Source organism: Streptomyces sp. AC550_RSS872, from assembly GCF_019049285.1.
In the GTDB taxonomy this organism is placed as follows: Bacteria; Actinomycetota; Actinomycetes; order Streptomycetales; family Streptomycetaceae; genus Streptomyces.
Window position 1 is genome coordinate 57,672 of the sequence record NZ_JAGMUL010000011.1, and the last position, 49,973, is coordinate 107,644.

The 49,973-nt window shown below is 70.2% G+C and carries 35 protein-coding genes and 2 tRNA genes (1 of these 37 only partly in view); 32 read left to right on the top strand and 5 right to left on the bottom strand.

Annotated features, from left to right (window positions below):
• The 11 genes from KUM44_RS04265 to KUM44_RS04315 all read left to right on the top strand — a co-directional run.
• Positions 1 to 2,568: the 3' portion of a LamG domain-containing protein gene (locus tag KUM44_RS04265; protein WP_217206345.1), read on the top strand. 1,143 nt of this gene lie to the left of the window's left edge; 2,568 of the gene's 3,711 nt are visible here — the last part of the coding sequence; its start codon lies beyond the left edge, outside the window; the stop codon is at positions 2,566 to 2,568.
• A gap of 155 nt (positions 2,569 to 2,723) precedes the next feature.
• Positions 2,724 to 9,581 carry a polymorphic toxin-type HINT domain-containing protein gene (locus KUM44_RS04270; RefSeq protein ID WP_254389021.1) on the top strand — a complete coding sequence of 2,286 codons (6,858 nt, stop codon included), beginning with the start codon at positions 2,724 to 2,726 and terminating at the stop codon, positions 9,579 to 9,581.
• Positions 9,574 to 9,978: a hypothetical protein gene (locus tag KUM44_RS04275; protein WP_217206347.1), complete on the top strand. Its 405-nt coding sequence runs from the start codon at positions 9,574 to 9,576 to the stop codon at positions 9,976 to 9,978. Before KUM44_RS04270 ends, KUM44_RS04275 begins: the two co-directional genes overlap by 8 nt.
• A 203-nt stretch (positions 9,979 to 10,181) precedes the next feature.
• Complete coding sequence (gene rplU, locus KUM44_RS04280) at positions 10,182 to 10,502, top strand: 50S ribosomal protein L21 (RefSeq protein WP_004931419.1); 321 nt, start codon at positions 10,182 to 10,184, stop codon at positions 10,500 to 10,502.
• Positions 10,503 to 10,516: 14 nt separating this feature from the next.
• The gene (gene rpmA / locus KUM44_RS04285; RefSeq protein WP_030961848.1) at positions 10,517 to 10,771 is read left to right on the top strand and encodes a 50S ribosomal protein L27; all 255 of its coding nucleotides are present in this window, start codon (positions 10,517 to 10,519) and stop codon (positions 10,769 to 10,771) included.
• 141 nt (positions 10,772 to 10,912) lie between these two features.
• A complete protein-coding gene (gene obgE / locus KUM44_RS04290; RefSeq protein ID WP_217206349.1) occupies positions 10,913 to 12,358 on the top strand; it encodes a GTPase ObgE in 1,446 nt (481 codons plus the stop codon).
• A 319-nt stretch (positions 12,359 to 12,677) separates the two neighbouring features.
• Positions 12,678 to 12,926, top strand: coding sequence for a hypothetical protein (locus KUM44_RS04295; RefSeq protein WP_217206351.1), 249 nt, complete (start codon positions 12,678 to 12,680; stop codon positions 12,924 to 12,926).
• 281 nt (positions 12,927 to 13,207) lie between these two features.
• On the top strand, positions 13,208 to 14,767 hold the full coding sequence (locus KUM44_RS04300) for an alkaline phosphatase (protein ID WP_217206352.1): 1,560 nt from the start codon (positions 13,208 to 13,210) through the stop codon (positions 14,765 to 14,767).
• 647 nt (positions 14,768 to 15,414) lie between these two features.
• A complete protein-coding gene (locus KUM44_RS04305; RefSeq protein ID WP_217206353.1) occupies positions 15,415 to 16,914 on the top strand; it encodes a bifunctional cytidylyltransferase/SDR family oxidoreductase in 1,500 nt (499 codons plus the stop codon).
• A gap of 147 nt (positions 16,915 to 17,061) precedes the next feature.
• Positions 17,062 to 19,155 (top strand): hypothetical protein, encoded by a 2,094-nt coding sequence (locus KUM44_RS04310; RefSeq protein ID WP_217206393.1) that lies wholly within the window; start codon positions 17,062 to 17,064, stop codon positions 19,153 to 19,155.
• A 228-nt stretch (positions 19,156 to 19,383) separates the two neighbouring features.
• On the top strand, positions 19,384 to 20,610 hold the full coding sequence (locus KUM44_RS04315) for a glycosyltransferase family 2 protein (protein ID WP_217206354.1): 1,227 nt from the start codon (positions 19,384 to 19,386) through the stop codon (positions 20,608 to 20,610).
• On the opposite strand, the gene KUM44_RS04320 is transcribed toward KUM44_RS04315, so the two are convergent.
• Positions 20,579 to 22,624, bottom strand: a complete 2,046-nt coding sequence (locus KUM44_RS04320; protein ID WP_217206355.1) for a hypothetical protein — start codon at positions 22,622 to 22,624, stop codon at positions 20,579 to 20,581. The genes KUM44_RS04315 and KUM44_RS04320 overlap by 32 nt on opposite strands.
• 212 nt (positions 22,625 to 22,836) lie before the next feature.
• Here KUM44_RS04320 and proB point away from each other — a divergent pair, with 212 nt between their 5' ends.
• From proB to KUM44_RS04345, 5 genes are all read left to right on the top strand, one after another.
• Positions 22,837 to 23,964: a glutamate 5-kinase gene (gene proB, locus KUM44_RS04325; RefSeq protein ID WP_217206356.1), complete on the top strand. Its 1,128-nt coding sequence runs from the start codon at positions 22,837 to 22,839 to the stop codon at positions 23,962 to 23,964.
• Between the two features lie 459 nt (positions 23,965 to 24,423).
• On the top strand, positions 24,424 to 24,888 hold the full coding sequence (locus KUM44_RS04330; RefSeq protein ID WP_217206357.1) for a hypothetical protein: 465 nt from the start codon (positions 24,424 to 24,426) through the stop codon (positions 24,886 to 24,888).
• A gap of 130 nt (positions 24,889 to 25,018) precedes the next feature.
• Positions 25,019 to 26,305: a glutamate-5-semialdehyde dehydrogenase gene (locus KUM44_RS04335; protein WP_217206358.1), complete on the top strand. Its 1,287-nt coding sequence runs from the start codon at positions 25,019 to 25,021 to the stop codon at positions 26,303 to 26,305.
• Between the two features lie 122 nt (positions 26,306 to 26,427).
• Complete coding sequence (locus tag KUM44_RS04340) at positions 26,428 to 27,030, top strand: hypothetical protein (RefSeq protein WP_217206361.1); 603 nt, start codon at positions 26,428 to 26,430, stop codon at positions 27,028 to 27,030.
• A 121-nt stretch (positions 27,031 to 27,151) separates the two neighbouring features.
• Positions 27,152 to 28,240: a hypothetical protein gene (locus KUM44_RS04345; RefSeq protein WP_217206362.1), complete on the top strand. Its 1,089-nt coding sequence runs from the start codon at positions 27,152 to 27,154 to the stop codon at positions 28,238 to 28,240.
• A 138-nt stretch (positions 28,241 to 28,378) separates the two neighbouring features.
• On the opposite strand, the gene KUM44_RS04350 is transcribed toward KUM44_RS04345, so the two are convergent.
• A complete protein-coding gene (locus KUM44_RS04350) occupies positions 28,379 to 29,494 on the bottom strand; it encodes a M48 family metallopeptidase (protein WP_217206363.1) in 1,116 nt (371 codons plus the stop codon).
• Positions 29,495 to 29,628: 134 nt separating this feature from the next.
• On the opposite strand from KUM44_RS04350, the gene KUM44_RS04355 reads away from it, so the two are divergent.
• From KUM44_RS04355 to KUM44_RS04390, 8 genes are all read left to right on the top strand, one after another.
• Complete coding sequence (locus KUM44_RS04355; RefSeq protein WP_217206364.1) at positions 29,629 to 29,790, top strand: hypothetical protein; 162 nt, start codon at positions 29,629 to 29,631, stop codon at positions 29,788 to 29,790.
• A 130-nt stretch (positions 29,791 to 29,920) separates the two neighbouring features.
• Positions 29,921 to 30,085, top strand: a complete 165-nt coding sequence (locus KUM44_RS04360; RefSeq protein ID WP_217206365.1) for a hypothetical protein — start codon at positions 29,921 to 29,923, stop codon at positions 30,083 to 30,085.
• A 50-nt stretch (positions 30,086 to 30,135) separates the two neighbouring features.
• Positions 30,136 to 30,774 (top strand): nicotinate-nucleotide adenylyltransferase, encoded by a 639-nt coding sequence (gene nadD / locus KUM44_RS04365; RefSeq protein ID WP_217206366.1) that lies wholly within the window; start codon positions 30,136 to 30,138, stop codon positions 30,772 to 30,774.
• Positions 30,775 to 30,800: 26 nt separating this feature from the next.
• Positions 30,801 to 32,510 (top strand): LCP family protein, encoded by a 1,710-nt coding sequence (locus KUM44_RS04370; protein ID WP_217206367.1) that lies wholly within the window; start codon positions 30,801 to 30,803, stop codon positions 32,508 to 32,510.
• A gap of 125 nt (positions 32,511 to 32,635) precedes the next feature.
• On the top strand, positions 32,636 to 33,082 hold the full coding sequence (gene rsfS, locus KUM44_RS04375; RefSeq protein WP_217206369.1) for a ribosome silencing factor: 447 nt from the start codon (positions 32,636 to 32,638) through the stop codon (positions 33,080 to 33,082).
• Entirely contained in the window at positions 33,079 to 33,744 is a 666-nt protein-coding gene (locus KUM44_RS04380; protein ID WP_374202011.1) for a histidine phosphatase family protein, read from the top strand. The genes rsfS and KUM44_RS04380 overlap by 4 nt, the downstream gene beginning before the upstream one ends.
• A gap of 103 nt (positions 33,745 to 33,847) precedes the next feature.
• Positions 33,848 to 33,920: transfer RNA gene (locus KUM44_RS04385), tRNA-Ala, on the top strand.
• A 506-nt stretch (positions 33,921 to 34,426) separates the two neighbouring features.
• A complete protein-coding gene (locus tag KUM44_RS04390) occupies positions 34,427 to 34,660 on the top strand; it encodes a hypothetical protein (RefSeq protein WP_003976229.1) in 234 nt (77 codons plus the stop codon).
• Here KUM44_RS04390 and KUM44_RS04395 read toward each other — a convergent pair.
• Complete coding sequence (locus tag KUM44_RS04395; RefSeq protein ID WP_308402486.1) at positions 34,639 to 35,856, bottom strand: glycosyltransferase 87 family protein; 1,218 nt, start codon at positions 35,854 to 35,856, stop codon at positions 34,639 to 34,641. The two genes, KUM44_RS04390 and KUM44_RS04395, sit on opposite strands and share 22 nt — an antisense overlap.
• 123 nt (positions 35,857 to 35,979) lie before the next feature.
• Here KUM44_RS04395 and KUM44_RS04400 point away from each other — a divergent pair.
• A tRNA-Ala gene (locus KUM44_RS04400) sits at positions 35,980 to 36,052 on the top strand.
• Between the two features lie 136 nt (positions 36,053 to 36,188).
• Here the strand turns inward: KUM44_RS04400 and KUM44_RS04405 are convergent.
• Positions 36,189 to 37,802, bottom strand: a complete 1,614-nt coding sequence (locus tag KUM44_RS04405; protein WP_217206375.1) for an NADH-quinone oxidoreductase subunit NuoF family protein — start codon at positions 37,800 to 37,802, stop codon at positions 36,189 to 36,191.
• A complete protein-coding gene (locus KUM44_RS04410) occupies positions 37,799 to 39,157 on the bottom strand; it encodes a ferric reductase-like transmembrane domain-containing protein (RefSeq protein WP_217206377.1) in 1,359 nt (452 codons plus the stop codon). Before KUM44_RS04410 ends, KUM44_RS04405 begins: the two co-directional genes overlap by 4 nt.
• 470 nt (positions 39,158 to 39,627) lie before the next feature.
• Between KUM44_RS04410 and leuS the strand changes: the two genes are divergently transcribed.
• The 7 genes from leuS to KUM44_RS04445 all read left to right on the top strand — a co-directional run bounded on the left by leuS (position 39,628) and on the right by KUM44_RS04445 (position 49,654).
• A complete protein-coding gene (gene leuS / locus KUM44_RS04415) occupies positions 39,628 to 42,501 on the top strand; it encodes a leucine--tRNA ligase (RefSeq protein ID WP_217206378.1) in 2,874 nt (957 codons plus the stop codon).
• 196 nt (positions 42,502 to 42,697) lie between these two features.
• On the top strand, positions 42,698 to 43,471 hold the full coding sequence (locus KUM44_RS04420; RefSeq protein ID WP_217206379.1) for a hypothetical protein: 774 nt from the start codon (positions 42,698 to 42,700) through the stop codon (positions 43,469 to 43,471).
• Positions 43,472 to 43,563: 92 nt separating this feature from the next.
• Positions 43,564 to 44,409 carry a DegV family protein gene (locus KUM44_RS04425; RefSeq protein WP_217206380.1) on the top strand — a complete coding sequence of 282 codons (846 nt, stop codon included), beginning with the start codon at positions 43,564 to 43,566 and terminating at the stop codon, positions 44,407 to 44,409.
• Between the two features lie 656 nt (positions 44,410 to 45,065).
• Complete coding sequence (locus KUM44_RS47490; RefSeq protein ID WP_374202012.1) at positions 45,066 to 45,728, top strand: helix-hairpin-helix domain-containing protein; 663 nt, start codon at positions 45,066 to 45,068, stop codon at positions 45,726 to 45,728.
• 32 nt (positions 45,729 to 45,760) lie between these two features.
• Complete coding sequence (locus tag KUM44_RS04435; RefSeq protein WP_217206382.1) at positions 45,761 to 48,484, top strand: ComEC/Rec2 family competence protein; 2,724 nt, start codon at positions 45,761 to 45,763, stop codon at positions 48,482 to 48,484.
• A 4-nt stretch (positions 48,485 to 48,488) separates the two neighbouring features.
• A complete protein-coding gene (locus tag KUM44_RS04440; RefSeq protein ID WP_217206384.1) occupies positions 48,489 to 49,328 on the top strand; it encodes an arylamine N-acetyltransferase in 840 nt (279 codons plus the stop codon).
• An 80-nt stretch (positions 49,329 to 49,408) separates the two neighbouring features.
• Positions 49,409 to 49,654, top strand: coding sequence for a hypothetical protein (locus KUM44_RS04445; protein ID WP_217206385.1), 246 nt, complete (start codon positions 49,409 to 49,411; stop codon positions 49,652 to 49,654).
• Positions 49,655 to 49,973 lie beyond the last annotated feature (319 nt).

A 49,973-nucleotide genomic window follows, 5' to 3' on the forward strand; every position in this document is an offset into this window, starting at 1 on the left:
CAGGACTGGAAGTACTCGGGCAGCGCGGGCGTCGGCAAGTGCCCCACCGACTACAACCCCGTCTCCTGCAACGGCGTCGGCACGCGCCGCGTGATGTTCACGATGCCGCTCTCCTTCTACAAGGGGAAGCAGATCCTGGGCGCCACCTTCTCCGCCCGCGTCGAGCACATCTACAGCGCCTCCCCGACCGCGGAGCCGATCCAGCTCTACCGGATCGGCGGCCAGAACTACTCGCTCACCTCGTCCAGCAACTGGTCCAACACCTCGGACGACTGGGACGACCATCTCCAGACCGTCGGCAAGGCGATCTCCCCGACCTCCTGCTCCAGCCAGGCGAACCTGCACTTCGAGAGCGGGGCGACCGGCGAGCTGACCAGCGAGGTCAAGACGGCCGCCGCGGGCGGCTGGAACGCGATGACACTGGGTCTGCGCGCGGCCGACGAGTCCCGGTTCGCCGAGTGGAAGCGGATCTGCGGCAACGCGTACCTGTCGATCAAGTACAACAACCTGCCGCGGCAGATCCGGACGGCGGACATGTACACCGACCCCGGTGGCCTGTGCCGTTGGGGTGCGGGCCGCGCGTACACCGACAAGCCGCCGCAGCTGAAGGCGATCGCCAGTGACCCCGATCACGGCAACGGCCAGACCGACAAGGTCAAGGTCGAGTTCAAGGTGGAGTGGACCGATCCGGTCAGCAACGAGGCCAAGTCCTACACCTACCTGACCCCGGACTGGCTGTCCCCGACGACGAGCACCAAGTTCACCCACACGGTCAAGTCGACGATCCCGCAGAACACCACCATCTACTGGAGCGCCCGCGCCTACGACGGTGACGGCTACGGCCCGTGGAGCTGGGAGGGCGACACCGCCCAGCGGTGCGAGTTCACCTACGACAGGACATGGCCGGGCAAGCCGCTCGTGCTGTCCAAGCAGTACCCGGCGGACACCGTCTACCACGACGGCGTGGGCACCTACGGCACCTTCACCTTCTCGCCCAACCCCAACGACGCCATCCCGGACACCGACGTCGTCAAGTACCGCTACTCCTTCGACGGTGCCGCGCTGAAGGACCTCCCCCCGAGCACGCCGGGCGGCTCGGTCTCCACCCAGTGGATGCCGACCACTTCCGGCCGCCACGTGCTCGAGGTGGTCGCCGTCGACAAGGCGAACCACGCCAGCACCACCCTCTACGACTTCCTGGTCAGTGAGGGCACACCGGTCCGCGCCCAGTGGAACCTCGCCGACCAGGCGGGCGACCCCGAGGCACACGACGAGAGCGGCCAGTTCTCGGCCACGGCCGGCCCCGCCGTCACCTTCGGCGTGGACGGCCCCGGCGGCAAGGTCGACAAGGCGGCCCGCTTCGACGGCAGCGCCGACGCGTTCCTGGACACCAGCGAGACGGTGCTCGACACCTCCAGGAGCTTCAGCGTCAGCGCCTGGGTGCGGCCCACGGCACTGGACCGCAGCATGACGGTCATCAGCCAGGACGGCACCGGCGAGCCCGGCTTCACCCTGGGCTACGACGCGTCCGCGCAGACCTGGAAGTTCGCCGTCCCGGTCAACGACGTCGACTCGCTCGGCGAGTGGAAGGCCGTGTCCACCGGGGTGTCCGTGGTCAAGGACCAGTGGGTGCTGCTGACGGGCGTGTACGACGCCCAGAAGACCGGCGGCCCGCAGCTCCAGCTGTACGTCAACAAGGACCTGAAGGGCTCCGCCGGACGCCGCTCCACCTGGAAGTCGTACGGCCCGCTCCAGATCGGCCGCGCGACGGCCAAGAGCGGCTACCGCGACCCCTTCACCGGTGACCTCGCCGAGGTGCGGGTCTTCGACCGTGTCCTGCCGGCGGCCCAGGTCGCCGAGCTGATGACGATCAAGCCGGCCCGCAAGGGCTACTGGCAGCTCGACGCGGCGAGCAGCGGTGTCTCCGCGGAGACCGGCGGCGCGCAGGCGCTGACCCTCGCGGGCAACGCCTCCGTCTACCGCCCGGCCGACCCGCTGTTCGACACCGCCGCCCTGGTCGGCGACGGTCACCTGGTCCTGGACGGCGACGGGGACTACGCGTCCACCGCGACCGCCCCGGTCACCGGCAACACCAGCTTCACCGTCTCCGCCCGCGCCCAGCTCACCTCGCTGGACCCGGAGAAGTCGCAGACGGTGCTGTCGTTGCCGGGCGCCAACGCCAACCGCGTCCAGGTCCGTTACCAGGCGGCGACCCAGCAGTGGGAGCTGGCGGTGGCGAAGACCGACTCGGCGACCGCGCAGATCGTCACCTTCACCGACGACCAGGAACTGCCGGACACCGGCGGCTCCGGTCAGCACCTGGCGGTCGTCTACGACGCCTTCGCGAACTCGATCCGGCTGTACGTCGAGGGCCAGCTCGTGGCCGGTGCCTACGGCAAGGACGACACCCTGTGGTCCGCCACCGGCGGTCTCCAGGTGGGCCGTTCGCTGCGCGGGGCGGGCGAGTACTTCGCCGGCGCGATCGACGAGGTCCGCGTCTACAGCGGGGCCGCCGACCAGATCGCGGTGCAGCAGATGGCCGCGCTGACGGCCGTACCGGACATGTGACGGACCGTCACCTCTGAGGTGTGCCGGGCCCAGTGGGGCCCGGCACACCCGTCCCGCGCCGCCCTCCGCCTTTCCCCCCAATCCATGACGTTGTCCTCCGCATTCTCCGAAAGGGAACCGACCACATGTTTCGTGGCCGCTCACTGAGCCGCCGCATGCCGAGACAGGCGGTCGTCGCGACAGTGATGGGACTCTCCCTCGCACTGTCCGCGTCGACCGTCGAGGCTGTGGTGCTCGAAGACGGCGCCAGGGGCCGCACCAGCCGCCCCGGCGTCCAGGACGACGGCGACGCCGTCAAGGGACGCGACGCCAAGTCCAAGTCCCGCCCCTCCGACCCGGCCCGCAAGGCCGCGGTCAAGGGCCTCGACAAGGCGGTGTGGCCCAAGCAGGGCGGCACCGAGGTGAAACTGGGGGCCACCGCCGAAGCGGGCGGCCTGCCGGTGAAGGTACTCAAGCCCAGGTCCGCCAAGGCGGCCAAGACGGCGCCGTCCGAGGTGCAGGTCGACGTCCTCGACCCGGCCCGCGCCGCGAAGCTCGGCGCCGGCGTCCTGCTCGGCGTCGAGCGGGCCGACGGCGGCGACAAGGCCGCCAAGGTCCGCCTGACCGTCGACTACTCCGAGTTCGCCGAGGGCTACGGCGGCTCCTACGCCTCCCGCCTGCGCCTGGTGCAGCTGCCCGCGTGCGCCGCGTACGCGACCCCCGGCGGCAAGGAGTGCCCGGAGCAGCCCAAGGTGCTGCCCACGGTGAACGACGTGCGCACCGGCACGGTCTCCGCCGACGTGACGGCCGCTCCCGCCCCCGCCGACGGCGTCTCCACGATGGCCGGCGAGTCGACGTCCCTGCTGGCAGTGGCGGCGGGCCCGTCCAGCGCCCAGGGCACGTACAAGGCCACCGCCCTGTCCCCGTCGGCCAGTTGGAGCGTGTCCACGTCCTCCGGCGCCTTCAACTGGAACTACCCGCTGCGCTCCGTCCCGACCCCGGGCGGCCTGGTCCCCACCGTGGGCCTCGGCTACTCCTCCCAGTCCGCGGACGGCCGCACCTCGGCCACCAACAACCAGGGCTCCTGGATCGGTGAGGGCTTCTCCTACGACCCCGGCTACGTCGAGCGCCGCTACAAGCCCTGCTCCGAGGACGGCCACTCCAACTCCGGCGAACAGTGCTGGGCGTTCGAGAACGCCACGGTCATGCTCAACGGCACCGCCGGTGAGCTGGTCAAGGACGACACCACCGGCAAGTGGCACATGTCGTCCGACGACGGCAGCAAGGTCGAGAAGCTGACCGGCGCCGTCAACGGTGACAACGACGGCGAGTACTGGCGCATCACCACCTCGGACGGCACCGAGTACTACTTCGGCCAGAACCGCCTGCCGGGCTGGGCCACGGGCAACGAGGAGACCGACTCGGTCTGGACAGCCCCGGTCTTCGGCGACGACTCCGGTGAGCCCTGCTACAACGCCACCTTCACCAGCGCCCACTGCAAGCAGGCGTGGCGCTGGAGCCTGGACTACGTCAAGGACACCCACGGCAACGTGATGTCCTACTTCTACGAGCGCGAGACCAACTACTACGCGCTGAACGGGAAGACCGACGTCAACGGCACGTCGTACCACCGCGGCGGCTACCTCAAGCGCATCGACTACGGCCAGCAGGACGGCAGCGTCTACGCGGCCAAGGCCCCGGCCCGCATCGTCTTCAACACCGCCGAGCGCTGCCTGCCCACCGCCGACTTCGACTGCGCGGAGAGCAAGCGCACCAAGGCGAACGCCGCCCACTGGCCCGACGTCCCGGTCGACCAGGAGTGCAAGGCCGACACCAAGTGCACCGCACCGGTGCAGACCTTCTTCACCACCAAGCGGCTGACGTCGATCGTCACGCAGATGCGCAAGGACGCCACGACCTACCAGGACGTGGACGCCTGGCTGTTCACGCACCTGTTCACCGACAACGGCGACGACTCCAAGACGCTGTGGCTGTCGAAGATCGAGCACGAGGGCCGCGCCGGTACGGCGGTGAAGCTCCCGTCCGTCGACCTCTTCGGCGAGCAGCTCGCCAACCGCGTCGACGCGATCGGCGACAACATCGCACCGTTCCACCGCTTCCGCCTGTCGATGGTCCTCAGCGAGACGGGCGCCCAGCTCGACGTCAACTACGCCCCCACCGACTGCACCAAGGCGACGCTGCCCCAGCCGGGCGAGTCGACCAAGCGCTGCTACCCGGTGAAGTGGGCCCCGCCGGGCTCCGTCGACCCGATCACGGACTGGTTCCACAAGTACGTCGTCGCGGCGGTCATCGAGACGGACCGTACCGGCGGCAGCGACGGCATGGTCACCCGCTACGACTACCAGGGCGACGCGGCCTGGCGTAAGGCGAAGCCGGACGGCATCACCGACGCCAAGTACCTGACGTGGGGTGGCTGGCAGGGCTACGGCAAGGTCAAGGTCACCAGCGGCACGTCCGACGTGCAGAAGACCCGCATCGACTACACGTTCATGCAGGGCATGAACGGCGATGCGAACCCGGCCGGCGGTACCCGCACCGTGACGGTCAAGGACTCCACGGGTGCCACGTACACCGACGACGAGGAGTTCACGGGCCACCAGCTGGAGACGGCGACGTACGACGGTGCGACGTTGGTCGCCAAGACCATCGACACCCCCTGGAAGCACCACACCGCCACCCAGACGCGCAGTTGGGGCACCACCCGCGCGACGATCGTGCGACCCCAGGTCGGCCGCGGCTTCACGCTGAAGTCCGACGGCACCTGGGAGGAAACGAAGTCCACCACCACGTACGACACCGCCAAGGGCGGCCGGGTCACCCAGGTCGAGGACCTCGGCGACGTCTCCACCACCAAGGACGACTCCTGCACCCGTACCTGGTACGCGGACAACGCGACGGAGAACATCCTCTCCCTGCCCTCCCGCAGCGAGTCCGTCGCCGTGAAGTGCTCGGTCACCGCGGACTACAAGACCCAGGTCCTGGCGGACGAGCGCACGTCCTACGACGGTGGCGCCTACGGCGCGGCGCCGACGAAGGGTGACGCGACGAAGACCGAGCGCCTGACGTCTCACGACGGCACGACGGCGACGTACCAGGTCACGGGCACCACGACCTACGACGCGTTCGGCCGTCCGCTGACCCAGAAGGACGCCAAGCAGAACCAGACCAGGACGGTCTACACCGAGACCGACGGCCTGCTCACGAAGACGGTCGTCTACAACGCCCTCAACCACGCCACCACCACCGACTACGTCCCCGCCTGGGGCATGTCGAAGGGCCAGACGGACCCGAACGGCAAGCGGACGGACCTCGCGTACGACGCGCTGGGCCGCCTGACGTCGGTCTGGCTCGCGGACCGCGCCACGTCGCAGACCCCGAGCATCAAGTACTCCTACAACGTCCGCAAGGACAAGGTCACCTCGATCAAGACCGAGAAGATCGAGAACGACGGCTCCTACGGCGCCGAGTACCAGCTCTACGACAGCCTGCTGCGCGCCCGGCAGATCCAGACCGAGGGCCCGGACGGCTCCCGCATGGTCGCCGACACGTTCTACGACGGCACCGGCAATGTCCGGAAGACCAACTCGACGTACAACGCGGCAGGCGCCGCCTCCGACGAACTGCTGCTGGTGAGCAACAGCCAGGTCGGCGCGCAGAGCCTGTTGGAGTACGACGGCCTGGGCCGCACCACGGCCCAGATCTTCGCGGTCAGCGGCGCCGAGCAGTGGCGGACCACGACCACGTACGACGGCGAGCTGACCCACGTCGACCCGCCGACGGGCGGAGTGCCCACGACCACGATCACCGACGGCCAGGGCAGTGTCTCGGAGATCCGCCACTACCGGGGGGCGTCCCCGGGCGCGGGTGTGCCGTACGACTCGACGAAGTACACGTACAACACGCGCGGTCAGCTGGAGACGGTCACCGACGCCAAGGCCAATGTGTGGCGGTACGAGTACGACCAGCTGGGGCGGAAGACCAAGTCGATCGACCCGGATGCCGGTACCTCGCGCGCTGAGTACGACGAGCTGGACCGGCCCGTCACCACGTACGACGGCCGGAACAAGAAGATCTCCACGGTCTACGACACTCTCAGCCGCATGGTGTCGACCTGGCAGGGCGACCCCACCACCGGGACGAAGCTCACAGAGACCAAGTACGACAAGGCGGGCTGGCTGGGCCAGGCGTACGGCTTCCTGAGCTACGTCTCGCCGACGGAGTACTTCGCCACGGCCGTCCAGTCGATGGACGAGTTCTACCGTCCGCTGAAGACGGCCTACCAGGTGCCTGCCTCGCAGGGCTCCCTGGCCGGCACGTACGTCTTCAGCACCACGTACAACCGTGACGGCACCGTCCAGGGCACCGGTCTGCCGGCCATCGGCGACCTGCCCGCGGAGGCGCTGACCTACACGTACGACGCGCTCCAGCGTCCCAAGACGATGACGGGCTCCACGTCGTACGTCACGAACACCGTCTACTCGCGCAACAGCCAGCTCCAGCAGCTGGAGCTGTACGCGGGCAGCGGCAAGAAGGCCTGGCAGACGTTCTCCTACGAGACGGGCACCGACCGGCTGACCCGTTCCGTGACCGACGTCTACGGCGCGACGGCCCCTGCCAAGGACTCGAAGTACTCCTACGACCAGGCGGGCAACGTCCTGTCCATCGCGGACACCGCGAACTCCGCCTCGCCGGACGTGCAGTGCTTCGCGTACGACGGCCGGCAGCGTCTGAAGGACGCCTGGACGCCGGCGGCCACGGCGACGACCGTGGGCGGCACAGGCACCCGTGGTTCGACCACCCCGGTGGACGGCACCGGACCGACCGCGTGTGATGCGGCGGCAGGATCGAGCGCCCTCGGTGGCCCGGCCCCGTACTGGAAGTCGTACGAGACCGACGCCATCGGCAACCGCGTCTCGGAGACCGTCCACGACACCGGCCTGGACGCCACGCAGAACATCACCCGCAGCTACGAGTACGGCACGGCGGGTGCCCTGGGCGAAGGCCCGCACCAGGTCACCAAGATCACCGAGAAGACTCCGACGGGTGACCGGCAGTCGACGTACGAGTACGACGACTCGGGCAACACCACCAAGCGGACCATCGGCGGCAACGCCCAGTCGCTGACCTGGACCGACACCGGCAAGGTCAACGAGGTCACCGAGGCGAGCGGCTCGAAGACCAGCTACGTCTACGACGGCTCCGGCAACCGGCTCGTCCGCAAGGACCCGAACGGAACCACCGTCTACCTGCCCGGCACCGAGCTGAAGCTGTCGGCCGACGGAACCAAGAAGGAGGCTACCCGCTACTACGAGTTCCTCGGCGAGACCGTCGGGGTCCGCACCGCGGGCAAGCTGTCCTTCATCGCCTCCGACCACCACGGCACGGGTGAGCTGGCGATCGACGCCGCGACCGGCGCGCTCAGTCAGCGACGCTTCGACCCCTTCGGTGTGGATCGCGGTGAGAAGACCGGCACCTGGCCGGGGGAGAAGGGCTACGTCGGCGGCACCATCGATGCCTCGACCGGGCTGACCCACCTGGGGGCGCGCGAGTACGACCCGGTGATCGGCAAGTTCATCTCGGTCGACCCGATCATCGACTACACGCAGCCGCAGCAGATCAACGGCTACGCGTACGCGAACAACTCGCCGGTCACGCACGCCGACCCCAGCGGCATGATCATCCCGGAGTGCCGGGAGGGCCTGATCGAGTGCCGGGGCGGCATGCCCGTCGTCCACAAGGACCCGGTCAAGAAGGCCCAAGCGGAAAACGACCAGGCCGTGCGGAACCTTTCGGCGGCCCAGGGGCAGCAGTCCGCTGCCAAGCAGCGCATCAAGTCCGCGGGCAAGGCCCTGGTGAAGATCGCCCGGGACATCCTGGGCGTGGACGCGGCCCTGGACTGCATCTCCAGCGGAGACGTCGGAGCCTGCGGCGAGACCCTGCTCAACATCGCCGGCAGCTTCGCGGGCGGCCTGGCGGGCAAGATCCTCGCCAAGTACGGGGCGCCGTGGAACTGGGCCAAGGGTTACCGGCTCGCCAAGCGGGTCACCGGACTGGTCGGGGACCTGATCGGCGGGGCCCGGGACCTGTGGAATGCAAACAAGGCGGTCGGCAGGGCGAGAGCGGGTCTGTCCAAGGCCGCGGACAAACTGGCGGATGCCAGAAAGAAGGCGACGGAGGCCCTCAAGAAGCGCAAGAAGACAGAGGAAGGTGCCGGCTCCTGCCCGATCGAGGGCCCGCACAGCTTCCTGCCCGGTACCAAGGTCCTGCTCGTGGGTGGCAAGACCAAGAAGATCGAGCACGTGAAGCTCGGCGACAAGCTCGTGGTGACCGACCCGGAAACGGGTGAAACGAAGATCCGCGAAGTTGTCGGCACGATCGTCACCGAAGATGACAAGCACTTCGTCGACCTGACGATCAAGACCAAGTCGGGCAAGGCGGAGTCCCTGGTCTCCACGACCACGCACCCGTTCTGGGCGGACTCCGAGAACGCCTGGATCGAGGCCGGATTCCTCAGGCCGGGGATGCGCCTGCACACCGCCGACGGCGACTCGGTCGAGATCACGGCCGTTCGCGCCTTCGACCAGCGCCAGCGCACCCACGACCTCACGGTCGAGGACGTCCACACGTACTACGTCCATGCGGGTGCGACATCCCTTCTCGTCCACAACTGCGGAGAGAGGGTCTACGAAGCGGGAGGCAAGCACGGCAGCGAGTCCCGCAGCAGCTCCCGTGGTGAGAACAGCGCCGAGCCGAACAATGGACAGGACGCGCTCGACAACTCAGTACAGATCAAGGAGACCTCGCCCCGCCGAGTGGGCATCGACAGGACAACCGGCGATACGGTGGTCCTCGACCGCACGGGTGAGGTTCCCTGCGGGTGCACGGTGAAGGGCGGCACCAACGAGGTCTTCCACGGCCACGTGCGGACCAACCTCGACACGGATCCCGGCATGGCCAAAGCCAAGAGCGCACTACGCCGAGCGCTCAAGAACGGGGAGGTCGAAAGTGGCTAGTGATCACGACACCCTTCCGGGCGGCCACCCCGGGCCGCCCGGCTCGCCGGGTTGGCGCGACGCACTGACGGCCGACATCCGGGCAACCGACGTCGGCCGGGCCACCAGGGCCCTGCTCGCCTTCACCTACGACGAGCCGGAGCGTGAGGTGATCGAGGCGCTGCTGTCCGAGTGCCTGGATCCGGCCGGCCCCGCGGTCGACCCGCAGGTCGGCGCGCTCGCGGTGACCTGCGTGGGGCACGTGGCGAGGATCCACGGCGAGGTCGGTCCGGATCTGGTGGCCCGGGTCCGGGACCTGCTTCAGGACCCCGTTCTCGGCGGCCGTGCGGAGGACGCGCTGGACGACATCGCGTCCTTCGCCCCGCACGCGCTGGTGCCGCGGCGCGAGGCCGACTGACCGAGATCGCTGCCGAACGGGGCCCGGTTTGACCCCTCAAGCCGGGCCCCGTAACCTTGACCGTCGGCGTGTCCGTGGATATAGGCACGCCACATCCCCGTAAACCTCTTCCTCCGGAGCACACGGTGTTCCAGAGAGGCCGCCCGCGTGCGTGGCGGCTGGACTTCGGGGGTGCCGTTTCCGAGCGAGAGAGTGAGATCCGCGTGTACGCCATCGTGCGCAGCGGTGGCCGCCAGCACAAGGTTGCTGTCGGCGACATCGTTGAGGTTGACAAGATTTCCACTGCCAAGGTTGGCGACACGGTCGAGCTCTCGACCCTGCTCGTTGTCGACGGCGACGCTGTGACCAGTGACCCGTGGGTGCTGGCCGGCATCAAGGTCCAGGCCGAGGTCGTGGACCACCACAAGGGCCAGAAGATCGACATTCTGCGCTACAAGAACAAGACCGGCTACCGCCGTCGTCAGGGCCACCGCCAGCAGTACACGGCGATCAAGGTCACTGAGATCCCCGCGGCTGCGAAGTAAGGGACTGAGGAGAGATGGCACACAAGAAGGGCGCATCGTCCACCCGTAACGGTCGTGACTCCAACGCTCAGCGCCTCGGCGTGAAGCGCTTCGGCGGTCAGGTCGTCAACGCGGGCGAGATCCTGGTCCGTCAGCGCGGCACCCACTTCCACCCCGGTGCGGGCGTCGGCCGTGGCGGCGACGACACGCTGTTCGCGCTGAACGCCGGTGCGGTGCAGTTCGGCACCCACCGTGGCCGCAAGGTCGTGAACATCGTTCCGGTCGCCTGAGTCAGCTGACTTCAAGGCTTAGACCGAACGTTTCGTTCCGCGAGGCGGACCTCACTTCCCTGGTGGGAAGGCGGGTCCGCCTTTCGCGTGTTACGCAAGAGACATATCCGTACGTAGTTGAAGTGCTGGAGGCACCCCACCATGACCACCTTCGTGGACCGCGTCGAACTGCATGTCGCCGCGGGTAACGGAGGCCACGGCTGTGCCTCCGTTCACCGTGAGAAGTTCAAGCCGCTCGGCGGGCCCGACGGCGGCAACGGCGGGCGCGGCGGGGACGTGATCCTCACCGTCGACCAGTCGATCACCACGCTGCTCGACTACCACCACTCCCCGCACCGCAAGGCCACCAACGGCAAGCCCGGCGAGGGCGGCAACCGGTCCGGCAAGGACGGGCAGGACCTGATCCTCCCCGTGCCCGACGGCACCGTCGTCCTCGACAAGGCCGGCAACGTTCTCGCCGACCTCGTCGGGCACGGCACCTCGTACGTCGCCGCGCAGGGCGGCCGGGGCGGGCTCGGGAACGCCGCGCTGGCGTCGGCCCGGCGCAAGGCGCCCGGGTTCGCGCTGCTCGGTGTGCCGGGGGACCTCCAGGACATCGTGCTGGAGCTGAAGACGGTCGCCGACGTGGCGCTCGTCGGGTACCCGAGCGCCGGCAAGTCCTCGCTGATCTCCGTGCTGAGCGCCGCCAAGCCGAAGATCGCGGACTACCCGTTCACGACGCTCGTGCCGAACCTCGGCGTGGTGACCGCCGGCTCGACCGTCTACACCATCGCCGACGTTCCCGGGCTCATCCCGGGAGCCAGCCAGGGCAAGGGCCTGGGCCTGGAGTTCCTGCGGCACGTCGAGCGGTGCAGCGTGCTCGTGCACGTCCTGGACACCGCGACGCTGGAGTCCGACCGTGACCCCGTCTCCGACCTGGACATCATCGAGGCGGAGCTGCGGGAGTACGGCGGGCTCGACAACCGGCCGCGGATCGTCGTCCTGAACAAGATCGACGTACCGGACGGCAAGGACCTCGCCGAGATGGTGCGGCCGGATCTCCAGGCCCGTGGCTACCGGGTCTTCGAGGTGTCCGCCGTCGCGCACACCGGGCTGAAGGAGCTGTCGTTCGCGCTGGCCGAGCTGGTGGGCACGGCGCGTGCCGCGAAGCCGAAGGAAGAGGCGACGCGGATCGTGATCCGGCCGAAGGCCGTCGATGACACCGGGTTCACCGTGACCCGAGAGGAGGCCGGCGGCGAGCCGCTGTTCCGGGTGCGAGGCGAGAAGCCCGAGCGCTGGGTGCGGCAGACCGACTTCAACAACGACGAGGCGGTCGGCTATCTCGCCGACCGGCTCAACAGGCTTGGTGTCGAAGAGGAGTTGATGAAGGCGGGCGCCCGCTCCGGTGACGGCGTCGCCATCGGGCCCGAGGAGAACGCCGTCGTCTTCGACTGGGAGCCGACCGTGATGGCCGGCGCGGAGATGCTCGGGCGGCGTGGCGAGGACCATCGCTTCGAGGCCCCGCGGCCTGCCGCGCAGCGGCGGCGCGACAAGCAGGCCGAGCGGGACGAGGCGGCGCAGGAGTTCGACGACTTCGAGCCGTTCTGAGGGAGCCTGAGGGAGCGGGAGGGCTGAGGGAGCGGGGCCTGAGGGAGCGGGAGGGCTGAGGGGGCGTCGGCGTTGTCGTCGCCGTGACTGAAGGCTGCCGCCCTCAGGCCCTCGCCCTCAGACCCCTGCCCCCTACGGCCTCGCTTCCGCGTTGGCCGATTTGGTTGACGTCGAGAAATGCCCGGCGTACCCCCGGGGCAGCCCCCCTCGCTTCCCGGTGAGTCGTACCGGGCGGCGCGGACGAGGATCTTGAACCTCTCCGCGCACTCCAACTGCCCCCATCCCAGGCTCCGCGAACGGGCCAATCGGCACCAAGACGATGTACGTCAACCAGGACAGCGCCGGGGTCCCGGGCGCCGGCGGGGCGATCGTGCTGTGCGGCGGCGCGAACGGGCTGACCGGCACCGGGGCCACGGGCGTCAACCAGGACACCACCGCAGTGCCGGGCGCGGGGGAGACCGACGATGTCTTCGGCCGCACCACCCACCTGGTCGACGACAACGGCGACGGCCGCGCGGAACCCGTCGTCGGCGCACCGGGGGAGAACGCGGACGCCGGGTCGGTGTGAGTCTTCAAGCGGACGTCGGCCGGCGTCACTCCGGCCGGGTCGTTCACCTTCGGAGCCGGGACCCTCGGCACGGTCGCCGCGAACGCGGAGCTCGGCTCCGGGTTCAACTACTGATCGACCGCCAGACCCGTTGTGGCAAGGGTACGTTCCCGTGCCGCGACGGGTCTTCTGCTGTCTCCCCATTTGTCATGCACGCGAAGCTCGCAGTTCAGCAGCCGGACCGCCCACGGGCGTGAGCATCCGAAGTGTCCAAGAGGCCAGCGAAGCAGGGGAGTTCGCCGATGACCGGTGTTTCCGGATCCGTATCGCCCGACCGGCGCCGCTTTCTGACCGCCGGCGTGGCGGTGCTCGGCGCGGCGGCATCCGCCCAGCTGTGGCTGCCGACCGCCGCACGGGCCGCGGAAACCCCGCTGCCCGACGGTGTGTTCAGCCTGGGCGTCGCCTCCGGTGATCCGCTGCCCGACGGCATCGTGCTGTGGACGCGCCTCGCCCCGGATCCGCTGAACGGCGGCGGCATGCCCGACCGCGTCGTGTCCGTGGAGTGGGAGATCGCCGAGGACGAGCGGTTCAGAAAGCCGGTGCGCCGCGGCGTCGCCCAGGCCCGGCCCGAGCTGGGGCACAGCGTCCACGTGGACGTACGGCGGCTGCGCCCGGGCCGTACGTACTGGTACCGCTTCCGCGTCGCCGGGCGGCTCTCGCCCATCGGCCGCACCCGCACCGCACCCCATCCGAACAGCTCCGGCGGCCGGCTGCGCATGGCGCTGGCCTCCTGCCAGAACTGGCAGCACGGCTACTTCACGCCGTACGCCGACATGCTGGCCCAGGACCCCGACTTCGTCCTCTTCGTCGGCGACTACATCTATGAGTCCAAGCCGTCGGCGACGGCACTGCGCAAGCACGAGGGCACCGACGAGCCGTACAGCCTGGTCCAGTACCGCAACCGGTACGCCCAGTACCGCACCGACCCGGACCTCGCCGCGATGCACGCGAACGCGCCCTGGGTGGTCACCTTCGATGACCACGAGGTCGACAACGACTTCGCCGGCGACATCCCGCAGGACCCCGACAAGCAGCCGCACGACGCCTTCGTGGCCCGCGTCACCGCGGCCTACCAGGCGTACTACGAGCACATGCCGGTCAGGGCGAGCGCCATCCCGAACGGCCCGCACATCCAGATGTACCGCCGCCTGGAGTTCGGCCGCCTCGCCCGGCTCAGCGTGCTGGACACCCGCCAGTACCGCAGCGACCAGGCCACCAGCCAGGAAGGCGCCCAGGACCCCTCGCTCACCATGCTCGGCGCCGAGCAGAAGCAGTGGCTGCTCGACGGGCTGCGCCACTCGCCGGCCCGCTGGAACATGATCGGCTCGCAGATCATGATGGCCGAGACCGACCTCAAGGTCGGCGAGGGCAAGCTCTGGTACTACGACGCCTGGGACGGCTACCAGGTCGAACGAGGCGCCCTGATGGGGGAGTTGAAGAAGGTCCGCAACCCGGTCGTGTTCACCGGCGATCGTCATCTGACGATGATCAGCGACCTCAAGGAGGACTACGCCGACCCGGGCTCGGCCGTCGTGGGCGCGGAGTTCGTCGGTACGTCCATCTCCAGCAACGGCGACCAGGACCAGGCCGCGTTCCACAAGGAGTGGGACCCGCGCCTGCCGGACAACCCGCACTGGAAGCTGCTCGACGCCCACCGCGGCTACCACCTCTTCGACATCCGCCGCGACGGTATCGACGCACAGGTGCGGATCGTGGACACGGTGCGCCAGCAGGCGGCGACGCCGAGCACGCTGGCGAGGCTGCGGGTCGAGGCGGGGCGGCCGGGCGTCGAGGTCGTCTGACTCCGCAGCCGTAGCCCTGGTAACTCGCACAACGCCTGGTGACTGACCTGGGACTCATCCGTGTCCCAGGTCCGCTGCCGTTCCGGACGCGGCGAATCGCTCGCCCACCCTCGCCGAGACCGAAATGCTGCGGAATCTTAATAAGGAATTCCGCGCCAATGAGCTGCCCGCGAAGCTCTATTCACAGTTCGTCCGGAACGGCGCCGTGACGCATATGAAGAATGCGTGCACCCCCGGTCCCGGATACGTGAAGATCCGGACCCCGCAGTGGGCCGTCGAGGCCGCCGCCAAGATCGGTGCGGAGATCGGTGCGGAGATCGGTGCGGAGATCGCGCAGCGTATTGACGGGACGAGTGTGCGGGTCGTCGGCGACATGCGCCTTTTGTCCGCAGTTCACCAGGCGTCGTCGGAGGAACCCGTGCGGGTACTCGGCCTTCGTTGCCCCAGGCGGCTACGGCTTCGCCGAGTCTGTGCCGTTACTCACAGCAATTACCGCGTACTTGCGGAGGGGCTCTGTGCAAGGACCATGCGTACAAGGTGAATGACAGGTTGCGCGCACATATGCGGCCGGGGACGCTCACCTTGCACTGCGGTAACCACAAGTGGGAGCATTTCCAAGTTCCCAGTCGTCACAAGGTAGGTCACCTGTGTCCCAGCACATAGCCAAGCCCCGTACCACCGCAGTGATCCTGGCCGGTGGTACCGGTCAGCGCGTGGGTCTGTCGATCCCCAAGCAGCTGCTGAAGATCGCCGGCAAGGCAGTCATCGAGCACACGCTGACCACCTTCGAGAAGGCCGACTCGATCGACGACGTCATCGTGCTGATGGCACCCGGGTACGTACCGGACATCGAGAAGATCGTCGCAAAGGCCGGCTTCGCGAAGGTCAAGAAAATCATCGAGGGCGGTTCGACCCGGAACGAGACGACCGAGCGCGCCATCGACGCCCTCGGCGAGGGCCTGGCCGAGGGCGAGGACCTCAACGTCCTCTTCCACGACGCCGTGCGCCCCCTGCTGTCGCAGCGCGTGATCGACGACTGTGTGGTCGCGCTGGAGCGCTTCCAGGCCGTCGACGTCGCCATCCCGTCCGCGGACACCATCATCGTCACGCGCACGCACGGCGAGGACGGCGAGTTCATCACCGAGATCCCGGACCGCTCCCGGCTGCGCCGCGGCCAGACGCCGCAGGCGTTCAAGCTGTCCACGATCAAGCGGGCCTACGAGGTGGCCGCCGGCGACCCCAACTTCCAGGCCACGGACGACTGCTCCGTCGTGCTCAAGTACCTGCCGGACGTGCCGATCCACGTCGTCGCGGGCGACGAGTACAACATGAAGGTCACCCAGCCCGTCGACGTCTTCATCGCCGACAAGCTCTTCCAGCTGGCCTCCACCGCCACCCCCGAGCAGGTGAGCGAGGAGGCCTACCGCGAGCTGCTGACCGACAAGACGGTCGTCGTCTTCGGCGGCAGCTACGGCATCGGCAAGGACATCGCCGAACTCGCCGAGTCCTACGGCGCCAAGGTGTACGCGCTGGGCCGCTCCACCACCGGTACCCACGTGGAGAACCCGGAGGAGGTCGACGACGCGCTGTCCAAGGCGTACGCCGAGACCGGGCGCATCGACTACGTCGTCAACACCGCGGGCGTGCTGCGCATCGGCAAGCTCGCCGAGACCGACAACGCCACCATCGAGGAGGCGCTGAAGGTCAACTACCTTGCCCCGGTGCAGATCGCGCGCTCCTCGTACAAGTACCTGTCGGAGACCAAGGGCCAGTTGCTGCTGTACACCTCCAGCAGCTACACCCGGGGTCGCGCCGAGTACAGCCTCTACTCCTCGACCAAGGCGGCCATGGTGAACCTCACCCAGGCCCTGTCCGACGAGTGGGCAGGCGACGGCATCCGCGTCAACTGCATCAACCCGGAGCGCACCGCCACCCCGATGCGCACCAAGGCCTTCGGCCAGGAGCCCGCGGGCAGCCTGCTCTCCTCCGAGGCCGTCGCCCGGACCTCGCTGGACGTGCTGCTCTCCGAGCTGACCGGCCATGTGATCGACGTCCGCCAGCAGGACCCGACGGCGCCCGCCGGAAAGGCGTCCGGTTTCGAGCAGGCGCTGGCCAGTGTTCTGGACCGCCAGGACGGCATGGCATAATCAACGGTCAATAGCCTCATGGAATTCAGGCCTCTGCGATTCTTCGTTCACGAAGAATTCACAGGGGCCTGAGTCCTTCCCCCGTCAGACCGGCCCCTCTCCCTGAGCAGGTTCTCCGTGATATCCACCGCTATTCGCGTCGCCCGGGTGGGCAGCGCGGCCGAGCTGGCCGCGGCGGCCTTCATGATGCTGGGCTTCCCGGCACTCATGCTGGCCGCGCTCGTCCCGAGCGTCCCCGCCTTCGCGGCCGCGGCCGCCGTGACGTACCTGGCGGACCACTATCTGCACCGCAAGAGCAGCTATCTGGTCAACCGCCTCAGCAAGGTGCGGGCAGGTCTGTCGATCCGGTTCCTGATCAGACAGCTCCTGCTGATCCTGCTGCTGGCCCGCCTCGGCCTCGCGGACGACCTGATCTACTACGGCGCCATCGCCTGCTTCATCGCCTTCTACGGCCTTCAGGCCCCGCACGGTGCGCTGGTCACCCTGATCCGCAACCGCCGCCGTATGCCGGTCGCCACCCGCAACATCGACATCGCCTCGCGTATCCGCATCCCGAACGCGCCGCCGCGCGGGCTGCTGCACCGCTCCGCCGAGAAGATGCTGCACCTCGACCTCGCTGCCGTCGCCGGCATCCTCGTCTCGGCGTCCCTGGAGTCGGCCGTGGCCGGCTTCGTCGGCATCGGTGTCACGGTCGGCGTGGGCTGCCTGTACGTACTGGCGCTCGTCCCGTACGTCCGCGGCGCGAAGATCCCGCCGAACGGGCAGAAGGTCCTGGCCGCCGTCGACGCCTGGCTGGCCGAGTACCGGCCCGAGACGGTGCTGTACTTCTCCGGCTCCAAGGACTCCGCCTACCAGGTCAACATGTGGCTGGAGACCATGGAGCAGCTGGACTCCCGGCCGCTGATCATCCTGCGTGAGCGGGTCATCCTGAACAACCTGGCGCCCACCACGGTCCCCGTCATCTGCGTGCCCGGCGGTGTGCACCTGATGAACCTGGACCTGTCCAACGTGCGCGTCGCCCTGTACGCGGCGAACGTCGGCAAGAACATCCACCTGCTGCGCGTCCCCACCATGAAGCACGTCTTCATCGGCCACGGCGACAGCGACAAGCTGGCCAGCGTCAACCCGTACAGCAAGGTCTACGACGAGGTGTGGACCGCCGGGCGCGCGGGCCGCGACCGCTACGCCATAGCCGACGTCGGCATCCGCGACGACGACATCGTCGAGGTCGGCCGCCCGCAGCTCGCGCCGATCCAGACCTGGCGGGGTGTGCCCGAGGGCCCCCGCGGCGGAGCCGCTGACGGACGCTGCCCGACCGTCCTCTACGCCCCCACCTGGGAGGGCTGGGACGGCAACCCCGGCAACACCTCGATCGTGCTCGCCGGTGAGAACATCGTGAAGAAGCTGGTCACGGCCGATCCGCCGGTCCGCGTCCTGTACAAGCCGCACCCCTTCACGGGCACCGTCAGCAAGCAGGCCGGCGCCGCGCACCGCCGGATCACCGCCCTGGTCGAGAAGGCCGCCGCCGAGCGCGCCACCGACCCGCGCTTCACGGCCGACGCCGCCGCGCAGACCGCCGCCAAGGCCGAGCTGGCCCGGATCGAGGCCCGCCTCGCCGAGCTGTCCGGCAAGCCGGCCGGCAAGGGCGGCGACGAGGCCGAGGCCACCCGTGACGGGCTGGTCGACATGGCCCGGCACGAGGAGGTCGCCCGGCTGCGCGCCGAGTGGAACACCGCGTACTGGCGTTCCTTCGGCAGCCACGAGCACCGCGTCATCACGGGCGCCGAGCCGCGTCTGTACGACTGCTTCAACGTCTCCGACGCGATGGTCTCCGACATCTCCAGCGTGGTCTCCGACTTCATCGCCAGCGGCAAGCCGTACGCCGTCACCGACTCCGCCGAGCTGGGCGTGGAGGAGTTCAAGCGGCAGAACACCGCGGTGCGCGCCGCGACGATCCTGTCCAACAGCGCGGCCGAGCTGGACGGCCTGCTGGACGCCGTACGGGACCCGGCGGCCGACCCGCTGGCGGCGGACCGGGGCGAACTCAAGCGGTATCTGCTCGGCCCGGACGAGCCGACGTCCATCGACCAGTTCAACACCGCCGTGGCGAACCTCGCGATCAAGGCGGAGGCGCGCAACGTCGGCCAGGCGTCACGGGCGGCGGCCGGAGCCGCCGAGGACGAGCTGGCGGGCGTGCCCGCCCAGCGGGTCGTGACGGCAGAGGACGACGTGACGGCCTGACCCCGCGGAAGAGCAGACGGCGCGGCCCTCGAGGAGCGATTCCTCGGGGGCCGCGCCGTTTCTGACGGGCCTCTTACCGTGCCCGATTAACGTGACCCCATGTCTGTCGATGTTTGTGATGTGCGTCACGAAAACACAGGTTCTAGGCAACCGGTTGCATCGCTCGGCCGTCTATCAGGTAGCCAAAGAGGCGATACGGGGGAGATATCCCGTTAACGAGGGGGAAAAGTGACCGCTGCGCAGCCTGATGTGAGCGTGATCATCGGGGCGTACGAAGCGATGCCGTATCTGGTCGAGTGCCTGGCATCCGTCGAGGCACAGACGATCGACCCGGAGCGCATCGAGGTCATCGCCGTCGACGACGGTTCGACGGACGGGACAGGGGAGTGCCTGGAGGAGTTCGCGGCGCGGGCGGCGATGCCGGTGACCGTGATCCGTCAGGAGAACTCCGGCGGTCCCAGCGGCCCGCGCAACGTCGGCCTGGGCAAGGCCGCCGGGCGGTATGTCTTCTTCCTGGACGCCGACGACCGGCTGGGCCCCGAGGCCCTGCAGCGCATGGTCGCGATGGCTGACAAGAACGGCACGGATGTCGTGCTCGGCAAGGTCGAGGGTGTCAACCGCACCGCGCCCAAGTCGATGTGGGGCAAGACGCTGGACCGGACCGACGTCTACTCCTCCAACATCAAGTTCACCCTGAGCGCGCAGAAGCTGTTCCGCCGTGATCTGCTGACCCGCCACAACATGCGCTTCGACGAGTCCCTGTGGACCGGCGAGGACGCGCTGTTCACGATGGAGGCCTATCTGCGGGCCGACGGCGTCTCCGTGGTCGCCGACCACACCTGCTACTACCTGGTCGGCCGGGACGACGGCAAGCACGTGACGAAGAGCGGCGGCTACACCCTGCGCTTCGACTCCGCGCGCGCCCTGATGAACCTGATAGCCGAGCTCGTACCCGCCGGCGACCGGCGCGACCTGCTGATGGTCCGCCCGTTCCTGATCACCCTGCTGCCGCAGTTCGGGCCCGTGTACGCCAGGGACAGCGAGGAGGTCAGGCGCCACAAGCTGGAGCTGGCCAAGCCCCTCATGGACGCCTACTGGACCCCGGACATCGCCCGCCGCCTCAAGGTCCACGAGCGCCTGCGTCTGCACCTGGTCGCCGAGCAGCGGCCCGAGCTCCTCCTCCCCGTGGTGGAGTTCATCAAGGCCAAGAAGCAGGCAGCGGCCCTCCTGGAGAAGAAGGGCCGCCGTGTCTACCTCGTCTACCCGCACTTCCGGGACCGGACGGCGGGGATCCCCGACTCCGTCTACCTCGCCGAACCCCGCGAGGCCCGCGCCTTCCACGGGTATCGCGAGGGCGGTGCCGACTCGTTCCTGCGGCGTGCGATGCGCAAGGCGCGCCGGGTGCTGAGGGCCTCGGGCCGGGCTAGGCCGGGTGGGCGGGCCGCCGCGGCGTGACGGACCGTCGCTGATCCGGGATCTCGGGGGTCTCCGCCGCCAGTCGCTCGGCCATCCGGGCCCGGTGTTCCAGCGCGGCGGAACACAGCGACTGCACGGCCTCGTTGAAGCGCACCTGTGACGCCGGCTCGTCCGGCCCCAGCAGGTGACGCTTCAACTCCGCCCGCGCCTGAACCAGTTCGTCCTTCTCGGGGTGCCGCACCGCGTCCAGCAGCTCCGGCACCCCCGCCGCGTCCGGCGTCAGCACGGTCGCCGCGCGCGCGGTCGGGAAGGCCTTGCGGAACACGTCCTCCGCGAGGCCGCTGGTGTTCGCCACGGCATACGGCTTCCCACTCGCCAGGAAGTCGCTGATCACGCTGGACACATCGCTGATCAGCAGGTCCGCCTGGTTGAAGCAGGCGTACAGCGTGGGCCTGACGTCGGTGACGATCTGGTGCTCCCACTCGGGCAGCGACGCCCAGTAGGCCTCCTCCCAGGCGGCCGTGGTCCGCGCCACCGCCTCCGCCCGCCCCGGCTCCGGCGCCGACTGGAGCAGCATCCGCTCCACCTGATCGGCGCTCGCCCGCCCGGCGATCGCGGTCAGACGGTCCAGCTCAGCAGTCAGAAGGGCGAGTTCACCGGTGTCGCCCGGCCGCTCCCCGGTCCGCTCCCTGTTCGCCGCCCTGATCAGCTCGCGCATCCGCAGATCGGCCGCCCCGGCCCGCGGATCCACGGAGCCCGTCAGCGGATGCGGCTTGTACAGCAGCCGGACGGCCGGGTCCGCGAGCAGCGCGCGCACGAGGTTCTCGCCGGCCTCGATCACCGAGGTGTTGCCGGGATTGCCGTCCCAGCCCTCCCAGGTCGGGGCGTACAGGACGGTCGTGCACACTCCGGCCGGCGCGCCCTCGTACGGCCGTACGCCGTCCAGCTGCGGGCGGCCGATCTCCACCACGTCCTTGTCCTCGACGCCGACCTCGGCGTACGCATACCGCTCGCGCGCCGCCGGACCGGCCACCCACACCTCGTCGTAGGCCTTCGCGTACGGGTTGCAGGACGACAGCTTGTCGCTCTCCCCGTGGTTGACGAAGGTGTGCTTCAGCGTGGGGATGCGCAGGACCTGGGAGGTCTTGCCGGAGTTCGAGGGGTGGATGAGGACCTGTAGCGAGGACTCCTCCAGGCGCATCAGCGTGGAGACCTTCGGCAGACAGAGGATCGGTACGTCGGTCGGCGCGATCTTCTGCACCATGAACCGCTCCCGCAGCACGATCAGCGGCCGTCCGTCCAGCTGCGCCAGCGGCTCCAGCCACATGTTCGCCTGGTACGCCGAGGACGCGCCGCCGGAGAAGTAGAGCCCGACCGTCGGCCGGTACTCCGCCAGCCAGGCGTCCAGCCACTCCAGCGCCTCCCGCTCGCTCGCCGGGCGACGGCTCGGCAGCAGCCGTACGAGAAGGTCGTACAGGCCGAGGAGGGCGAGCCCCAGGGACAGCGCGATGCCGAGGGCCCCGCAGCGGGGGTCGTCGGTGGCCGCCGTGGCCAGCAGGCCCGCCGTGGCCGGGAGGCCGAAGACCAGCAGCCGGTGGGCTGGGCGGCGCAGCAGGACCGGCGGTGCGGCGGACAGGCGCAGGGCGGAGGCGTCGATGTTGCGGGTGAGCACCGGCAGCGTGCGGGTGCGGCGGACCAGCACCGAGACCCCCTGGATCGCGCAGTGCAGGGCGTAGAAGGCGAGCAGCCCGGCGACGAGCGGCGTGTACAGCGTCTCCCGTTGCTGCTCGCCGAGCCGCAACAGGGCCACGACCAGCAGCAGGTCCCGCAGTACGTGGCGCACGGTGATGTCCGCGTGCGACTTGGCGAACACCGACAGCACGCCACGATGCCAGCGGTACAGCACGCCCTCGACGGCCAGGGACACGACCGTCGCGGCGAGCAGCAGCGGGACGTGCGGGCGCAGCGCCGCCACGGCCTGGGCGCAGAAGGCGGCGGCCAGGAGAGCCGTGACGAATGCTCTGGCCGGAATGCGGGACAGGGGTGCGGGCAACGCGGTCACTCCAAGGTCGGCGCGGGACGTCGTGCGCCCGGGTTAACGCGTGGCGGCCTACAGACGACACGCATGTGTCCTGGGGGGCCCGGAGCGAGACCGAGCGGCCACCGCCCGCCTGTCCGGGGGCTGGAATCCCCGCGCGCCGAACGATCCACTTCGCGTAGATTGCCGAGCAGGCAACCGGCTGCACGCGAGGGGAAAGAGCACAGGTGGCAGGGGCAAGGCAGGGTGTGCGCGAGGCCCGCAGGATCGTCGTCAAGGTGGGCTCCTCGTCGCTGACCACCGCGTCCGGCGGCCTGGACGCCGACCGCGTGGACGCGCTCGTCGACGTCCTGGCCAAGAGCCGCAGCGGCGGGGAGAAGGAGGTCGTGCTCGTCTCCTCGGGCGCCATCGCTGCCGGGCTCGCCCCGCTGGGCCTGCGCCGCCGCCCCAAGGACCTGGCCCGCCAGCAGGCCGCCGCCAGCGTCGGCCAGGGCCTGCTCGTCGCCCGCTACACCGCGTCCTTCGCCCGGCACGGTGTCCGTGTCGGCCAGGTGCTGCTGACCAGCGACGACATGAGCCGCCGCGCCCACCATCGCAATGCCTCGCGCACCCTCGACAAGCTCCTCGCGATGGGCGCCTTCCCGATCGTCAACGAGAACGACACCGTCGCCACCGACGAGATCCGCTTCGGCGACAACGACCGCCTGGCGGCCTTGGTGGCCCATTTGGTACGAGCGGATCTGCTGGTACTGCTGTCCGACGTGGACGGCGTGTACGACGGTGACCCCAGCAAGCCTGGTACGTCGCGGATAGCGGAGGTGCGTGGGCCGGAGGACCTCGCGCACGTCGAGATCGGCACCGCGGGCAAGGCCGGTGTCGGCACCGGCGGCATGGTCACCAAGGTCGAGGCGGCCCGGATCGCGGCCGCGGCCGGTATCCCCGTGGTCCTGACCAGCGCGATCCACGCTGCGGAGGCGCTGCACGGCGGCGACACCGGCACCTACTTCCACGCCACCGGCAAGCGCTCCGCCGACCGCCTGCTCTGGCTCCAGCACGCGTCGACCCCGCAGGGTTCGCTGACGCTGGACGACGGCGCGGTCCGGGCGGTCGTCGAACGCCGCACGTCGCTGCTGCCGGCCGGCATCGCCGCCGTCGAGGGCGACTTCAGCGCGGGCGACCCGGTCGAACTGCGGGACACCGCCGGGCGGGCGGTCGCGCGCGGGCTCGTCAACTTCGACGCCAAGGAGATTCCGCAACTGCTCGGCCGTTCGACGCGGGAGCTGGCGCGGGAGCTGGGCGCGGAGTACGAGCGCGAGGTCGTGCACCGGGACGACCTGGTGATCCTGGAGCCATAGACACCTCGGCGAGCCGGCACCGGTCGGCGTCCCCCGGCCGAAAACGGGGGAAACGCCCCGCTTCAAACGTGGCCCTGAGGTGGACGTTCCGCGCTGCGTTGCCCCGGGGGCAACCCCCGGACCTCCCGCCGAAAACGGGGGGAACGCCTCGCTTCAAACGTGGCCCTGAGGTGGACGTTCCGCGCTGCATTGCCCCGAGGGCAACCCCCGGTCCCCCGGCCGAAAACGGGGGGAACGCCTCGCTTCAAACGTGGCCCTGAGGTGGACGTTCCGCGCTGCATTGCCCCGGGGGCAACCCCCGGACCCCCGGCCGAAAACGGGGGGAACGCCCCGCTTCAAACGTCGCCCTGAGGTGGACGTTCCGCAAAACCGCCCCGCGAGCCCTTGCGGCCTGCTCAACTTTGTCTCAGGGACATTCCGTACGACCACCGAGTCGGTCACTGCGTAAAGGAGGCCGTCGTGAGACGAGTGCGCCCTGGGACGGCGTCCCGCAGTGCCGGTGGGGCCTCGTCCCGCGCGGCCGGTGAGGAGCGCGCCTTGACGAGCGTCGCGGCCGGCGACCGGTACGAGGAGCCCAAGGACCTGCCCCGCCTGTGGCACGTCACCCTCAGCGTCTCCGGTCAGGAGGCCCCGCTACAGGAGGTGCGGCGCGCCCTCGAACAGCTCGCCCACGACCACCCCTTTCTGCTGACCAGCAGGTACGCGGGCGACCACGCCGAGATCCGCTACTGGGAAGAGGCCCGCGACCTGCACGACGCGGCCGCCGTCGCCCTGCGCCTGTGGGGCGAGCACCGGCAGAGCGCTGGGCTGCCGCCCTGGGAGATCGTCGGCCTGGAGGTCATCGACCGCGAGACTTACCACCAGCGGATCGCGGAGGGGTACGGACTGCCGCCGGCGAGCCCGGTGGGAGTACATCCCTATTGACCGGCCTTGTGCGCCTTGAGGCGGCTCGGGTGCCTTGAGTGGTCCTGTGCCCCTTGAGTGGCCTGTGGTGCTTGTCTCGGGGTTTGGAACGAGCGCTGGACCGGCCTCGCAGTCGCACTACCCTTCTTTCATGACCACGCTCTCGCCGTACGACTCCATGTCCCCGGTCAACCGGGCCGCCTACCGCGCCAAGTCCGCCGCCGCCGACCTCGCCCCGCTGCCGCGGGCCGAGAAGGACGACGCGCTGCTCGCCATCGCGGACGCGCTGGAGGTCCGTACGAGCGAAATCGTCGAGGCCAACGCCCGGGACATCGCCAAGGCCCGCGAGGCCGGCACCAGCGAGGCGATCATCGACCGGCTGACGCTGACCCCGGAGCGCGTGCGGGCCATCGCCTCCGACGTGCGGGACGTCGTCGCGCTGCCCGACCCCGTCGGCGAGGTCGTCCGCGGGTCCACCCTCCCCAACGGCATCGACCTGCGCCAGGTCCGTGTCCCGCTGGGCGTGGTCGGGATCATCTACGAGGCCCGCCCGAACGTCACCGTCGACGCCGCCGCCCTCTGCCTGAAGTCCGGCAACGCGGTGCTGCTGCGCGGCTCGGCCTCGGCGTACGAGTCGAACAGCGCACTCGTCCGGGTGATCCGCGACGCCGTCGGCGGGGCCGGGCTGCCCGCCGACGCCGTACAGCTGGTGCCCGGCGAGAGCCGCGAGAGCGTGCGCGAGCTGATGCGCGCCCGCGGGCTCGTCGACGTGCTGATCCCGCGCGGCGGCGCCTCGCTGATCCAGACCGTCGTCACCGAGTCCATCGTCCCCGTCATCGAGACCGGCACCGGCAACTGCCATGTCTACGTCGACGCCCACGCCGACCTCGACATGGCGATCGAGATCCTGATCAACTCCAAGGCCCACCGCGTCAGCGTCTGCAACGCGGCCGAGACCCTCCTGGTCCACCAGGACATCGCCCCCGAGTTCCTGCCGCGCGCCCTGGACGCCCTCGCGGAGGCCGGCGTGACCGTGCACGCCGACGAAAGGGTGCTGGCGTACGCCAAGGACTCCAAGGCGACCGTCGTCGAGGCCACGGCGGAGGACTGGGAGACCGAGTACCTGTCGTACGACATCGCCGCGGCGGTCGTGGACTCGCTGGACAAGGCCGTCGAGCACATCCGGCTGTGGACCTCCGGTCACACCGAGGCCATCGTCACGACCTCGCAGCAGGCCGCCCGCCGGTTCACCCAGCTGGTCGACTCCACGACGGTCGCCGTGAACGCCTCCACCCGCTTCACCGACGGCGGCCAGTTCGGCTTCGGCGCGGAGATCGGTATCTCCACCCAGAAGCTGCACGCCCGGGGGCCGATGGGGCTGCCCGAGCTGACCAGCACGAAGTACATCGTCACCGGGGACGGGCACGTACGGCGCTGAATGATCCTCCGCGCTCGGGGGGCGCGTCCCTGCTGACAGGGGGCGCGCCGGAGGGCCGGACGGCGCGCGCCGCACCCGAGGTGTCTCGCAAGCCGGATGAATTTCCATACCGTCTGCCCAAAATGACCCCCCGGGACTACTCTGGATCCGTGCCGGAGGACGTGGGGGGCACGCCGTTCCCTGACGGCTGGGAGCCCGACGACGACCACGACCGCGGGGTGTCGGACGAAGAGTTCGCCTCCGTGGTCTTCGACGAGGCCTTCGTACAGGCGGCCGTGGTGCACGAGCCGACCGCCGTGGAGCGCCTCCTGGCCGCCGCCCAGGCCAGAGCGGAGGCCTCCGAGGCGGAGGCGCGCCGGGCGCCTGGCCGAGGCGAGCGGTACGACGAGGCGTACGGCCCCGACGGCCGCACCGCTTTCGGCCATGATCCCGAGCTGGACGATCTGGATGACCCGGACATCCTCGAGGATCGTTACGGCGCCCCCGGGACATACGGCAAAAAGGTCCGCTGGCACCGCCCCGTCGCCTGGCTGCTCGCCCTCGTCATGGGCATCGGCATGGTCGCGCTGGCCTTCGCGGCGGTCTACCGGGGTGCCTCCTCGAACAGCCGGGACCAGGTCCCGCCGCCGGCGTCCACAGGCCTCGAACAGGGCAGGGAAGCGTCGCCCTCGGCGTCCGCCGACTACTCGCAGCCGGCCGCCTCGGCGACGCCGCGAACACCGTGACCGGAACCCGATCGAGGGCCTGAGCACTACGGAGGGCAGCCTTCCCTCCTGGTGAGAACCTGTCAGAACTTGTCGTGTAGCAGGGCGTTTACGTGACCTCCCGGCGACCTACCCTGAAGATATGGGAGGGCCAGGAGACCCACCTGACGGGACACCCGAGGGCAGCCCCGGAGGTGGCGAGGACGAGTACCGATCCGTCGTCTTCGACGAGTCGTTCGTCCGCGCTGCCCGCCTCCAGGAGTTCTCCGCGCAGGAGCGCATGGCCGACCACGCGCCGGCCGTACGCCGCGCGCCACTGCGCCGGGGCCTGTCCCGGCAGGCGCTGATCCTGGTCCTGCTGATCGCCGTGGCCTTCGGTACGGCGATCTACATGGGTGTACGGCACCCCTACCAGACCCCCGCGAGCTCAGGGCCGCCCGCCGAGCCGCTGCGTATGACCGTCATCCCGCTCGCCCCGCAGGGCAAGGTGCCCGGGGCGACCGATCCGGAGTACCTGTACGCCCACAGTCCCGCCGCTCAGTTCCGCATCGGCGCCGAGGGCATCCCGCTGCCGGCCGCCCGGCGCACCGCGCACTTCTCGGACAGTCAGGTGACGAACGCGCTGAGCATCGCGAAGGACTACATCGTGCGGTCCGCGCTGTATCCGGAGGTGCTGACCGGCGAACAGATCCGTCCGGTCCGGGTGCTGCTGGATCCCGACCAACTGGACCAGTTCGACCAGAGCTTCGGGCATCCGGCAGCCGACGGGCGGCACGCGCCGACCGGGTGGCTGGTTCGCTTCGACGCCTCCCAGACCGAGCTGGCCGACCGCAGGATCCGGGTGCAGGGCACGCTCCAGGCGGCGGAGACCGACGCCGCGACGCTGGAGGTCACGGCCGATCACACGTTCGTGTACGCGCTGCGGGCGGCGGCTGCGCAGGCCAGGGCCGCGGGGGAGAAGGCGGCCGAGGCCTCGCTGTTCACCGTGCGGCGGGAGCTGCACTTCCGCTTCGACCGTGAGGACCTGCGGCTGCGCCAGACCCAGCTGGTCGTCTCCTACGTCCAGGCGGGGCCGCTGTCCTGCGCCGAGGACTCGACGAACCGGCTGCATCCGCTACTGGCGGGGCAGACGGCCAAGGAGGGCGGACCGGCGGGGACGGATCCGTATGCCACGGGTGGGGCGACGGCGCTGTGCGGGTCGTTGGCGGCGGGGTCGCAGCCGAAGGTGTGAGCGGGACCGCCCACGGCGGGTGAAAGAACTCAGCCCCTCCGGCGTTTGAGGAGCGGGGTCTGGGGCGGAGCCCCAGAAGGATGGGACGGGTAGGGGCGGCGGGGGCGAGGAAACCGCTGCGCAAGCCACAGGTGGCCGTCAGGCGTTGTCCCCGCCGTCGTCTCGCCTGACGTCGTCCCGGCGCGGCTCCTCCCTGGGGGCCGTACCCGTGAAGCCGCCGAAACCCCGTCGTACCCGGCCGCCCAGGTCCCCCGCGCCACCCGCGATGTCCGTGACCAGCTTCATCAGGGGGTCCTTGGAGGACTTCACGTGGGTGGTGTAGTGGGAGGCCGACTCGCGGAAGGAGTCGGTGACCGAGGTGTCTTTGTCCTCCGAGCGGCGCGGGTAGTGGCCGTCCATGATCCGCTGGTGGTCGCGGGACTCGGCCCACTTCTTCAGCTCGGCAGCGCGCACCGTGGTGAAGGGGTGGGAGCGAGGCAGCACGTTCAGGATCTTCAGGACGGAGTCGCGCAGGTCGCCGCCCGCCTCGTACTCCTCGGCCTGCTTCAGGAACGCGTCCACGTTCATCTCGTGCAGATGGTGGCCGCCGGCGAGCTTCATCAGGCCGCGCATCGAGGCCGTGAGGTCCTGGCCGACGAGCAGACCCGCCCGGTCGGCGGACAGCTCCGACTTGCGGAACCACTCCCGCAGCGCGGTCACGATCGCCATGATCGCGATGTTGCCCAGCGGGATCCAGGCGACCCGGACGGCGAGGCTGGTGAGGAAGAGGAGGATCGTGCGGTAGACCGAGTGACCGGAGAGAGCGTGGCCCACCTCGTGGCCCACCACCGCCCGCATCTCCTCCTCGTCGAGCAGCTCCAGCAGCCCCGTGGTGACCACGATGATCGGCTCGTCCAGGCCGATGCACATCGCGTTCGGCACCGGGTCCTGGTTGACGTACATCGGCGGGACCTTCTCCAGGTCCAGGATGTAACAGGCGTCCCGCAGCATGTCGTTGAGGTGCGCGAACTGCTGGTCCGAGACCCGGACCGAGTCCGACAGGAACAGCAGCCGGAGACTGCGCTCCGGCAGCAGGCCGCTCAGGGCCTTGAAGACGGTGTCGAAGCCGCTGAGCTTGCGCAGGGCCACCAGGGCCGAGCGGTCCGCCGGGTGTTCGTACGCACGCGAGGAGATCCCCGGGAAACGCCTGCGCTGCCTGCTCGGCACGTTCTCGTGCCCGCCCTGCTCGTGGCCTTCGGACATGTCATCCCCCATGTGCGTCTGGATCACCGGCTATGGCTCTGTGCGGCCCTTTACGGAGCCTTGTTCCGCCCTTTGCGCCCCCGAAGCAGAGCCCAGCCTAGGCGGAGTTACCGTGGACGGGCACTACAGCGAAGGAGTTCCGCGTCATGGAGCACAACCCCCCGGCCGCCTGGCTCACCGAGGCCGCGAGCGCGGCCGAGCAGCAGGGGGCGGGGAATCTGCTCCGGGTGGTGCTGATCGTGATGGTCGTGGGTTGTGTGCTGACCGCGTGGTTCCTGTTGCGGGGCTACAGGCGGAAGGACGACTGAGCCCCCGGGAAGGTTCCCCACCCGCCGCCCTGGCGCCCCAACGGTGGAGTCGGCGTGATCCCCGTCATGGCGCCCGCTTACGATGGGCCGACATCTTTATCCCGCCCACACCCGATAGGTCACGCCGAAGATGAGCTTCCACAGCGCCGCTGCCCAGTTGGTCACCCTCGCCGCCGAGGGCGAGGAGCACGGGGGCAATCACGAAAGCATCAGCCCGTGGCTCACCGGGGGTGGCGCCTTCGTCATCCTGCTGCTCCTGCTGTGGATCACCACCCGCTTCAACCGCGACCGCTGAGTCCCGGACAGGCCCTGGGCTCTCAGGCGGGGCCGGTAGGGTCTGCACGCATGGGAGAGCAGGACATGCCTACCGGCCCCGGAAACGGCCCGTCGAACCCCGGCAAGCGCCGCCTCGGCGTCATGGGCGGAACGTTTGACCCGATCCACCACGGCCACCTCGTCGCGGCCAGCGAGGTAGCCGCGCAGTTCCACCTCGACGAGGTCGTGTTCGTTCCCACCGGCCAGCCATGGCAGAAGAGCCACCGGCATGTCTCCCCGGCCGAGGACCGCTATCTGATGACGGTCATCGCCACGGCCGAGAACCCCCAGTTCTCCGTCAGCCGCATCGACATCGACCGCGGCGGCCCGACGTACACCGTCGACACCCTGCGTGATCTACGCGCGCTCAACCCCGACACGGACCTCTTCTTCATCACCGGCGCCGACGCCCTGGGCCAGATCCTGACCTGGCGGGACTCGGAGGAACTGTTCTCCCTCGCGCACTTCATCGGGGTCACCCGGCCCGGCCACGACCTCACCGACGCCGGGCTCCCGGAGGGCGGTGTGTCGTTGGTCGAGGTTCCGGCTCTGGCCATCTCGTCCACCGATTGCCGCGCGAGAGTCGCAAAGGGCGACCCCATCTGGTATCTGGTGCCGGACGGAGTCGTGCGCTACATCGACAAGCGCGAGCTGTACCGCGGCGAGTGAGGCGAGTGAGCCGAGAGGGGCGACCGGTGAACGACCGATACGACGCGGGGGCCGCGGGATACGAGGCCGACCAGTACGAACTCGTCGGCTACGACGAGTACGGGCAGCCGGTCTACCGGCAGATCCCGGCGCAGCAACAGGCGCCCCAGCAGCAGTACGACCCGTACGGACAGCAGGGCTACGGCTACGACCCGTACGCGACCGGCCGGCAGCAGCCGGTCCCGCCGTACGACCCCTACGGGACCGGCGACACCGGCCAGCAGCCGCCCACGCCCGCCTACGACCCGTACGGCACCGGTACGCACCCCCAGCAGGGCGCACACTCGCCGCCGTACGACCCGTACGGCCGTACCGCCACCAGCGGACAGCAGCACCGGGTCGCCGAGCAGACCGCCTACATCCCGCAGCAGGCCGGGCCGGTCGAGGAGCCGCAGCTCCAGGAACGGGGTGACCGGGGCGACCGGGAGTACCACACCGAGCAGTTCTCGTTCGTCGAGGAGCCCGACGGGGACTCCGAGGACGTCATCGACTGGCTGAAGTTCACCGAGAACCGCACCGAGCGCCGCGAGGAGGCCCGGCGACGGGCACGCGCGCGTGTGGTCGCGCTCGTGGTCGTCCTGGCGGTCGTGGCGGCGGGCGGGGCCGGCTACCTCTGGTACGCCGGGAAGCTGCCAGGACTGTCGTCGAGCGACAGCAAGGAGGGCACCGCGACGGCCGTGGGCGCCCAGAAGCGTGACGTGATCGTCGTCCATCTGCACAACACCAAGAAGGGCGGCACCTCCACGGCCCTGCTCGTCGACAACACCACCACCAACCAGGGCACCACCGTCCTGCTGCCGAACTCCCTCGCCCTGACCGGCGACGACGGCACGACCACCCTGGCCAAGTCGGTCGACGACGACGGATCCTCCGGGACCCGCGACGCCATCGACACCGTCCTCGGCACCGAGATCCAGGGCACCTGGCGGCTGGACACCCCGTATCTGCAGAACCTCGTCGACCTGGTCGGCAACATCGAGGTCGACACCAACGCCGACGTGCCCGACCCGGACGCCAAGGCCAAGGGCAGCGCGCCCCTCGTCCGCAAGGGCAAGGCCCAGACCCTCAGCGGCAAGATGGCCGTGGCCTACGCCACGTACCAGGCCTCGGGAGAGGCGCAGAACGCCCAGCTGGAGCGGTTCGGGCAGGTCATGCAGGCCACGCTGCGCAAGCTGACCTCGGACACCCAGGGCGCCACCGTCACCGTGCAGACGCTGGGCATGATCATCGAGCCGCCGCTGACCGACAAGGACCTCGGCGCCTTCCTCGCCAAGCTCGCCGAACTCGCCAAGGGCGGCGACTACAAGACGGCCATGCTGCCCGTCCGGACCGACGGCACCCTCAGCGCCCGGGCGAGCGCCGCCGTCGTCAAGGACGTCCTCGGCGGCACCGCCAAGAGCCCCGACAAGGGCGCCGCGGTCCGCGTGTCCATCCGTAACGCCAGCGGCGTCAAGGACAACACCGAGAAGGCCCGCGTGGTGCTGCTGAACGGCGGCTTCACCTTCCTGGAGGGCGGCACCGCGTCCGCCGAGGCCACGTCCGAGGTCGTCTACGCCGACACCGCCGACAAGGCCGACGCCACCGAGGTCGCCAAGACCCTCGGCCTGTCCGCCGACGCGGTCACGAAGGGCGACGTGTCGGGGAACGCGGATGTCTCGGTGGTGCTCGGCCAGGACTACAAGCCGTCGTCCTCGTAGCCGCAGCGCGCGCAAAAACCGCAGGCCACCCCACGTGAGCCGGTAATCACGTGGGGTGTTGTCACCGGTCCGTGAGACCCTTGAGGTCGAGTAAAGCCAAGTGCCCGCCGACCGAAAGCCTTGTAGTGACCGCTACCGACCGTTCCCTCGAGCTCGTACACACCGCCGCCCAGGCCGCCGCCGACAAGCTCGCGCACGACATCATCGCCTACGACGTCAGCGACGTCCTGTCGATCACGGACGCCTTCCTGCTGGCCTCCGCGCCCAACGACCGCCAGGTCAAGTCGATCGTCGACGAGATCGAGGAGCGGCTCCAGAAAGAGCTCGGCGCCAAGCCGGTGCGCCGCGAGGGTGACCGCGAGGCCCGCTGGGTGCTGCTCGACTACGTCGACATCGTCGTCCACGTCCAGCACAGCGAGGAGCGCGTCTTCTACGCCCTGGAGCGGCTGTGGAAGGACTGCCCCGAGCTCGACCTGCCCGAGGACGCCAAGGCCACCCGCGGCAAGGCCGCGGAGCACGCCAAGCTCCAGGCCGCCGAGGAAGCGGCCGAGCTGGGCGGTGAATGGCGATGAGCACCACCGACGAGGTGCCCACGGGCAAGCCCGGCCGCCGCGTCATCCTGTGGCGGCACGGCCAGACCTCGTGGAACGTGGAGCGCCGCTTCCAGGGCACCACGGACGTCGCCCTCACCGAGGCCGGCCTCGCCCAGGCCCGCCGTGCCGCCCGGCTCCTCGCCGGCCTCAAGCCGGACGCGATCATCGCCTCCGACCTCCAGCGCGCCGCCCACACGGCCGCCGAGCTGGCCGCGCTCACGGCCCTGGAGGTGACGTACGACGAGGCCCTGCGCGAGACCTACGCGGGCGCCTGGCAGGGCCTGACGCACGAGGAGATCATCGAGCGGTACGGCGATGAGTACGCGGCGTGGAAGCGCGGCGAGCCGGTGCGCCGCGGCGGCGGCGAACTGGAGACCGAGGTCGCCGACCGCGCCGCCCCCGTGGTGGTCCGGCACGCCGAGAAGCTCCCCGACAACGGCACGCTCGTCGTGGTCAGCCACGGCGGCACGATCCGTACGACCATCGGCCGCCTCATCGGCCTGGAGCCCCGGTACTGGGAGAGCCTCGGCGGTCTCACCAACTGCTGCTGGTCCGTCCTGGGCGAGGGTGCCCGCGGCTGGCGTCTGCTGGAGCACAACGCCGGCACCCTGCCGGAGCCGGTCCTCGGCGACGACGACTGACGCCGGCCCGGATTTCACTTTCTGGCAGGTCGCAGGCTAAAGTTCTTCTTGTTCGCCCCGCCGAGCGGGGCGAAACACCATGTGGCTCCGCCACGTGGGACCAGGGGCTATAGCTCAGTTGGTAGAGCGCCTGCATGGCATGCAGGAGGTCAGGAGTTCAATTCTCCTTAGCTCCACAGCGAGACAACGAGATCCCGCCGATCGCTTCGATCGGCGGGATCTTCTGGTATCCACGGCGGGCGCCCGGATCAACGGCCGGGTGGGTGCGGCCGGTTCGCGCACGGCCCCGGCCTTCGCCGGACTGTTCGGATCCGGCTTGAGTCACTCGGGCCCCGCCAGGCGTATACCTCTCACGAGGCGCTTCGGGGTGCGGGTGCGCACGGTCCGTACGGCGGCGAAGGCTGCCGTGTCCGGACTGGTACTGAGGCGTCGCTGACCGTATTGGTCCGGCCGTGGCAGAATCAAACGGCCGGAAGGGGGCGCGGCCCGACGGGAGGGAGTAGTGATGCCTGCGAGCATCCTCGAGGAGGTCGGTGGCCTCCTCGAAGCAGCTTTGACACGGGATACGATCACTCGCCTCAGCTGCCCTTCCTGCGGCTCCGTCCATGTCGCCCAGCTTCTTGGTGACAACGGCGGAATTTCCTACGTGTGCACGGCCTGCGGCCACAGCTGGAGCTGATCGATGGGTGCACACAGGCGAAAGTGCGACTGGTGCGGCAGCGGAACGCCGATCGTCCGTGACATGGAACCGGTGAACCCCGACTACCAGTACTGGTGCGAGGAATGCGCGCGGGCGCTGATCATAAAAGGCGACCCCATCGAGACCTACCGTGAACTCGAGGGTGAACCGATCTATGGCCGTCTCCTCGAAGAACACTGCACGCTCAAGCGTTTCTATTCCTTCGTCACGGCTTGAGTCCCGCCGGGGTTCCGATTCATGAGGGACACCCCGGCGATCACAAGGAAAAGACAACCGGCCGTCCCGTAGAGGGCGGACAGCAGCAACTCGATGCCGTTCTGGTGCAGTTCGTGCCGTTCTGGCCCATGGGGCACCCACCACAGCGCATACGAGGAGAAGACCAGCAGCGTGCCGAGGGCGAGAGCCCGGTACGCGCGCGTACCGGGGGCGCCGAGGAGCAGGACCACCGGCACGCACCACACCCAGTGGTGAGACCAGGACACCGGACTGGCGAGCAGCCCCGTCACCGCGCACACGGCCACCGCCCAGGGCCGCCGCCCGCGCAGCTCGGCCACCACGGCCACGCCCAGCCCTGCCACGACCACCACGGCCGCTGTCAGCGCCCAGAGGGCCCCGGGCTCCGGAGTGTGCAGCAGCCGGGCAAGAACGCCGCGCAGGGCCTGGTTCGCGGTGTCCTCGGCGTGCCCGACGCGCCCCGCCGCGAACACCACATGGGTCCAGAAACGCCAGGAGTCGTACGGCAGTACAGCGGCGGCCGGCGCGGTCGCCGCGGCGAACCAGGAAGCCGCCACGCGCGCGTGCCGCAACCAGGGGCCGCCGGATCCGTGCCGACGCCGGGCCACGACACCGGTGACGAGCAGGAACACCGCGAACAGGGCGGGCGTCAGCTTGACCGCCGCAGCGCACCCAATGCCGACGCCGGCCCAGCGTTCTCCCGGCCGGCGTGACAGATCCCACAGCACCAGGACGGCGAGCAGCAGATTGATCTGCCCGTACCGCAAAGTCGTCCACACCGGCTCGCACCACACAGCCACCGCGGCGACCCACCAGACGGTCTCCACCCGCGCGTGCCCGACCAGACGCAGGGACAGCCGCACGAACACCACCACAAGCGCGAGGTTCCCGGCCGTCGCCAGGGTGTGCAGGGTCGCCGCGTCGAGGAGCGTCAGCGGGGTGAACAGCAGGGCCGCGAACGGCGGGTAGGTGGCGGGCAGGCCCGCGGCCGTCGCCCGCAGCGCGTACAGGTCGCCTCCCGCCCGTACGGTCGCGCCCTCGGCCCGGTACACCATCAGGTCGATCATCGAGACGTCCGCGACCCTCTGCGCGACCCAGAACGCGGCGAAGGAGACCAGGCAGGCGCCCAGGGCGACCGGTGCTCGGCGGTGGACTCCGGGCGGCGCGATCACGGTCACGGAATCCGACATTAGTGGGCGTATCGGTGTCGTACCGGTGTCGGATGGAAACGATTTGGTGCTGCACTGGGTCGCCCGGTAATGTTGGCGTCGCCGCCAGGGAAACCGGGCGGACCAAAGCAAGGGGCTATAGCTCAGTTGGTAGAGCGCCTGCATGGCATGCAGGAGGTCAGGAGTTCAATTCTCCTTAGCTCCACAGCGAGATCCCGCCGGGTCGATTCGATCCGGCGGGATCTTTTTCGTGCTCGAACGCCGTTGGTTCCAAGGCCGGTTGGGGAACGAACGAGGGGCCGTCCGGATCGGACGGCCCCTCTACGCGTGCGTGCCGGGCTTCAGCGGCCCAGCGCGCGCCTGCCGCGGCCCTGGGAGAGGACCGGCAGGTTGTTGCGGGAGGAGTCCCCCGCGCGGGTGTCCTCCTCGATCCGCAGGGCGAGGGCGGGGCAACGGCGTACCGCGCGCAGGGCCTTGGCCTCGGCGTAGCGCGGGACCTTCGCCTGGGCGACGGTCGGGAAGCCGTCGGCGCCCAGTTGGAAGACCTCCGGAAGGATGTCCGCGCACAGGCCGTGGCCGCGGCACAGCGTCCAGTCGACGTAGATCTTCTGACGGCTGGGGCCGTTCTCCTCCGACTCGGCGCCGCCAGGGATGCCCGACGGGCCCCTGCCGCCCTCGAAGAGCGGCAGAACGCCCTCCACGGGCCGTCCGCAGCCGTTGCCGAGGACATGGGCCGCCAGGTCGTCGGTGAACGCCTTGATGGTCGACTCCAGGAACATCGCGGAGCCGTCCGGGTGCGAGCACGCGCCGCGCCGCTTCACGTTCTTCGCGACCTGCTTGAGGGCCTCCAGGGCGGCCGGTCCGCCGCCGTTGAGGATGTCCTCCATGCCGCGCGCGGCGGCCGGCAGACCGAGGTAGCAGGGGCCGCACTGCCCCGCGCTCTCCTCGGCCAGCCACTGCGCGACCCGCAGTGACTCGCCCAGCGGGCAGGTCTCCTGAGTGATCGGCAGGATCGCGCCGGCGCCGAGCGCCCCGCCCACGGCGTCCAGGGAGTTACGGGAGACGATCGCCTCGTTGACCGTCGCCGCGTCGATCCACTTGCCGTGGTAGCCGCCGGTCAGCACACCCTGCGGGACGGGCGGGGCGCCGGCGAGCTGGAGGACGTAGCGCAGCGGCACGCCCGTGGGCACCTCGATGACCATCGGGCGGGTGACCGCGCCGGAGACCGTGAGCATGACGGTGCCCGGCTCGTCGTACAGGCCGGTGTTGCCGTAGCGCTCCGGACCGATGCGGGCGGCGATGGCCAGCTGCGCGAACGTCTCGGCGTTGGACAGCAGGGTCGGGGCGCCGCCGACGCCGTTCTGCGAGGCGCTGACCTTGCGGCCGGGCGGGATCGCCGGGCCGCCGTCGATGGAGCGGATGACGGAGGCGGCGGCGCCGGTGACCATGCGCACCGGGTTGCGTTGGACGAACGCGCGTAGAGCGGAGCGGCGGCTGTTGCTGAGGCCGCGTTCGGCGAGGGCGGCCTCCATGGAGCGCTGGGTGGACTCCCGGGTGACCGCCACCACGAGCGTGCGGGCACCCAGGGCTTCGGCGCACAGCAGCGCGCCGTCCAGGATGAGGTGCGGGGCACGGTTGATCATCACCGTGTCCTTGCGGCAGGCCGGTTCGTCCTCACTGCCGTTGACGACCACGACCGGTCGGACTCCGCGCTTGATCGCGGCCTCCGCGACCGAGCGCAGCTTCTTGTGGAAGGGGAAGCCCGCGCCGCCGCGGCCCTTCAGATTGATGTTCTCGGCGAGCTTCGCGAGCTGCTCGCCGCCCATCGGTTCGAGCGGCCCGTGCACCTTCAGATGCATGGGCAGATCGAGTCTTTCGACAAGGTCGAAGCCCGACGTGAGCTGGGGAAGACCGACCACGCGGACTTCGGGTACGTCGGGCAGGGCCTCGTTCACTTAAAGCCTCCGGAAGGCGTGTTCCAAGGTTCGCCCGAACCCGGTGCGTCGAAGTCGTAGGAGGCACCGGGCAGTGTTTCAGTGGCGGGACCGCTGTTGTTGTACGTGTCGTTCTGGTTGTACGTGCCGAAGACGGCGTTCGTCTCAGCGGTGTCGTACACATCACTCGAGCCGTAGCCCGCAGCGCCGGTGCCGTAGCCCTGGGCGCCTGAATTGCCATAGACGGGGATGTTGTATCCCGTGTCGTTGAGCGGGTCGTAGGACGAGGGGGGTGCTTCGCCCACGGGTGGCGGGGACGGGATCGGCCAGCTGCCCGAGGTGCTGCCGCCGCCGTCGACGCGGGGGATCGCCTCCGTCGGCTGTAGGTCCGGGGGCAGGTCCATGCGGGCGGTCTGGTCGGCCGCGTAGGACTGCTGTCGCCCGCGGGAGCGGGGCGAGACGGCGCGGTAGGCGGCGGCGAAGCCGCCCGTGGACTCCGCGGACGCGGGCGCCTGGGAGGGCATTCCGGGCAGCGGGCCCGGCCGCTCCTCGCGTGCGGAGCGCTCACCGCGCGAGCCCCGCCCCGGGCGCTGGTTCTCGTAGCCCGGCAGCGCGGACCCGGACGACGCCCTGGCGCGGCTCTCCTCCAGGTCCTCGCGGCCCGCCGACTCGTCACGGCCGATGACCTGGGCGATCCGGTCGGCGAACTTGCGCTTGACGGGGCGCGGGGCGGCGCGCAGCGCGAGGGCCGCGGCGACGGCGACGACGCAGAGTTCGTAGCAGACCATGAAGAACGTCTTCGCCGGGCGGCCTGCGAACAGGCCGTGGACCAGCGCCGCGCACCAGGCCGGGTAGGCCAGCATGTGCATCGCGCGCCAGCGCGCGGCGACCGGCGCAGGGGAGGCGAACTGGTTGCGCAGCGCGCCGGTGATGCCCACGAAGATCATGAGCAGGGCGGCCAGGGAGCCCAGGCCGATGAGGAAGGCGCTGCCGGGGATCTCGTCGCCGCCCGCGAACACGAGGCTGAAGGGGATCAGCGCGGCGAGCGGGCCGACGTGGTCCAGCGCCAGTTTCACGCCGATGTGCACCAGCAGGAACGCGATCGAGGCCACGGCGGTCACCCGGTGGATGCCCTGCGCGATGATCCGCTGGCGGGTGTTGAGGATCATCCGGTCCTGGGCGACGAGGCCCCAGATCACCGAGCAGGTGAGACACACGAGCGACAGGACGCCGGCCCCGAAGTTGAGGAACTCCGTGAGCCAGCTGCCGCCGATCAGCACCACCAGGGGTATGAGCAGCAGAACAGCAGCGGTCGCCACCCCGTAGGCCGACCGGCCCGGTTTGGGGAGCGAACTGTTACTACGACGAGGGTTCATGGGGGCAACTCCGAGCGGTTCGGGAAGGCGGTCCCGCTGCCGCACTCTAAGTGGCTCCATACCGAGGGGTACGGCGTTTGAGTTATTGCGTTGTTATCTACGGGCCGTAAGGGCTTGCGGTGTCCCTTAGTGGCTGTTACGTCAGGTAACAATTGAACGTTGCTCAGCTTTTCGAGGTCTTCACAACTTTCAGGTACGGAGCAGGGGGCGCTGTTGTTCATGTGTGAGCCCTCTCGTGACTCCGGTCGTGCGCCCCGCCGGAAGCCCGTCGCGACCCGCTCTGGCCCTGCGGTACCCTGACGCCATGCGTGCCGTACGCCTTCTGCTTAGCGGGCCGCGCTGATCAGTCCCGACCACCGGGCGAATCGGATGGTCGGAATCGGCGCGGCGTCCCCTCCTGTGCGAGGGGATTTTTCGTTTCCAGAGAACCGCAGCCGCTGGCAGAGACGATCGATGGAGCTTTGAGGATCATGAGCGAGACGAACCCCGCTGCCACCGCCGAGGTGGCCGCGCCGCACCGCTACACGGCGGCCATGGCTGCCGAGATCGAGGCACGCTGGCAGGACTTCTGGGACGCCGAGGGTACGTACGCCGCTCCGAACCCCAAGGGTGACCTGGCGGGCGACCCCGAGCTGGTCGCCAAGCCCAAGAAGTTCATCATGGACATGTTCCCGTACCCCTCCGGTGCGGGCCTGCACGTCGGCCACCCCCTGGGCTACATCGCGACCGACGTCTTCGCGCGTTTCCAGCGCATGACCGGACACAACGTCCTGCACACCCTGGGCTTCGACGCCTTCGGCCTGCCCGCCGAGCAGTACGCCGTGCAGACGGGCACGCACCCGCGTGTCTCCACCGAGGCCAACATCGAGAACATGAAGGTCCAGCTGCGCCGGCTGGGCCTGGGCCACGACAAGCGCCGGTCGTTCGCCACGATCGACCCGGACTACTACAAGTGGACCCAGTGGATCTTCCTGAAGATCTTCAACTCCTGGTACGACGACGAGGCGAAGAAGGCTCGGCCGATCTCCGAGCTGATCGCGCAGTTCGAGTCCGGTGAGCGCGCCGTACCCGGGACCACGCGCGCGTGGAGCGAGCTGGGCGCCGCCGAGCGCGCCGACGTCCTGGGTGGGTACCGCCTGGCGTACGCCTCCGACGCGCCGGTCAACTGGTGCCCCGGTCTGGGCACCGTGCTGGCCAACGAGGAGGTCACCGCCGAAGGCCGCTCCGAGCGCGGCAACTTCCCGGTCTTCAAGGCCAAGCTGCGCCAGTGGAACATGCGGATCACCGCGTACGCCGACCGGCTGCTGGACGATCTGACCGAGCTGGACTGGCCCGAGGCCATCAAGCTGCAGCAGCGCAACTGGATCGGCCGGTCCGAGGGTGCCCGCGTCGACTTCCCGATCGACGGGGAGCGCATCACGGTCTTCACCACGCGCCCGGACACCCTGTTCGGCGCCTCTTACATGGTGCTCGCGCCCGAGCACCCGCTGGTCGAGAAGTTCACCCCGGACGCCTGGCCCGAGGGGACGCACGACGTGTGGACCGGCGGCCACGCGACCCCGGCCGAGGCCGTCGCCGCCTACCGCGCGCAGGCCGCCTCCAAGTCCGACGTCGAGCGCCAGGCCGAGGCCAAGGACAAGACCGGCGTCTTCATCGGCTCGTACGCGACCAACCCGGTCAACGGCGAGAAGGTCCCCGTCTTCATCGCCGACTACGTCCTGATGGGCTACGGCACCGGCGCGATCATGGCCGTACCCTGCGGCGACCAGCGTGACTTCGAGTTCGCGCGCGCCTTCGAGCTGCCGATCCCCAGCATCGTCGAGCCGACCGACGGCCGGGGCACCGACACCTCGACCTGGCAGGACGCCTTCGCGTCGTACGAGGCGAAGATCATCAACTCCTCCAACGACGACATCTCCCTGGACGGCCTGGGCGTCGCCGAGGCCAAGGCCCGCATCACCGAGTGGCTGGAGCGGTCCGGCGTCGGCGAGGGCACGGTCAACTTCCGGCTGCGAGACTGGCTGTTCAGTCGGCAGCGCTACTGGGGCGAGCCCTTCCCGATCGTCTACGACGAGGACGGCATCGCCCACGCGCTGCCCGAGTCGATGCTGCCGCTGGAGCTGCCCGAGGTCGAGGACTACAGCCCGCGCACCTTCGACCCGGACGACGCCCACACCGAGCCCGAGACGCCGCTGTCGCGCAACGAGGAGTGGGTCAACGTCACCCTGGACCTGGGCGACGGACCGAAGCGCTACCGGCGCGAGACCAACACCATGCCCAACTGGGCGGGTTCCTGCTGGTACGAGCTGCGCTACCTGGACCCGCACAACAGCGGGCAACTGGTCGACCCGGAGATCGAGCAGTACTGGATGGGCCCGCGCGAGGGCCAGCCGCACGGCGGCGTCGACCTGTACGTCGGCGGCGCCGAGCACGCCGTGCTGCACCTGCTGTACGCGCGCTTCTGGTCCAAGGTCCTGTTCGACCTGGGCCACGTCTCCTCCGCGGAGCCGTTCCACAAGCTGTTCAACCAGGGCATGATCCAGGCCTACGTCTACCGCGACAGCCGTGGCATCGCGGTACCGGCCGCCGAGGTGGAGGAGCGCGACGGCGCCTACTACTACCAGGGCGAGAAGGTCTCCCGGCTGCTGGGCAAGATGGGCAAGTCCCTGAAGAACGCGGTCACCCCGGACGAGATCGCCGCCGAGTACGGCGCCGACACGTTGCGGCTGTACGAGATGGCCATGGGGCCGCTGGACGTTTCCCGGCCGTGGGACACTCGCGCGGTGGTCGGCCAGTTCCGGCTGCTTCAGCGGCTGTGGCGCAACGTCGTCGACGAGACGACCGGTGCTGTGACGGTGGTGGACGCCGAGCCCGACGAGGACACGCTGCGTGCCCTGCACAAGGCCATCGACGGGGTGCGAGGTGACCTGGAGGGCATGCGGTTCAACACCGCCATCGCCAAGGTCACCGAGCTGAACAACCACCTGACCAAGGCCGGCGGGGCGGTGCCGCGCCCGGTCGCCGAGGCGCTGGTGCTGATGGTCGCGCCGCTGGCCCCGCATGTGGCCGAGGAGCTGTGGCGCAGGCTGGGCCACGAGGACTCGGTGGTGCACCAGGACTTCCCGGTCGCCGACCCGGCCTACGTCGTGGACGAGACCGTGACCTGCGTCGTGCAGATCAAGGGCAAGGTCAAGGCCCGCCTGGAGGTCTCGCCGGCCATCTCCGAGGAGGACCTGGAAAAGGTCGCCCTGTCCGACGAGAAGGTCGTGGCGGCACTGGACGGCGCCGGGATCCGGAAGGTGATCGTGCGGGCGCCGAAGCTGGTGAACATCGTTCCGGCGTAGGTCCAGTCCACGGCCGAGCTCTACACGGTGGGTCGGTCGGGTCGCGGTGACGTCGCTTCTCGGCTCGGCGTGATCTTCGCTCGGGGTGATCCCCTACGGGCAGGTTCGGGGTTCTGCTGGAACTCCGGGCCTGCCCGCTGCGTTTACCGTTGAAGAGCGACGCGGTATGTGTCGCGACCGGCCGGAGGAGGAGTTCGTGGACGCAGTAACCGCAGTCTTGGCGCTGCTCTTCGTGCTCTTCGTCGTGCTCGGCGCGTACGCCACGGTGAAGGTGGTCGGGGCCGCCAAGCGCCGCGTGGACGAGACCATCACCCATGCCCGGCGCACGGTCGAGGACGGCACCCTGCGGGCCAAGTCCTTCGCCCAGCCGGGCCCGGCCGGGGAGCTCGCCCAGCTGCGGCTGAAGCTGCGCACCTCCATGCGGGCCACCCAGGACGCGCTGCACGCGGGCGTGGCCGAGGACGAGTCCCTCAAGGAGTCCCTCGGTCTCTTCCAGCGCCTCAGCGCGCACGGGCACGAACTGGACGCCGAGCTGCGGCGCCTGGAGTCCGAGCCGGACCGCGCGACACTCGCCGAGCGGCTGCCCGACCTGCGCGAACGCACCGAGCGCATCGTCCATGCCGCCGACTCGCTGCGCTGGGCCGCCCGCGACCGGGCACGCCGCTTCGCCGACGACGACCTGGACACCCTCAGCGCCCAGATCGACGTGGAGACCGGTGCACTGCGGCACTGGCAGACGGAGGAGACCGCGTCGTCGCCCTCGTCGCCCTCGCCCTCGCCCTCGTCCGCGACGCCGCCGCCGTGGCCGGAGGCCCCCGCCGCCCAGGCCGCCCCGACGGCCGAGCAGACCTGGCCGGACACCTCTCGGACGCAGCGAGCCGAGGAGCCCACGCGGCCCGCGATCACCCCGCCCGGCCCTCGCCCGACCTACCCCTGGCAGAAGAAACCCCGCCCCGAGAGCACGACTTGAGCCTGGTGAGCGCGAGTTGATCCGGTCAAGGCATTTCCAGGTGAGCGGGGTCGGGCTGCCGCCCGGGCGCTACGGCAGGTAACCTCCAGCTCATGTCCCGCCATGTCGCGATCGTCACCGATTCAACGGCCTACCTGCCGCCGCGGACGATGGAGCGCCACGGCATCACCTCAGTACCCCTGACCGTGGTCGTCGGCGGTCAGGCACTGGACGAGGGCACCGAGATCTCGACCCGTTCCCTCGCCCAGGCGTTGCAGAAGCGACGCCCCGTCACCACCTCGCGCCCCAGCCCTCAGGTCTTCGCGGAGCACTACCGCAAGGTCGCCGAGGCCGGCGCCACCGGCATCGTCTCCCTGCACCTGTCCGCCGAGCTCTCCGGCACATACGACGCGGCGGTCCTCGCGGCGCGCGAGGCGCCGGTGCCGGTGCGGGTGGTGGACACCGGGATGGTCGCGATGGCGCTCGGTTTCAGCGCGCTCGCCGCGGCCGAGGCGGCGGAGACGGGCAGCACGGTGGACGAGGCCGTCACGGCCGCGGAGAAGCGGGCCGGAAGCACGGCCGCCTACTTCTACGTCGACACCCTCGACTATCTGCGTCGCGGCGGCCGTATCGGCGCGGCGCAGGCCCTGCTGGGCTCGGCGCTCGCAGTGAAGCCGCTGCTGCAGTTGGAGGGCGGCCGGATCGGCCCGCTGGAGAAGGTGCGCACGGCGTCCAAGGCCATCGCACGCCTGGAGGAGATCGCCGCCGACCGGGCGGGCGGTGCGCAGGTCGACATCGCGGTGCACCATCTCGCCGCTCCCGACCGGGCGTCGGCCCTGGCGGACCGCCTGCGAGCGCGGGTCCCTGGGCTCGCCGACCTGCATGTGAGCGAGGTGGGGGCGGTGATCGGGGCGCATACGGGGCCCGGGTTGTTGGGGGTCGTGGTTTCGCCCCGGTGACGAGGGCTCAGGAGACGGGCGCTCTGGGAGTGCTCTGAGGGGAGCCACTCGTGAGGGTGGCGGAGTTTTCCACAACTGGGCGGTAATCCCCGGGAACTGAGCAAGATCATCGCGGATGGGTCGAGGTGTCCGATCCTCGTCGCATGGCACTTCGATCACGCACACGAACCACGACGGCAACCAGCGGCCCGGGCCGCGGCCCTCACTCCGACAGCCGCGCCCGCCAACGACGACGCATGAATGTCCGGGGACGGGCTCGGCAGCATCATGCGTCGGCGGCGGAGCTGCGGCGCAGGGCGAAGGTGATTTTCACCGAACGGGCGGAGGAGTGGCGGGAGTCGGGAGCGGGGCCGCCGGAGGGCGGGGAGGAGCCTGTCGGTCCTGGAGCGGCCGGGGCGTCGGGAGAAGATCTGAGCGGGGCCTGGCGTACTCGGGCGGATGCGGGCGAGGACCGGCGTACTCGGGCGGATGTGGGCGAGCGCCCGGAGATGTTGGATGCCGGTGCCGGTGCCGGTGCCGGTGCCGGTGCCGGGGGCGGGGGCGGTGACGCTGCCAGTGACGCGGGTGCTGGAGTCTGGCGGTCGCGGGCCGGGTCGGCTTTGCGGGAGCGGATGCCGGTGTGGTTGCAGGCGAGGTGTGGGCTGGAGCGGCGGAGCGTGGTCGCGCTCACGGTCGTACTCGTCCTCGCCGCAGGGTTCGCCGTGCAGCACTTCTGGGCCGGGCGGGCGCAATCCGTGCGGGCGCCCGAAGTGGTGCGGGCGGCAGCCTCGTACGGCGGAGAACAGCAGGGTGGGGAGACCGGGGCGGGCGGTGCGGCGGGAGTGTCGGGTGTGCCGGGTGTGCCGGGTGTTCCGGGCCCCGGGGGCACGGCCGCGCCCGAGATCGTCGTGGACGTAAGCGGCAAGGTGCGCAAACCCGGTATCCACCGCCTGCCCGCGGGTTCGCGAGTCGCCGACGCCCTGCGCGTGGCCGGTGGAGTGCGTCCCGGCACCAATACCGACACCCTCAACCGGGCCCGCTTCCTGGTGGACGGCGAGCAGGTGATCGTCGGAGCTCCGGCCGCCGTGCCGGGGACCGCTGCCGGTACGGGCGCGGGCACCTCGGCGGTCGCCGGGGCGGCACCCACCGCACCGGTCTCTCTCAACACGGCCACCGTGGACCAGCTCGACACCCTCCCGGGCGTCGGCCCGGTGCTGGCCCAGCACATCATCGACTACCGCACCCAGCACGGCGGCTTCCACTCGGTGGACGAGCTGCGCGAGGTCAACGGCATCGGCGACCGCCGGTTCGCCGACCTACGGAATCTCGTACGGCTATGAGGGCCAGGACGGTCATGAGGGCCAGGACGGCCATGAGCCACGGCGTCCGCACTCCCGGCCGCGCCGCCGTTCACGCCGCCTCCGGGAGCCGGCTGGGCGCCTCCCACCCCCGGCAGGAAGGGCCGACGGACCTCCGGCTCGTGCCTCCGGCGCTGGCCGCCTGGGCGACGGCGGCACTGATGCTGGACGCGCCACCGGAGTGGGCGGTCGGTGCGGCGGTCGTGGGCTTGGTCGCGGCAGGCGTACTGCTGCTGAGGCGAAGTGGAGCCAGCGAGAGAACCGGCGATCGTGACGTCACCAAGGTCACCAAGGTCACCCAGGTCACCCAGGTCACCCGGGTCACGCGGGCCACCCAGGTCACGCGGGTCACCCTCGTCCCCCACGTCACCCAGTCGCGAAGTCAGCGCCCTGCACCCCTGCGCACCACCTGGCCGCGCGTTTCAGTCGCCGCGGTGCTGCTCTGCGTCGCCGCGGCCGCCGTCTCCGCAGGGCTGCACGGGGCCGATCTGCGGCGTGGGCCGGTGCCCGGGCTGGCGCGGGAGTACGCCACGGTGACGGCGGAGGTCGAGCTCACCTCCGATCCCCGGCTGACCCGGCCCCGGGTCAAGGGGGATCACATGGCGCCGACCTCCGTGCTGATCAACGCGGATGTACGACGCGTGGAGGAGGCGGACGGTGGTTCGGTGGTCACGCGGGCGCCGGTCCTCGTGATCATCGACGCGGATCGGGTGTCGGGATCCTCCCGGGTCGTCGACGAGGGGGTGAGCGCGCCCGGGAAGGCGGACGTCCCGCCAAGGCATGCCAGCGACCGGCCTTCGCCCTGGCTGGGGCTTCTGCCCTCCACGCGCTTGCGGGTGACCGCGACGCTCGCGCCCTCGCTGATGGACGGGGACCGGGTCGCGGCCGTGCTGCGGGTGCGGGACCCGGCGGAGCCTGAGGTGGTGGGGGAGCCGTCGGCGGCGCAGCGGCTTGCCGGGGGGCTGCGGGCCGGGCTGCGGGAGGCGACCGACGGGTTGCCGGCGGATGCGCGGGCGCTGCTGCCGGGGCTGGTCGTGGGGGACACCTCGCGGATCACTCCGGAACTGGACGAGGCGTTCAAGGAGACCGACCTCGCGCACACGCTCGCCGTCTCCGGCAGCAACCTCACGATCATCCTCGCCCTGCTCATCGGCCCGCCCGGTATGGCGCAGTTGGCCGAGCGCCGTGGACTCGCGCCCCGCCTCGGTTTCTCCCTGCGGACGACGGCACTGCTCGGCGGGGCGCTCACCCTCGCCTTCGTCGTCGTGTGCCGGCCCGACCCGAGCGTGCTGCGGGCCGCTGCCTGCGGGGCTGTCGTGCTGCTCGCCCTGGCGACGGGTCGCCGCAGATCGCTGATCCCGGCGCTGGCGACGGCCGTACTCCTGCTGGTGCTGTACGACCCGTGGCTGGCCCGCAGTTACGGCTTTCTGCTCTCCGTCCTGGCCACGGGCGCCCTGCTCACCCTTGCGCCCCGGTGGAGCGCGGCGCTGCAACGGCGCCGGGTGCCGCCGAGGTTGGCCGAGGCGCTGGCGGCCGCTGCCGCCGCGCAGGCCTTGTGCGCGCCGGTCGTGGCGGTGCTGTCGGCGCGGGTGAGCCTGGTGGCGGTGCCGTGCAATCTCCTCGCGGAGTTCGCGATCGCACCGGCCACGGTGCTGGGCTTCGCGGCGTTGGCGACGGCACCGCTCGCGATGCCGTTGGCCAAGGTGCTTACCTGGTGCGCGAGTTGGCCGACCGGGTGGATCGCGGACGTCGCCCGGACGGGCGCCGCACTGCCCGGGGCGGGTGTGGACTGGCCCGGCAGCTGGGGCGGGGCGGCCTTGCTCGTCCTCGCCACGGCGGTCGTCCTGCTCGCCGGGCGGCGGCTGCTGCGGCACCCTTGGTGGTGCGGTGTCTGCGGGGTGCTGCTCCTGCTCGTGGTGGTGCAGCCGGCACCGCTGCCCAGGGTGGTCACGGGCTGGCCGCCGCCCGGGTGGCGGTTCGCGATGTGCGATGTGGGGCAGGGCGACGCGACGGTGCTCGCGGCGGGCGGGGGCACGGGCGTGGTCGTGGACGCCGGCCCCGATCCGACGTCGGTCGACCGCTGCCTGCGCGCACTCGGCATCACCAGGATCCCGCTCGTCGTCCTGACCCACTTCCACGCCGACCATGTGGCGGGCCTGCCCGGCGTGCTGCGCGGGCGGGCGGTGGGCGCGATCGAGACGACGGGGCACGAAGAGCCGGTGGACCAGGTGGAGTTCGTGCGCAGGGAGGCAGCTGCTCGGCGCATTCCCGTGACGCGGGCCGCCGCCGGGGAGGAGCGGCGCACCGGGGCGCTGAGCTGGCAGGTCGTCTGGCCGCCGGCACGCTCGTCGCCCACGGCCATGGCCCCGGACGGTCCGAACGACGCCAGTGTCTCCCTGCTCGTGCGGTCGGCCGGGCTGCGGCTCCTGCTGCTCGGGGATCTCGAACCCCCGGCCCAGCGGGCGCTGTTGAGATCACCGGCGGGGGCGCTGCTGGGCGGCGTTGATGTGCTCAAGGTCGCCCATCACGGCTCGGCGTACCAGGATCCGGAGCTCATACGCAGGGCGGCGCCGCGGCTGGCGTTGATCAGTTGCGGTGCGGACAACCCGTATGGCCACCCGGCTCCCAGCACCGTCGCTGCGCTGCGGGCGCAGGGCGCGGTGGTGCTGCGGACGGACGAGGACGGGGCGCTGGCGGTCGCGGGTACGGGCGCGCAGCTGCGGGTGGCGGGAGACTGAGGGCATGGATTCCGTAGAGGTTGATGCCTATCTCCGGCGCCTGGGGGTCGAGCACCCGGCGTGGCCCACCGTGGACGTGCTGCGCGAGCTGCATCTGCGCCATTTGCAGACCGTACCGTTCGAGAACCTGTCGGTGCATCGCGGCGAGGAGATCGTCCTGGAGGAGAAGCGGCTGCTGGACAAGGTGGTGGGGGCGAGACGGGGCGGGTTCTGCTACGAACTGAACGGGGCGTTCGGGGCGTTGCTCGGCGCGCTGGGCTTCGACGTGACGTTGCTGGCGGCGCGGGTCCACGGGCCGGAGGGGAAGCTCGGGATTCCCTACGACCACATGGCGCTGAAGGTGCGGACGGTGGACGGCGGCACCTGGCTGGCGGACGTAGGTTTCGGGGCGCACAGTCACCATCCGCTGGCGTTCGAGGCGCGGGGTGAGCAGAAGGATCCGGCGGGCGTGTTCCGGATCGTCGAGGCCGGGCCGGACGCGGCCGGTGTGCGCGGCGGGCACGACGCGGCGGAGGCCGGGGACCTGGATGTCGTCATGGACGGCAGACCGGAGTACCGATTGGAGCGGCGGCCGCGGGTGCTCGGCGACTTCCTGGCCGGAGCATGGTGGCACAGCACCTCACCGTCCTCGCACTTCACGCAGTCGCTGGTGTGTTCGCGGGTGACGGAGGAAGGAGGACGGATCACGCTCAGCGGCCGCACGTTCAAGGTGACGGCGGCCGACGGGACACGGGAGGAGCGGGAGCTGAGCACGGACGAGGAGGTGCTGGGGGTGTACCGGGAGCGGTTCGGGATCGAGCTGGACCAGGTGCCGACGGTGCGGGAGCCCGGCCGGGAGGGCTGAGTCGGCGGGGTGCTCCGGGCTGGGCGGCGTGCGCGACCCCGGTTCGCGTTCGGCGCTTGTCGGTGTCCGAGAATTGCCCCGTGAGCGATGTGAGACATGTGCTGGTGCTGCCCGATCGTGACGCGGCGGAGGAGGTCGCGGAGGCGCTCGGGGAGCGGTTCGGGATCGACGAGGAGCCTCGGCTGGTGCGGGACGCGTTGGCGGGGGAGGACGACGCCGAGGACGCGCAGTGGTTGGTGCTGCTGCGGGACGAGGCCGAGCGGCTGGAACCCGGGGAGCTGAACGAGTTCGTAGGGGAGTGGGACGGCTGGCGGGAGGAGCCGTAGCCTGACCGCGGCTGGCGGCTGGCGGCTGGCGGCTGGCGGCTGGCGGCTGGCGGTCGGCCGCTGGCGGTTGGTGACTGGGCATCCCGTCAGACACTCAGCGACCTGAGACCTGAGACCTGAGACCTGAGACCTGAGACCTGAGACCTGAGACCTGAGACCTGCGACCCGTGCTCCGGCACCCGCCAGGCACTCGGCGACTGTGACTCGTGCCCCGGCACCCGTCGGGCACATCCGCGCCCTGTGATCCGCGCCCCAGTCCTCGCAGGGCACACGCCACCCGGCCCCCGGCACCTGCAAGCACCCCCACGCCCCCACCCCC

Coding starts and splice junctions, on each gene's coding strand:
- KUM44_RS04270 (WP_254389021.1), top strand. CDS start 2,724: ATGCCGAGACAGGCGGTCGTCGCGACAGTGATGGGACTCTCCCTCGCA.
- rpmA (WP_030961848.1), top strand. CDS start 10,517: ATGGCACACAAGAAGGGCGCATCGTCCACCCGTAACGGTCGTGACTCC.
- obgE (WP_217206349.1), top strand. CDS start 10,913: ATGACCACCTTCGTGGACCGCGTCGAACTGCATGTCGCCGCGGGTAAC.
- KUM44_RS04295 (WP_217206351.1), top strand. CDS start 12,678: ATGTACGTCAACCAGGACAGCGCCGGGGTCCCGGGCGCCGGCGGGGCG.
- KUM44_RS04300 (WP_217206352.1), top strand. CDS start 13,208: ATGACCGGTGTTTCCGGATCCGTATCGCCCGACCGGCGCCGCTTTCTG.
- KUM44_RS04335 (WP_217206358.1), top strand. CDS start 25,019: ATGACCACGCTCTCGCCGTACGACTCCATGTCCCCGGTCAACCGGGCC.
- KUM44_RS04340 (WP_217206361.1), top strand. CDS start 26,428: ATGACCCCCCGGGACTACTCTGGATCCGTGCCGGAGGACGTGGGGGGC.
- KUM44_RS04345 (WP_217206362.1), top strand. CDS start 27,152: ATGGGAGGGCCAGGAGACCCACCTGACGGGACACCCGAGGGCAGCCCC.
- KUM44_RS04350 (WP_217206363.1), bottom strand. CDS start 29,494: ATGGGGGATGACATGTCCGAAGGCCACGAGCAGGGCGGGCACGAGAAC.
- KUM44_RS04355 (WP_217206364.1), top strand. CDS start 29,629: ATGGAGCACAACCCCCCGGCCGCCTGGCTCACCGAGGCCGCGAGCGCG.
- KUM44_RS04360 (WP_217206365.1), top strand. CDS start 29,921: ATGAGCTTCCACAGCGCCGCTGCCCAGTTGGTCACCCTCGCCGCCGAG.
- nadD (WP_217206366.1), top strand. CDS start 30,136: ATGGGAGAGCAGGACATGCCTACCGGCCCCGGAAACGGCCCGTCGAAC.
- KUM44_RS04380 (WP_374202011.1), top strand. CDS start 33,079: ATGAGCACCACCGACGAGGTGCCCACGGGCAAGCCCGGCCGCCGCGTC.
- KUM44_RS04390 (WP_003976229.1), top strand. CDS start 34,427: ATGGGTGCACACAGGCGAAAGTGCGACTGGTGCGGCAGCGGAACGCCG.
- KUM44_RS04410 (WP_217206377.1), bottom strand. CDS start 39,157: ATGAACCCTCGTCGTAGTAACAGTTCGCTCCCCAAACCGGGCCGGTCG.
- leuS (WP_217206378.1), top strand. CDS start 39,628: ATGAGCGAGACGAACCCCGCTGCCACCGCCGAGGTGGCCGCGCCGCAC.
- KUM44_RS04425 (WP_217206380.1), top strand. CDS start 43,564: ATGTCCCGCCATGTCGCGATCGTCACCGATTCAACGGCCTACCTGCCG.
- KUM44_RS04435 (WP_217206382.1), top strand. CDS start 45,761: ATGAGCCACGGCGTCCGCACTCCCGGCCGCGCCGCCGTTCACGCCGCC.
- KUM44_RS04440 (WP_217206384.1), top strand. CDS start 48,489: ATGGATTCCGTAGAGGTTGATGCCTATCTCCGGCGCCTGGGGGTCGAG.